Raw genomic sequence first — 57,671 nt, 5'->3', positions numbered from 1 at the left:
GCGGTGACGGCGGCGCTGTCCCGCGCGGCCACCGAGGACGCGGTGGCGCAGGTGCTGGCGCGCGAGGTGTGGGAGGCCAGCGGCGCCATGCGCGTCGCGGTGCTGGGATTGGAGGAGGACGGCCGCCTGCGGCCCCTGCGCCTGCTGGGCTATCCGGACGATGCGCTGGGCCACTTCACCCGGCATCCGGGCGAGGAGGGTGGCCCCCCGACGGCGCGCCAGGACAGCCGACACGAGGCGGGGTGGTTCGCCTCGCTGGAGGAGTTCATCGCCCAGCACCCCCAGGATGCGCAGTTCGCGCGCAGCCTGGGGCCGGGCGCTCGCGCGGTGGTGCCGCTGTGGGGCGAGACGCGGGTGCGGGGGCTCTTGCTGCTCGCGTGGCCGGAGTCGCGCGCCTTCTCGTCGTCGGAGCGCGCCTTCCTGGAGGCGCTGGCGCACCAGTGCGCGCAGGCGCTGGAGCGGGCCTCCCTCTACGAGGCCCTGCGCGAGCGCACGGAGCGGCTGCGCCAGGCGCTGGTGACGGGCGACGTGGGCACGTGGCGGCTGGACCTGCGCCGCGGGCAAGAGGTGCGGGACGCGGCGCTCAACCACATGCTGGGGCTGCCCGCGGTGGAGTCCACGAACGACATGGGCGACTTCCTCCAGTACGTGCACCCGGACGACCTGGCCATGTTGGAGCCGGAGTTCGTGCGGCACCAGCTGAGGGCCCCCGCCGTCTTCGAGCAGGAGTTCCGCCTGGTGCGCCGCGACGGCGGCATCCGCTGGGTGCACAGCGTGGGTCAGTCCCTGACCGGGCCGGACGGGAAGGTGGCGTTCGTCACCGGCGCCATGGCGGACATCACGCGGCGCAAGGAAGCGGAGGAGCGGCTGCAACTGCTCCTGGACGCGAGCCGCGTTCTGGCGCTGCGCCTGGACGACGTGGAGCAGGCGCTGCCGGAGGTGGCGAAGCTGGTGGCGAACCACGTGGCCACCGGCTGCCTGGTGGACCTGGCGGAGCCGGACGGCACCCTGCGGCGGGTGACGGTGGCGCACCGCGTGCCCGCGCTCGAAGCGCGGATGCGGGCCTCCCTGACGGAGCCAGGCCGGGGGCCGGGGCATCCCGCGCTCCAGTGCTTCGCGTCGGGCGAGGTCTGCTTCGTCGCGCCCCTGGACGCTCCGCGATGCCTCGGGATGTCCGCGAGCGACGCGCACCGGGACCTGATGGACAGCCTGGCGCCCACGTCGGTGCTGTCGGTGCCGCTGCGCTCCCGGGGGCGCACGCTGGGCGTCATCACGCTGTTCACCGCGGGCGCGCAGCGCATGCTGGTGGCCGCGGACGTGACGATGGCGGAGGAGCTGGCGCTGCGCTTGAGCGTGGCGCTGGAGAACGCGCGGCTCTTCCACGACGCGCAGTCCGCGGTGCGCCTGCGCGACGAGTTCCTCTCCGTGGCGAGCCACGAATTGAAGACGCCGCTCACCAGCCTCATCCTCCAGCACAACCTGATTGGCCGGGGGCTGGAGGTGGCGGGGCTGACGGGGCCGGTGACCACCCGGCTGGCCACCGCGCAGCGGCAGGTGCTGCGGTTGACGGCGCTGGTGGACAACCTGCTGGACGTCAGCCGTCTGTCATTGGGCAAGCTGGTGCTGGAGCGCGCGGAGGTGGACCTGGTGCAGGTGACGCGCGACGCGGTGGAGCGGACGTCGGACCTGTTCACCCAGGCGAAGTGCCTGCTGCGGCTGGAGTTGCCGCGCACGCTCACCGGCCAGTGGGACGCGCTCCGGCTGGACCAGGTGCTGGTGAACCTGCTCACCAACGCGGCGAAGTACGGCGCGGGCTGTCCGGTGTCGGTGCGCGCGGGCCTCAACGCGGAGGACGAGGCCTGGGTGGAGGTCAGCGACGCTGGCATCGGCATTGAAGCGGACGCGCTGCCGCGCCTCTTCGGTCGCTTCGAGCGCGCCGTGTCGGACCGGCACTACGGCGGCATGGGCCTGGGGCTCTACATCAGCCGCCAGATCGTCGAAGCGCTGGGCGGCCGCATCGACGTGGACAGCCAGCCGGGGCAGGGCGCCACCTTCACGCTGCGGCTGCCCCGCGCTCCCCCGACGTCGTAGGGGAGGGCAGGGCGCGTCCGCTCAGTGCTGGGGCCCCTTGGGTGGAGGCCCTTCGCCTTCCAGCGCGCGGTGCTCGTCGTCGGTGAACAGGCGCGAGCGGATGAGGAAGCGCACGCCTTCGGGGGCTTCGACGGAGAAGCCGCTGCCGCGACCGGGCACCACGTCCACGGTGAGGTGGGTGTGGCGCCAGTACTCGAACTGCGAACCGGACATGTAGAAGGGCGTGCCGACGATCTGCCCCAGGTACACGTCCTCCTGGCCCACGCGGAAGTCGCCGCGCGGGAAGCACATGGGCGCGCTGCCGTCGCAGCAACCACCGGACTGGTGGAAGAGCAACGGGCCGTGGAGGCCCTGCATCTTGTGGAGCAGGGCCTGGGCGGCGGGCGTCACTTCGACGCGGGGGACGGGCATCCCTAGAAGAAGCCCATGGGCTTGGGGTCGTAGCTGACGAGCATGTTCTTCGTCTGCTGGTAGTGATTGAGCATCATCTTGTGGTTCTCGCGGCCGATGCCGGACTGCTTGTAGCCGCCGAACGCCGCGTGCGCGGGGTACAGGTGGTAGCAGTTCACCCAGACGCGCCCGGCGTGGATGCCCCGGCCCATGCGGTAGGCGGTGTTGGTGTCGCGCGTCCACACGCCCGCGCCCAGGCCGTAGAGCGTCTCGTTGGCCTGCGCGAGCGCGTCCTCCGCGTCCTTGAACTTCGCCACCGCGACGACGGGGCCGAAGATCTCCTCCTGGAACACGCGCATCTTGTTGTGGCCCTCGAAGATGGTGGGCTCCACGTAGAAGCCCTCCGCGAGCGCGCCGGGCAGCGCCTTGCGGCCGCCGCCGATGAGCACCTTCGCGCCCTCCTTCTTCCCGATGTCCAGGTAGGAGAGGATCTTCTCCAGCTGATCATTGGACGCCTGCGCGCCAATCTGCGTGGCGGGGTCCAGCGGGTTGCCCTGCACGATGCGCTTCGTGCGCTCCACGGCCTTGTGCATGAACTCGTCGTAGAAGCGCTCGGCGACGAGCGAGCGCGACGGGCAGGTGCACACCTCGCCCTGGTTGAGGGCGAACATGGCGAAGCCCTCCAGCGCCTTCTGGGCGAAGTCGTCGTCCTTCGCGAAGCAGTCCTCGAAGAAGATGTTGGGGGACTTGCCGCCCAGCTCCAGCGTCACCGGGATGAGGTTCTCGGACGCGTACTGCATGATGAGGCGACCGGTGGTGGTCTCACCCGTGAAGGCAATCTTGGAGATGCGCCGGCTGCTCGCGAGCGGCTTGCCCGCCTCGATGCCGAAGCCATTGACGATGTTGAGGACGCCGGGGGGCAGCAGGTCGCCCACCAGCTCCGCGAACTTGAGGATGGTGACGGGCGTCTGCTCCGCGGGCTTGAGGACGATGCAGTTACCGGCGGCGAGCGCGGGGGCCATCTTCCACGCGGCCATCAGCAGCGGGAAGTTCCACGGGATGATCTGCCCGACGACGCCCAACGGCTCGTTGAAGTGGTACGCGACGGTGTGGTCATCCAACTGGCTGAGCGACCCTTCCTGCGCGCGGATGCACCCGGCGAAGTAGCGGAAGTGGTCGATGGCGAGCGGCAGGTCCGCGGCGAGACATTCACGGATGGGCTTGCCGTTGTCCCAGGACTCGGAGACGGCGAGCATCTCGATGTTCTGCTGCATGCGGTCCGCGATCTGGTTGAGGATGTTCGCGCGCTCCGCGGGAGGCGTCTTCCCCCAGGCGTCCTTCGCCTTGTGGGCGGCGTCGAGCGCCTTCTCGATGTCCTCGGCGGTGGAGCGCGGGACCTCACAGAAGGGGCGTCCGGTGACCGGGCTGACGTTCTCGAAGTACTGGCCCTTCACGGGCGGCACGAACTGACCGCCAATGTAGTTGCCGTAGCGGCTGAGGTACTGGACCTTGCTGCCCTTCTGACCCGGTGCTTCGTAGACCGTCGACATGGGCGACTCCTGCGGGGGTTTTGAAGACGAACAGACGATAGGCAGGTGACGCTTCGCGTTACGTGTCGAAGAGTGCCTGTCAATGTCTGTTAATGATCGGAGTGGGGCGGGGGCAGCGCTGGTGAGGCACACATGGGGCCGGTCCGATACTCCTCTTCTGGGGGATGTCGGGGCGCTCAGGGCATGAGCCACGCTTCCGCCCCTCTCTTGCTTGGGGGGCATCCTGTCCGACTCGCCACGCACTCCTGCTGATCAGTCCGACTGGGCTCACGTGGATGAGCAAGGCCGGCCGCATCTGCTCCGGGAGCACCTGGAATGCGTGGGGGAGAAGGCTGCACGCTTCGCGCAGCGCTTCAACTCCGCGGAGTGGGCACGGCTTGCGGGACGGTGGCACGACCTGGGGAAGTACGTGCCGGCCTTCCAGAACATGATTCGTCGGGAGAACGGGCTGGAGGCTCACCTGGAGGAGGGGCCGGCGGGGCCCCGGGACCACTCCACTGCGGGGGCCCTCCATGCAAGACGCGTCCTGGGAGTGGACCTGGCAACGCCCCTGGCGTTCGTCATCGCCGGACACCATGCAGGATTGGCGGACGCGGAGGCATTGGCGGATCGGCTCACCCAGGAGTCCCGGCAGCGGCTGTATGCGCAAGTGCTGGAGCGGCCCGTTCCGGAGGACCTGCTGCGCGCGGAGGCACCTCCTTCGCTGCCTGATTTCCTGATGGGAGCTCCCGCCTCGCTCGTGCTGCGCAAGGCGTTGAGGCGGCGAATGGAGGTCTGGACGCGGATGCTCTTTTCGGCGCTCTGCGACGCGGACTTCATGGACACGGAAGCCTTCTTCGACGCCGGGCGCGCGGCCCTGCGCGTGGAGCCACCGCCCATCGCCGTCCTTCGCGACAGGCTCCAGCGCTACCTGGAGGAGATGCGCGAGCGCATCCGGGGGCAGGGGCCGCTGTCAGAGGTGAATCAGGTCCGCGCCGGGGTGTTGGAGGCATGTGTTGCGAAGGCAGTGGAACCGCCGGGCGTCTTCAGCCTGACGGTGCCCACGGGAGGTGGCAAGACGCTGGCGTCCATGGCCTTCGCCCTGGAGCACGCCGCGCGGCACGGGTTGGAGCGCGTGGTGGTGGCCATCCCCTTCACCTCCATCATCGAGCAGAACGCGGCGGTCTACACGCAGGCGCTCGGAGAGGATGCAGTGTTGGAGCATCACTCCGGCGGTGACCCGGAGCGTGAGACGCCGCGCAACCGCGTGGCGGCGGAGAACTGGGACCGGCCCGTCGTCGTGACTACGACGGCCCAACTCTTCGACAGCCTGTTCGCGAACCGGCCCGGCGCCTGCCGCAAGCTGCACCGGCTTGCGGGCAGCGTCATCGTGCTCGATGAAGCCCAGACGCTGCCTCCCGGTCTGCTGACGCCCCTGCTGGACATGTTGCGCACGCTGGTGTCCGACCATGGGGCGTCGCTGGTCATCTGCACCGCCACGCAGCCCGCGCTGGGACAGCGGCCCGGCCTGACCGAAGGCTTCGAGCAGGTGCGTGAAATCATTCCCGACCCCCGGGAGGCATTCCGGCGCCTGCGCCGCGTGCGTGTGCGCTGGCCTGTGTCGGAAGAGCCCCTGACACACGAGCAGCTCGCGGAGGAGCTGGCCGAGGAGCCGAGCGTGCTGGCCATCGTCCACCGTCGCGACGATGCCCGGCGGGTCTGCGAGGCATTGGACCGGCGGCTGGGGGACACGCGGACGTTCCACCTCTCCGCACTCATGTGCCCGGCGCATCGCAGCGAGGTGCTGCAGGAGATTCGCGCCCGGAGCGACAAGGGGGAGCCCGTGCGCGTGGTGTCCACGCAGTTGGTGGAGGCGGGCGTGGACCTGGACTTCCCAGTCGTCTACCGCGCCCTGGGCGGTCTGGATGCACTGGCCCAGGCAGCGGGTCGCTGCAACCGGGAGGGAAGGCTGGTGGGGCTGGGTGAGCTGCGGGTGTTCCTGTCAGCCACCGAGCCGCCGCCCGGGGTTCCGCGCACGGCGTTAGGCGTCACGCGTGCGTTACTAGGGGCAAACCCGGACCTGGACCTCTTCGACCCCACGTCGTTCGCGCCCTACTTCAAGCGCCTCTACGCGGCGAAGACGCTGGATGCCAAGGGGATCCAGGAGCAGCGCGAGGCGTTGCGCTTCCGGGAGACGGCAGCGCGCTTCCAGTTCATCGAGGACGACTGGTCCGCGCCAGTGGTCATCCCCTACGGCGATGCACCGGTGTTGGTGGCGGACCTGGAGCGGCACGGACCGTCGAGGGACCGGCTGCGCCGGTTGCAGCGCTACACGGTGAACGTCGCGCGCAGGCAACGGGACGACTGGCTGGCGAGGAAGTGTCTGCGCTGGGTGGCGGAGACGGTGGTGGTGATGGACGAGGCCCTGGGGAAGGCCCACGACGTGCGGCTGGGCCTGGTTCCCGAGCGCGTGGGGACGTGGGACCCGGCGGCGCTGCTGGTCGGCGGATGAACGCGATGCACAGGAGCGCGACATGAAAGTCCAGGAGAGCCGTGCCTTCCGCCTGCGGGCCCGAGGACCGGTGGCATGTTTCAGCCGGCCGGAGATGAAGGTGGAGCGCGTGAGCTACGAGGTGATGACGCCCTCCGCGGCGCGCGGCCTGCTGGAGTCCGTGCTGTGGAAGCCGGCCATCCGCTGGCGGGTGCATGAAATCACGGTGCTCGCGCCCATCGCGTGGACGAGCTTCCGCCGTAACGAAGTGAAGCAGCGCATGTCCGAAGGGGTGACGTTCTTCGCGGACGATCCGGACCGGCGAGCCCAGCGCAACACGGTGGCACTGCGCGACGTGGACTACGTGGTGTCCGCCTCGTTCCGCATGACGGAGAAGGCCGGGCCGGAGGACAGCGTGCGCAAGTTCGAGGAGATGTTCCAACGGCGGCTGGAGAAGGGGCAGACGTTCCAGGCGCCCTACTTCGGATGTCGCGAGTTCGTCGCCGCCGTGGAACCCGCGCCCGAAGAGGTGCGGCCCTTCCAGCCGGAGGTGGACCGGCCGCTGGGGCTGATGTTCTACGACTTCGACTACCGCGAGGACGGGGTGGTGCCGCTCTTCTTCGAAGCGCGCCTCGCGGGAGGGCGGTTGGTGGTGCCGCCACGGGAGGACGTGCTCAAGGCGCACGCCGGGACAGGGGAGGGCGGGCGATGATGCTCCAGGCGCTGAATGCCTATGCCCGGCGTGAGGGATTGCTGGAGGACCCGGACGTCGAACTGCTCTCGGTGGACGCGCTCATCGAGGTGGCGGACGACGGACGCTTCCTGTCGTTGATGGAGACGGCGGACGAGCATGGGCGGGTACCGAAGCGAGCGGTGCCACGCATTCCCAAGCGGACCGTGGCCATCCTGCCCGGCTTCTTCGTGGACAACGCCAGGTACGTGCTGGGGTGGGGCGGAGACGCCGCGAAGGCGCGGAAGAACCCGGAGCGCGCGGCGGCGTTCCGGGCCGTGGTGGAGGCCGTGGCGAAAGAGACGAACGACCCGGGAGCCAGGGCGGTGGCCGCGTTCCTGGCGAAGCTGGACTCGCAGTTGCCCAGGCTGTTGAAGCAGCGCGCGGAGTGGACGGGCGAGGAGCGACTGGTGTTCAGCTGGTCGGGGGATGACGGAGGGCTCGTCCATGAGCGTCCCGCACTGCGTGAGGCCTGGGCTCGGAAGCGGGGGGCGGAAGCGCAGGGAGCGGAAGACGCGACGCGGATGCGGTGCCTGGTCACGGGGGAGGTGGGACCGGTGGCACGCCTGCATCCCTCCATCAAGAACGTGCCGGGCGCGCAGTCCTCCGGGGCGGCGTTGGTGTCCTTCAACGAAGAGGCGTTCTGCTCGCACGGCCTGACACAGGGAGAGAACGCGCCCATCTCGCGAGCCGCGGCGGAAGGGTACGCCACGGCGCTCAACCACATGTTGTCGCGCGACGCCACGCGGCGCTACCGGCGTGGCGTGGCGCTGGGAGAGGGCGCGGTGGCGGTGTTCTGGACGCGCGAAGCGGATCCCGTGGTGGACACGCTGCTCAACGTGCTCGACCCCGTGCAGACGCAACAGGCGGTCCACTTCGCGGAAGCGCCGCTGCGCGGACTGGAACCGGGGAAGTTCGATGCGACGCCCTTCTACGCGCTGACCCTGGGAGGGAATGCGGCGCGTGTCGTGGTGCGTGACTGGCTCGAATCCTCCATCCAGGACCTCAAGCACAACGTGCTGCGCTATTTCGAAGACCTGCGGCTCGTGGGAGGCCGGGGCCGCCCCCTGTCCGTCTGGCAGTTGCTGCGCGCGGTGGAGCCTCCGGGACGTCAGGGCAATCCGCCCGGCCTGGCCGCGAAGCTGCTGGGCGCGGCGCTGGGCCCGAGGCCGTTTCCCCGCGAGCTTTTGTCCGCCGCACTTCGCCGGCTACGTGTCCCGGAGAAGGACGACGCCCCTGCCTTCCTGCTGCACGCGCGTTGCGCGCTCATCAAGGCCACGCTGCTGCGACTGCCGCGTGGCACCGCTGCTTCCCCGGAGGTGTCCGTGTCGCTGAGTCCAGACAGTCCCGAGGTGTCGTACCAGTTGGGCCGGTTGTTCGCGGCCCTGGAGAGGCTCCAGTACCTCGCGCTGGGAGACGTCAACGCGAGCATCAAGGACCGCTACTTCGGCGCGGCCATGGCGAACCCCGGCGTGGTGTTGCCCCGGCTGGTGCGTTTGTCCACGCACCACGCCGCCAAGGCAGAGCGGGCCGGATGGCTGGAACGACTGATGGGGCAGATCATGGGCCAGTTCCCCGCCAAGACGTGGCCCAGCACGCTGACCCTGGAGGCCCAGGGGCTGTTCGCCGTGGGCTACTACCACCAGCGCGAGGAGTTCTTCCGCAAGGCCCCACCGGCCGGCGCCCCCGCTGTCGAGTCCTGAAACCGTTCCGCGCCGGTCACGCAATCCCATTCCCCTGGAGTGCACTTCCATGTCCGAAATCAAGAACCGCTATGACTTCGTCCTGTTGTTCGACGTGAAGGACGGCAACCCCAACGGCGACCCCGACGCGGGCAACCTGCCACGCTTCGACCCGGAGACGGGCCACGGTCTCGTCACCGACGTGTGCCTCAAGCGTAAGGTGCGCAACTACGTCCAGCTCGTGCACTCGAATGCGGACGGCTACGACATCTACGTGAAGGAGCGGGCGGTGCTCTCCGCGCTCCATGCGGAGGCGTATACCCGCCTGGGCCTGAAGAACCAGGCATCTGGCGATGAAGCGAGCGCCGAGCCCGTGAAGGCGGAAGGCAAGAGCAAGGCGGAGAAGAAGCCGCGCAAGGCCACGGAAGGAGACGTGGTGCGCAAGGTGCGCGACGAGATGTGTCGGCGCTACTTCGACGTGCGGACCTTCGGGGCGGTGATGGCCTTGAGGGAGGCCAATGCGGGGCAGGTGCGGGGGCCGGTGCAGCTCACGTTTGGGCGCTCGCTGGACCCCGTGGTCGCAGCCGAACACACCATCACGCGCATGGCGGTGGCGACGCAGAAGGAAGCGGACAACCAGGGCGGTGACAACCGGACGATGGGCCGCAAGACGACGGTGCCCTACGGGCTGTACCGGGCACACGGATTCGTGTCACCCGCGCTGGCCCGGCAGACGGCGTTCGGGGAAGCGGACCTGGAGCTGTTGTGGAAGGCGCTGGTGGAGATGTTCGACCATGACCGGAGCGCGGCGCGCGGGCTGATGGCCACCCGGCGGCTGCTGGTGTTCCGGCACGCGAGCGAATTGGGCAACGCGCCCGCACACAAGCTGTTCGACACGGTAGGCCTGCGCCGCAAGGACGAAGCAACGCCGCCGCGCGACTTCTCCGACTATGCCCTGAGCGTAAGCAGCGTGCCGCCAGGCGTGGAGGTGGTGGAGCTGGGGGGATGAGCGGTGGGGCAAGCAAAGCCGACTAACGCGCTGTTGTCCTTCGGTGATGCGCTGCTGGCGCGCGCCGGTGGCGGGGGGACGTCCAAGTTCGCGTAGGGGAATTTCAGAATAAGTCGGAGACTTGGCGCGGGATGTGAACCCTGGTCCGGGCCTGGGTGAGCCGACAGCGGGTGGGGCGCGGGAATCGTCGAAACTTCTTTGAGAATTTCATAGGTTGCGAACGGTAGCGTGGCTCCGCTCTTCGGAACGGAGCGTGGGTTGAAACTTCACGTCCGCGTAGACCGCGTCGTTCCCACTCCGTCACTCCGCGCTTCGGTGCTGAGCGTGGGTTGAAACTGCTCGGTGTTGACGTAGCGGCAGTGAAGCGTGGTCGCTCCGCTCTTCGGAACGTGGGTTGAAACTGGACGAAGGTGAGCGACATCGTCAACGAGACGAACGTCGCTCTGCTCTTCGGAGCGGAGCGTGGGTTGAAGCTGCGCCGCGCTGCCCACCACACCAGGACGGATTGGTCGCTCCGCTCTTCGGCGCGGAGCGTGGGTTGAAACCAGGCGCGGGAAGGGCACGGCATGACGGCCAACGTCGCTCCGCTCTTCGGCGCGGAGCGTGGGTTGAAACAGCCACTCCTCTACGATGTTGTCGACAATGGGTCGCTCCGCTCTTCGGCGCAGAGCGTGGGTTGAAATGTTGGGGGTTGGGGTCCGGCGGGCACCTCACACGGCGTCGCTCCGCTCTTCGGCGCGGAGCGTGGGTTGTAACTCCGTCATGGCCCAGCCGGACCTGCATCCCGCGGTCGCTCCGCTCTTCGGAGCGGAGCGTGGGTTGAAACGAGGCGCAGTTTTCCGTGGCCAACGGTGCCGCGCTGTCGTCGTCCGCTCTTCGGAGCGGAGCGAGGGTTGAAACTTCGCCTCGGTGGGCGGGGTGGATAGGGCGGCGTCGCTCCGCTCTTCGGAGCGGAGGTGGGTTGAAACTCGATCAGCATGCCCTGCCGGCCGATGGCCTTGGGGTCGCTCCGCTCTTCGGTGTCAGGGGCCGGGTCAACGGACCGCATCCGGGTCGGCCAAGCGGATCGCGACTCCTGATCGCTTAGGACTGGCCGCTTGCGGCCGGTTGCCCTTTGCCCGCGCGCGGAGGGAGGGTCAAGGGCGAAGAACCGTTCAGGTTTCGGCGTAGCCGACCCTTGACGCCCCCGAGCACGCGGGCTGGTCGAACTGATCGGGACTGCGATCCGAGGAGGTGACCCACGAGCGATCCGATGGGGCGGCCCATGACACTTCGGAGCGGAGCGCGGAGCGTGGGTTGAAACTGGAACTGCTCCAGGCCGCTGATGACGACGGGCGTCGCTCCGCTCTTCGGCGCGGAGCGTGGGTTGAAACCACTACCAGCCGCTCGGCACCGGGAAGACGTACAAGGTTGCTCCGCTCTTCGGAGCGGAGCGTGGGTTGAAACATGGCAGGGGAGGCCAACCGGAAGGCGTGCGGCAAGGTCGCTCCGCTCTTCGGAGCGGAGCGAGGGTTGAAACGAGGTCGGCATCTGGCGCTAGGTTAAGGTTGCTCCGCTCTTCGGAGCGGAGCGTGGGTTGAAACCTCGGGGGCCAGGACGCTGCCGCCTTGACGCGGCGTCGCTTCGCTCTTCGGAGCGTGGGTTGAAACGCGCGCTACCGCGAGGCTGGCCATGGACGTCCCGGGTCGCTCCGCTCTTCGGAGCGGAGCGTGGGTTGAAACAGCAGCTCGGCGGACACCTGCTCAGCACTGGCCGCGTCGCTCCGCTCTTCGGAGCGGAGCGTGGGTTGAAACTCTTCCCTTAACCCCTTCTCACCCCGGAGTTCCGAAGTCGCTCCGCTCTTCGGAGCGGAGCGTGGGTTGAAACAGCCGGGGGGTATCGAGCCCTTCCACCACTACGGTCGGAGCGGAGTATGGGTTGAAACTCCAACAACTGCGTCGGCGACAGGTTGCTGCGCAGTCGCTCCGCTCTTCGGAGCGGAGCGTGGATTGAAACCGGATGAAGCTCAGCGAGGCCCTCGAATTCGGCAAGGTCGCTCCGCTCCTCGGAGTGTGGATTGAAACCAGCGCACCAACCCGATGGGCACGCGCCTCAAGATGTCGCTCCGCTCTTCGGAGCGGAGCGTGGATTGAAACGCGGAGGGCGCCTCAACCGACGAGGACGGGAGGTGAGCGGAGCGTGGGTTGAAGCATCTCGCTGGCGCGAGCGGATGGGGCGAACAAGGTCGCTCCGCTCTTCGGAGCGTGGGGTGAACCGCCGCACGGTGCGCACTCTGGACCTTGGGGCGGCATTCGCCTCGCTCTTTGGAGCGGAGCATGGGTTGAAGCTTGGGCGACGCCAGCGACAGCTCCATCCGCATGTTGTCGCTCCGCTCTTCGGAGCGGAGCGTGGGTTGAAGCCAGGGCGTCTGCGCGGAACAGCTCCTCGACATGACGTCGCTCCGCTCTTCGGAGCGGAGCGTGGGTTGAAACTCTCCCTTCGCGGGAAATTGCCCGGAGGCTATGAGTCGCTCCGCTCTTCGGAGCGGGGCGAGGGTTGAAACGCCATCAGCGCGCCTACCAGCACCCGGGACAGAGGTCGCTCCGCTCTTCGGAGCGGAGCGTGGGTTGAAACAGCTGGATGTGCCCTGGTTTCTGCACCAGTGGCCATGTCGCTCCGCTCTTCGGAGCGGAGCGTGGGTCGAAACCGGTAGAGCCCCGCCTCTAGATAGTTCCGCATGGTTGCTCCGCTCTTCGGAGCGTGGGTTGAAACTCCACAAAGTCGAGCTTGCCCGCTGTGGTGGCCATATCGCTCCGCTCTTCGGAGTGGAGCGTGGGTTGAAACTTCGCAAAGAAATCGAAGGATCGTGCCCTTTCTGTCTGAGTGGAACGTATGTCGGTGGTGACCTCTCGTCGCACCTGCCGCCAGGGCCATGCGGAGGGCCGGGCAGGCGCAACCCAGGGCCGAGAACCTCGCCACGCTCACACTCAACCCCCAAGTCAATCCCTCCCCTGGGGAATGGTGAGCGCCCTCCGCCCTGACGGACGCTGCCTGTCAGGAGGAAGGCATGGCACTGCGTTGGGGGACACTGCTGCTCTTGGGGCTCTTGCTGGCCGGCTGTTCAACCACCCGGGTTGTGCGTTTGGACACGGGTCAGGGCAGGCCCGTCGTCTACACCCCGCCCTCGAATGTGAAGCCCGTCCCGGTGGACGAAGACGCCTTCCACGCGGTGATGTCCCAGCTCGTCCTGGGCCTGCACTTCAACCTCCGCTCCGAAGCACCTCCACGCTCCCGCTTCCAACTCGCGTCGTGGGAAGGCGAGGACGACGCGCCGCCGAACACCTCTGGACGGGACTACCGCGCCTGGTGCGAGCGACAGGACAGCCCTCGCGAATGCCTCACGCTCCTCGGCGGGGGCCTGCCGCTCCTGGATGGCCAGGGACGGCGGGAACTCGCGCTCAGCTTCGCCTGGGATGGCGTCTGGGACGGCGCGCAGGACGCGGTGCGTGACGTCACCAACCCCCTGGTGCTCAAGGCGATGATCACCTCGGCGCTCGCCGCGTACATGGTCATGCTCGTCGTGCCAGAACCCGTGACCAAGGTCGTGGCGCTCGCGCTCACCACGTACCTCGTCGCCTATCTGGGCCTGGAGGTGTTCTTCAACCTCATCGACGGCTGGCAGCGCCTCACCCGGGACTCCGAGCGCGCCGTGTCCTTCGACGAACTCGAGGACGCAGGCCGCCGCTTCGGCAAGGTGATGGGCGAGGACGGTGCCCGCGTCATCATCCTGGCGCTCACCGCCGCTGTCGGAGGAGGCGCCTCCAATATCGCGTCCAAGGGCCCCCTGTTCCCGGGCTTCGCGCAGGCGACCCTCGCCGCGGAGACCAACGCCGGCATCCAGCTCTCCGCCGCGATGGCGGGCGGCATCCGCTCCATCTCCATCGCGGAAGGCAGCATGACCGTGGGACTCGCTGCCAACGCGGTGGCCATGTCCGCGCGGCATCCCGGCGGAGGCGGAGGCACCCACGTCCAGTCCCGCCTCACGGGACAGCCCTCGCGACCGGGCCCCAATGACAAGCAACCGGAGAACCTCCGCTCCATCGCTCGGGAGAACGAGTCCGCCCGCACGCTCGCGGAGCACGGCTACTCCGTGGAGCAGAACCCACTGCCTCCCGGCAATGGCACCCGGCCGGACTACCGCATCAACGGCGAGTATTACGACTGCTACGCCCCGACGACCTCCAAGCCGCGCAGCATCGCGGACACCCTGGCTGGCAAGGTCGAACGGGGGCAGGCCGAGCGCTTCGTCCTCAACCTCGACGACAGCGCCGTGGGCCTGGCGGCCCTCCGTCAGCAACTCACCGAGTGGTCCATCTCCGGTCTGCGCGAGGTCCTCGTCGTCCAGCGCGGCACCGTCCACCGCCTCTTCCCCTGAAGCACGACTAGGATGGGAGCCCGCATGGGTCTGGACTACAGCCTCTCCGTGTCGACCGACCTCACGCCCGCGGCCGCGTTGAAATTGCTCGCGGAGCAGGGCCCCCTTCCGTGGGAGGACGCCACGCACCTGGGCGCGCCCGGCTGGACCGTGGGCGTCAGCATCCCCGGTGCCCGCTCCCGAGCCCTCTGGCACGAGGCGTTCCACTTCCACCCCGACCTCTCCGTTGGCTTCCGTTACGCCTCCAACCACGACTTCAGCGCGTTCACGCGACTGCTGCTGCGCGCCGCGTTGATCCTGAAGCCGCACTGCCGCGAGGGTGTCCTCCTCTTCAACGGAGAGCACATCGTCCTGCGCTGGAGTGGAGACCCGCTCGTCTTCAACCAGGACTGCTGGCCCTGGGACGACGACGCGTGGCTCCAGGCCGAAGTGGGCCGCCCCGTGGAGCGCCGCAGCCTTCCATCCCCGCTGCTGTAGCCCCCGCATCCCGCGTCCCCACCGCACGCATCCCGCGTCCTGCCAGAAGCACGGGAAGCCCCGGCATCCATGCGGGACGCTTCAGCCCCGGGGGCTTTTTCGGGCTTCAGCGCCGGGATGATCCGCGCGCTCCTCGGGGACGCTCAGGGCCTTCCTGGCGCGCGCCGTCAGAGGCGCAAACGCGGCTTAATTCGAGAGCGGACACAATGTTTTCCGCTCTTGATGCTCAGGTCAGCGCACACTGGAAACCCGCAGGGGCCCCTGTCATCTTGACCCCACCACATGACCCGGCAGGTCATTGAAGGGTGTGAAGGCGGAAGTCGCCCAAGGTCTGGCGGGTTGAACGTATTCAGGTGCAGGGCGGAAAACTGTTCCGTTCCGGGGCTGTAAAAACTCCCCGGTTCCGTGGGGTGTCTCGTGATGGGCTGGAGCGCGAGCCGCGTAGGAGTGTCGGGAAGTCGAAGCGGATCAACCGTTTGGCGCGGACGTCCGCGTGAACCCCCCATTCCCGGGTGCTGGCATACCGCTCGCATCTGCCGCTGACGCCGTTCCACCCCCGCTTCGCCTGCTCAGGTTCCGGTCCCCACCCGTGCTCGCACCGTCGTCCCCCACCTGCTCCTGCGGTCAGCCCCACTCCCCGGCGGAGGCGTGTCCCACGCTGCTGAGAGGGCTGGATTCCGGTGGCACCCTGCTCTACGCGGGGACCCCGCCGCCGGGTCCTGCCGGCGCGGTGGGCCTGACGCCTTCGCCGCTGTCGTCGCCCACGCCCGTCGTCCCGTCCCTGGTGGGCCAGGAGTTCGGCCGCTTCCGCGTGGTGCGCGAGCTGGGCCGCGGCGGCATGGGCACCGTGTTCCTCGCGGAGCACACCCTCATCCAGAAGCGCGTGGCCATCAAGGTGCTCCACGCCCACCTGGCGCAGGCCCCGGAGCTCGTGGCGCGCTTCCTGTCCGAAGCCCGCACGCTCACGCTCGTGCAGCATGAGAACGTCGTCACGCTCTACGACCTGGACTCGCGCGACGGGCGCCCGTACCTCGTCATGGAGTACCTGGAGGGGGACAGCCTCGCGCACTTCGCCCGCGGCCCCATGGACCCGGCGCGGGTGGTGGACCTGATGACGCAGGTGTGTGACGCGCTCGGCGCCGCGCACGCGCACGGCATCGTCCACCGCGACCTGAAGCCCGCCAACGTCTTCCTCGTCCCCGGCCCCGGCGGCCGGCAGCGCGTGAAGCTGCTCGACTTCGGCATCGCCAAGCTCCTGTCGCGGCCCGCCGGGGAGATGACCACCGAGGTGGGCGTCCTGCTGGGCACCCCGGAGTTCATGGCCCCCGAGCAGTGCGGCGACGGGCTGGTGGACGCCCGCAGCGACATCTACGCGGCCGGCGTGCTCGCGTACCTGCTGCTCACCGGCCAGGTGCCCTTCTACGGGCGCACCGCGGCGGAGATCCTCGTCGGCCACCTCCAGAAGGAGCCCGTGCCGCCGCACGAGGTGTGCCCCGCCGTGCCGCAGGCCCTGTCCAAGGTGCTGCTGCGCGCGCTGGCCAAGAAGCCCGAACACCGCTTCGCCTCCGCCGCGGAGCTGAGGGCCGCCCTGGAGTCCGCGCTCGCCCCGCCGCCCGCGCCCTCGCCCGCGGTGCCGCAGCTCACCGCGCTCCTGCGCGGCCCAGCGACTCAGGCCGGCGCCCAGGCTGCCACCCAGGCTCCCATCGAGCTGAAGGGCGAGTGGGTGGGCCGCACCGGCCTCTTCTTCCAACTGGCCACCCCGCCGCCCGTGCTCCTGTCGGATGTGTCGCTGGTGCTCCGGCTGCCCGGCGGCGATCTGCCGTGCACCGCCCAGGTGGTGCGCCACGTCACGGCCGAGCAGGCGCAGGCGTGGAACATGTCCCCCGGCTTCGGCGTGCAGCTGCGCGACACCGGCACGGGCTTCCAGGCCACGCTCACCCAGCTGCGCAACAGCACGCGTCCCTCGGCCCCGCAGGCCGCCGCGACCGCCGCGGTCGCCGCCATGCCCGCGCCGGAGGATCCGCAGGCGGAGAGCGTCCTGCAGGGCTTCCGCCGCCGGCTCGCCGGGGACCCGTACGCCGTGCTGGAGCTGCCGCGCGACGCCACGCTGGAGGCCGTGCGCACCGCGGCCCAGCGCGCTCGCGGCGCCCTGGAGCTCTTGAAGACGCGCCCGCTGTCGGAGGCCCAGAAGGCCCAGGTGGAGCGCGCCATGGAGCGCGTCAGCGGGGCGCTGCACACGCTGGGCAACGTGGAGCGGCGCGTGGAGTACGACGCCACGCTGGGCAATGTGGAGGGCATCGAGCGGTGCCTCGCCGCGGGCCTCACCGCCACCATGCTGGAGCAGTGCCGCCGCCGCTTCCTCGCGGGCAACACCGGCCGCGAGGGCCGCGCCGCCGTGCACCGGCTGTCCGGGGACGCGCTGGCGTCCGTGGGCCGGCTGGAAGAGGCGCTCGCCGCCTACGAGCAGGCCGTCCGCGCGGACCCTCTGGACCTGGAGGGGCTGAAGCGCTGGCGCTTCCTGCGCGCCCGGGTCCGCGGCACGACCGGCCCCCGTTAAGGTCGGTCGCCAAAGTCGGTCGCCAAAGTCGGTCGCCCGGCCACCGGCCACGCATCTGGACAGCGGTTGCCTTGCGTATGGGGGGGGAGTCCTCGTTAATCCTCTCCTCGCCCATGGCCTCCGAACCTGACGACAAGCTGCCGCCCCAGGGGCGGTTCAACCGACTGCGCAAGCTGGCGGGCCTCTCCATGCACGTGGGCTCGGAGGTGCTCAAGACGGGCGCCAAACGGCTCTCCGGCTCCAGTCCGTCGGAGTTCCTCAGCCTGGGCACCGCGGAGAAGCTGGTCGCCACCCTGGGGGAGATGAAGGGCGCGGCCATGAAGCTGGGCCAGGCGCTCTCCATGGATCAGGACCTGCTCACGCCAGAGGTCCGCCAGATGCTGGCGCGGCTGCAGAACCAGGCGCCCGCCATGTCCTACGCCCAGGTGTCCCGCGTGGTGAAGGAGGAGCTGGGCGCCCCGCCGGAGGAGCTGTTCCGCGACTTCTCCAAGGAGGCGCTGGCCGCCGCGTCGCTCGGCCAGGTGCACCGGGCGGTGCTCCACGACGGCCGGCAGGTGGCGGTGAAGGTGCAGTACCCGGGCATCGACGCGTCCATGGGCCACGACATGGACAACCTGGGCATGGTCGTGAAGACCGTCTCCAAGACGTCGCGGATGATGGACGGCACCGCCTACTTCCAGGAGTTCCGCGACGAGCTGATGCTGGAACTGGACTACCGCCGCGAGGCGAGGCTCGCCGCCGGCTTCGCCAGGAGCGTGGCGAAGCTGCCGGACCTGTACGTGCCGCAGGTCATCGAGGACCGGAGCGCGAGCCGCGTCCTCACGCTGGAACTCTTGGAGGGCCTGACGCTGAAGGACTGGGTGACGACGTCCCCGGACAACGACGCGCGCTTCCGCGTCGCGCGCCAGCTCATCCGCGCCACCTACGGCCCCTTCCTGGACGCGGGTGAAATCCACGCGGATCCGCACCCGGGCAACTTCATGGTGATGCCGGACGGGCGCATGGGCCTGTTGGACTTCGGCTCCATCAAGCGCTTCAGCCCGGGCTTCGTGGACTCCAACCGCCGCATGTTCCACCAGGCGCTGCGCCTGGAGACGCTGGACGTGCTGGGCCTGTGTCGCGAGGTCGGCTTCACGGTGGAGCTGCCGGAGCCGGAGGCGGAGGCGCTCTTGCGCGAGGTGCTGCACATCGCCGGGCGGCCCATGCGCGCGGCGCCGTACGACTACGGCACCTGCGACATCAACCGCGACATGCGCAACCACTTCACCCGCAACGCCGCGCGCTTCCTGCGCATCAAGCCGCCCCCGGAAGCGATGATGTTCTTCCGCGCCACCGGGGGGCTGGCCCAGAACCTGCGCCTGCTGGGCGCGAACGGCGACTTCCGGCAGGTGTTCCTGGAGGTCGGCGCGCTCGTGCCCGCGTAGTGGGCCGTGAGGGCCCGGGCGCCGTTACTTCGCGGGGGCCGCGGCGCCGCGGGGGCGCTTGTGCAGCCGCTCCAGCTTGCGCGCCAGGTCCGCGCCCTGGGTGCTCTTGGACAGGTAGCTGTCCGCGCCCGCGGCCAGCGCCAGCGCGCGCAGCTTGGCCTCGTCGGAGGCGGAGTAGAGGACGAAGCGCGTGTGCTCCGGGGCCTGCTGCCGCGCCAGGGCCAGCACCTTGTCGCCGCTGAGCGCGGGGATGTTCACGTCCAGCAGGACGATGTCCGGCGCCGTCGTGCGCACCAGGTTGGAGACCCCCAACGACGAGCGGTGCGTGCGCACCTCGAAGTTGTAGGACGACAGCGCACGCTCCGTCAGCGCGAGCTGGTCCGGGTCATCGTCCACGATGAGGACGCGAATCTTGGGCTCCGACGACATGGTGGCTCCCCCTGGAACCGACAGTTGGGATGCCCTGGTCACGTTGCCCCAGCAACCAGCGACCCGGACACCCCTCCAGTATCGCCCAGGCCTCTCACGACTGACCAGCGTCCCTGGAATTTTCTGGAATCTTCCAGCTGAAAAGACGCCGCGCTCCGGCCCTTGGGTGGGCAATCCGCACTCCTGTTCCTAGCCTTGAAGGACAGCGAGGCCAGGAGGGCAGGCGCCTCCCGGCGAGGAGCCACCCATGAAGCCCGATGGCAGGACGCCGAAGCCGGACACGCGCGAGCATGCGCTGGAGGTCCGGGCGGACGCCCGGCGTCTGGAGGCCGCGGCGGCCCGGGCCCAGGCGGACGCCCGCGGAGCGCTTCGACGAGCGCGCCCGCGCGGCCGAGGCCAACGTGCAGCTCCTGCGCCGGGCGGTGCTGGGAGGGCCCTCGCCCGCCGCGTCCGCGACGGAGAAGGACGCGGCCGACGGACCGGAGCAGGTGAGCTGAGGCGGGGGGCGCGTCAGCGCGACTTCTTGCGCGCGGGGGCTGCCTTCAGCGCCGGGAAGGTGAGGGTGAACACCGCGCCCCCTTCCGGACGGTTGGCCGCGGTGAGCTTGCCGCCCGCGCGCGTCACCACGCCGTAGGCCATGGACAGGCCCAGGCCCGTGCCCTTGTTGCCCTTGGTGGTGAAGAAGGCCTTGAAGATGTTCGGCAGGTGCTCCTCGGGGATGCCGGTGCCCTCGTCCTCCACCGTGACCCGCACGGACTTGCCCGTCTTCACCGCCCGCACGCGGATGGTGCCGCCCTTTGGCATGGCGTCGCGGGCGTTGATCAGCAGGTTGATGAGCACGTACCGCAGCTCCATGGAGGAGCCCGACACGGCAGGCAGCTTCGCGGGCAGCACCACGTCCAGCCGAGGGGCCTGACCGGCCTTGCGGTGCTCGATGCCGCCCCGCGCGATGTCCACCGCGTCCCGGATGACGTCGCTGAGTTGGACGCGCTCCACGGTGGAGCTGCCCCGCTGGCGGGAGAAGTCCTGGAGGCGGCCCACGCGCTCCCCCGCGTCGGCGACGATGCGCGCCAGCGCGTCCAGGTGGTGCTGCCCCCGCTCTCCGGTGGCGGCCTCGTCGCGCTGGAGCAGCTGCAGCCGCAGCCGCATGGCGTTGAGCGTGTTGCGCAGGTCGTGCGCGATGCCCGCCGCCAGCTCTCCCAGGGCCCGCAGCTGCGCGCGCTCCATCAGCGTGGCGCGCGCCTGCGCCAGCTCTTCCTCGTCGCGTGCCTGGGCGCTGATGTCGCGGACGAGCACCAGCACCTGTCCTCCCTGGGGATGGGTGACGCGCTCGGAGCGCATCTCCAGGACCTGGAGCTGGGGGCCGCGCACCCTCCGGTAGCGCGTGACGCGCGCACCGCCTTCCTTCCGGGGCAGCACCGCCTTCGCCTCCGCCTCCGCCAGGTCGCGCAGGGCGGTATAGGTCGGGCCCTGGAGCCGACCCTCCTCGTCGCGCCGCCAGGGGCCCCGCTCCCGGCTCAGCGCGTGCCAGCGGGCGTTGGCCAGCACCACCCCGCCTTCGCGCAGCACGGCCAGGGCGCTGGCGCTCGTCTCCAGCGCCCAGCTGGACAGCTTGAAGGTGCTGACGTGCAACGTGGTGCGCTCGTCCAGCTTGTGCACCAGCGCTTCGTGCTTGGACAACAGCTCGCGGTACTTGCGCAGCAGCCCCGGACTCGCGCTCCCCGCGGCGACCGGAGACTCCGGCGGCTCCGGAGCCTTTGGCGGCTCCGGCGGCGGGCGCCGTGGGCTCATGCCTTCACCTTCGCACGCAAGAGGCGATTCTCCTCCTGGAGGGCCGTCGCCCGTGTCGTGTCCTCGAAGAGCACGATGGAGCCCAGCACGGTGGTGTCGGTGACGAGCGGCGTCGCCACCATGGTGGCGCTCCCCTTGCCTCCGTGCGGGAGCTGGTAGGGGATGCCCTCCAGGCGCAAGGTGCGGTTCTCCTGGAGGTGCCGGCGCAGCCGCAGCAGCAGCGAACGCTTGAGCGCGGGCACGTGCAGGGACCACAGCGTCTGGCCTACCGCCTCGCGTTCGGTGAGGCCCAGGAGCCGCTCCGCGGCCAGGTTCCAGGTGGTGATGCGCCCTTCGCCCTCCAACATCAGCACCGCCGCGGAGAGGGTGCGGATGATGGTGCGCTGGGTGAAGGCCAGCGAGTCCATCTCCAGCGTGCGGTGCGCCAGCTCGCGGTTGGTGGCGTCCAGCTCCGCGTTGGCGGACTGGAGCTCCTCGTTGGTCGTCTCCAGCTCCTCGTTGGTGGACTGGAGCTCCTCGTTCGTCGTCTGCAATTCCTCGTTGGTGGACTGGAGCTCCTCGTTCGTCGTCTCCAATTCCTCGCTGGAGGCGCGCAGCTCCTCGTTGGAGGACTGCATCCGCAGGTTGAGGGACTGCAGCTCCTCCTGCGCCGTCTGGAGGTCCTGCTCCAGGCCGCGCGTGTGCGTCATGTCATGGGCGACGTACACCAGGCCCTGGCGCTCACCGGCGCGGTCGCGCAGCGCGACGACCTGGGTTCGCATCGTCACGGGCTCGCCGCCCGGGCCTTCCATGAGCCCGTCGGCGGACTCGCGCTCGGAGCGGCCGGTGCGCACCCGGCGGCTCTGTTCGATGAGCAGGTCCCCGCCCAGCCCGCCCAGGCCCAGCCCGGCGAGCTTCTTGCCCAGCACGTCGCTCCCGTTGCGGTTCCACAGCCGCGCGGCGGCGCGGCTCCAGAGCGTCACCGTGCCATCGTTGTCCGTCGCGATGATGGGACAGGGCTGCGAGTCCACGAGGTTGCGCAGGGCGGGCCGCTCGGGCTCCGGGACGGTGGGCTCGATGAGGCGGGGCAGGGCCTTGGGTTCGGGGGGCAGCCGGTCCTGCGCCGTCGTCGTCACCTCCGCCTCGCCGTCCTTGCGGTAGATGCGCCGCGACAGGTCCACGGGCCGGAAGAGACGGGCCGCGAAGGGGATGAGCTCTGAGCGCCCCAGCACCATCAGGCCATTGCGGCGCAGGGCGAACTGGAAGCGCGCGAGCACCCGCTTCTGCAGGTCCGAGTCCAGGTAGATGAAGACGTTGCGACACAGCAGGAGGTCGATGCGCGACACGGGCGCGTCCGACACCAGGTTGTTCACCCCGAACACCACCGCGCGGCGGATCTCCTTGCGCACGGTGTAGCTGTTGCCCGTGCGCACGAAGAAGCGCGCCAGCCGCTCCGGGGAGACGTTTTCCAACTGGCTGGGGGCATAGACGCCGCGCCGCGCCGTGGCGATGGCGTCCTCGTCCACGTCGGTGCCGAACACCTTCAGCTCCGGGCCGGGATGCCCGGGGCCCAGCGCCTCCGCGGCGGCGATGGCCAGCGAGTACGCCTCCTCGCCCGTGGCACAGCCGGCGCTCCAGATGCGCAGCTCCTTGTCCTTGCGCTGGCGGATCATCTCGCCCAGGGACTGCTCGAGCGCCTGCCAGACCTCGCGGTCGCGGAAGAACGTGGTCAGCTTGATGAGCATGGACGAGACGAGCGTGGTGACCTCCACGGGGTCCCGCTCCAGCAGGGCCAGGTAGGCCGACCGCGTGCGGCACCGCGTGGCCTGCATTCGCCGCTCGATGCGGCGCTGGAGCGTGGCGCGCTTGTAGTTGCGGAAGTCGAAGTTCCGGACCTGCCTCACCTTTTCGAGGATGGCTTCGAGCTCGCTGTCGCGGGGGGCCTTGGACGCCATGGGCGAGGGCGTACCGCAGTGCCCCAGGTCCGGCAAGATCCGCTTACCCACCAGGGTTGGGCCCGAAGAGACCTCCGCCTGGGTTGTCAACCATGGGTCCCAGGGCCCATTCCAGAAGCTTCCCGCGGAGCTGCTGTCGCGCCTGGAGGACCTCCCTTTGCGTTCCCGGATCACGGTGCACGCGCTCGGTCGGGTGGTCGTCCACGGAGCAGCCCTGGACGTGGACTCCGCCCGTATCGTTGTCTTCCGATCTCCCGGCCGGCATTAGGGAGGGACGGCTCCGGGAGCTGTTTCACAAGAAGAAAGAGAACTGCTTTCATCAGGGATACCGCGCGGGGGTTGTTGTTGCCGACCGGCGGGAAGCCAAGGATGGAGTCATGGAATTGACTGCGGCGGGACAGGAAATCCGGGTGGCACTCCTGGAGGATCAGCTCCTCTTCCGGGAGAGCCTGGTGGCCCTGTTGGAGGGCGCGGGGATGAAGGTGGTGGCCCGGTGCTCGGACACCAACTCCTTCCTGTTCCAGGTGCGCGGTGCCGCGCCCCATGTCGCCCTGGTGGACCTGCGGCTGGAGCACGTGGGCCGCGCCGCGGTGGAGGACGGCCTGGTGGTGCTGAAGTACCTGCACGACTTCCATCCCCAGGTGCGTTCGCTGGTGCTGTCGGGGCACCATGAGCCGGCCATCGTGGAGCAGTGCTTCCACGCGGGGGCCGCGGGCTACCTGTGCAAGCTGAACGTGAGCTGCGATGAGCTGGTGCAGGCCGTGGGCCGCGTGGCGCGCGGTGAGCGGCTGCTGCCCATGGAGATGCTCCCGTCCAATGTCTTGCACCTGGAGGACTTCACGCCGTCGGGCTCCGCCCTGTCCCGGCTCACCCTGCGCGAGCGCGAGGTGCTGGGCTACGTGGCGGCGGGCGCGGACAACCTGAAGATCGCCGCGCACCTGGGCATCACCGAGCGCACCGTGAAGGCCCACCTGACGAACATCTACCGCAAGCTGGGGCCGGAGAACCGCGCGCAGCTGGCGGTGCTGGCGTGTGAGCTGGGCGTCACGCGCCCCGTGGTGGCGTGAGTCACGAAGGGCGGCATCCGCCGTGACGCGGAGGCCGCCCCTGAAACATCCGTGAAACACTCAGGGCGCTGGAGCCGGCGCCGCCTCCGCGTCGTCCTGGGGCTGTCCCAGGTATTGGAGGAACCACTCACCGGCGAGCTCCGCCACCTGCTCCAGCTCCGCGTCTTCCTGGAAGTGGTGCGTCGCGCCCGGGATGATCTCCATGCGCTTCTCCGCCCGGAGCTCCGCGTAGGCCCGGCGGTTGATGTCCAGGCCCAGCGCGTCCGCGCCTCCCACCAGCAGCAGCGTGGGGGCCCGCACCCGGGGGAGCACCGCTCCGGCCAGGTCCGGCCGGCCGCCCCGGGAGACGACGGCCTCCACGAAGTCCGGACGGAAGGCCGCGGCCGACAGCGCTGCGCCCGCGCCGGTGTGCGCGCCGAAGTAACCCACGCGCAGGCCGGTGGTGTGGGGCTCGCGTTGCAGCCACCTCGCCGCGCCCGCCATGCGCATGCCCAACAGGCCCATGTTGAAGCGAAGCTGCCGCGTGCGGCGCTCTTCCATCTCCTCGCTGGTGAGCAGGTCCAACAGCAGGGTGCCCAGCCCCATCGCCTGGAACAGCTGCGAGGTCTGCGCGAGCCGGGGACTCTGACGGCTGCTGTCGCTGCCTCGCGCCAGCACCACCACGCCCCGGGCGCCCGCGGGCACCGCCAGCCGTCCTCTCAGGAGGACGGCGTCATCCACCGGCACCATCACCTCGCGCTCCAGATGCGTGCGCGCCGCCGGTCTACCTCCACGGGCCTCGGGCGACTGCTGTGCCTCTTGCGTCCCGTGGTCCTGCCTTACCGCCCTCAACCCCGTCCCTGACCGGGGACCTGTCATACAGGCTCCTCCCGTCTGCGTTTGGCTGACTGCGACTGAGCGCAAGTTGAACACTGACGGGCCCTGCGTGACCTGTCTGAGGGTCCAGGCTGTCCGCCGTACGACACCTTTTCGCCGGGGGGAGAGGCGACCCGGCCGGATTTCAGGGCTTCGTGGCCACGACGAGCTCGAAGGGGCCGGGCCGCACGTGCGCGTGCGTGAAGCCCGCGGCGGTGAGCGCGTCCAGGTAGAACTCCACCTCGCGCAGCCGGCTTGAGCACGCGTCCACGCCGATGAGGAAGTAGGACCAGAAGAACTGGGCCGCCAGCCGCTCGGGGGTGCGGAACTCCTCGCAGATGAGCACGCGCCCGCCCGAAGGCAGCGCCGCGAACGCCGCCTGCATCAGCGAGCGCGCCACCTCCGCGGGCCAGTCGTGAAGCACGCGCACGAACGACAGCGCGTCGTAGCCCTGGGGCAGGGGCTCGCGCAGGAAGTCGCCGCCCACGAAGCCCAGCCGCGTCGCCGGCAGCCCCGCGCGCTCGCGCGTGCGCGTGACGAGCGCCTCGGTGGCGGGCAGGTTGTAGACATCCACGGACAGGGACGCGTGCTCGCGCAGCAGGTGCTCCGCGAGCGTGCCGTCACCGCCGCCCACGTCGAGCAGCCGAGCCCCGGAGGGCCACAGCGCGCCCGCGTGCGCGCGGAACGTCTCCAGGATGGGGCCCAGGCCCGCGGCCATGCTGGCCTCGAAGCCCTCCACCTGTTCGGGCGTGCGCGGAGGCCAGTCGAAGGAGGCCGCGGACATCGCGTGCTGACCGCGCAGGACTTCCGGCAGCCGGCCGTGCAGCGCCTTCCAGTCGTACTTCTCCCGGTCGCGCTCCAGCGAGCGCGGGCCCAGCACGGCGTCCGCCGCCGCGCGCAGCCCCGGCACGCCCCAATAGCGCGTCGCCTCCAGCGCGTCCGACGGCTGCTCGCGCCGCACGAGCCCCAGGCTCTCCAGGCAGTCGAGGAACTTGTACAGCCGCGTGGGCACCAGGCCGTGCTTCGCGGACAGCTCCCCCAGCGTCACCGGCCCGGGCTCCAGCGCATCCAACAGCCCCAGGCCCAGCGCCGTCTCCACCACGTCCAGCGCGCGCGCGCCGTTGAACAGCAGGTGCAGCAGGGCGCGCGGCGAGGCGGCCTCCCGCGACGGTGCCGCTGCTGACGGAGGTGACGGTGACGGGCTCGCGGCGCTCATGCGGCCTCCTTGCGCTGCTCGTGGACGAGGGCATCCATGAAGGCATCCACCTCTTCCAGCGTATTGTAGAAGTGCGGCGCCGCGCGCAGGTAGCCCCGGTGGCTGCAGATGAAGCCGCGCGCCACCAGCCGCCGCATCACGTCCACGTCACCCGGGAAGCGCAGCGCCACCACGCCGCCGCGCTGGTGCGGCTCGCGCGGCGTCACCACGTGCAGCCCCGCCTCGTCCGCCCGCGCCATCAGGCGGGACGTGAGCTTGAGCGAGTGCTCGCGCACCGCGGCCATCCCCACGCCCTTGAGCAGGTCCAGCCCCGGCTGGGACAGCAGCACCATCAGCGGCGCGGGCGTGCCGCCCATCATCCGCCGCGCGTCCGGCGCCCAGTCCTCCGCCGCCTGGAACGCGAGCGGCGTGGCCCCGGCGAGCCACCCGGTGGCGGCGGGCCGCAGCGTGGGCAGCAGCTCCGGGCGCACGTAGAGGAAGGCGGCCTCGGAGCCGCCCAGCCACTTGTGCGCGCCGCCCATGAGGAAGTCCACGTCCAGCGCGCGCACGTCCACCGGCACCGTGCCCACCGTCTGGTACGCGTCCGTCGCGATGAGCGCCCCGGCCGCGTGGGCCGCCTTCGCCACGCGCGCGACGTCCAGCACCGCGCCGGTGGCGAACGCGCCGTGCGACACGCAGACCAGCCGCGTGCGCTCGTCGATGGCGGCCTCCAGCAGGGCCTCGTCCACGCGGCCATCGCGCGAAGGCACCACCACCAGCTCCGCCCCGTAGCGCGCGAAGCCCTTCCAGATGAAGGGCACCGTGGGGAACTCCAGGTCGGTGATGACGACGCGGCGGCGCTCGCCGCTGAAGTCCAGGCACGTGCCCAGGCGCGACAGGTGCGCGCTCAGGTTCACGTCCAGCGCCACCGAACCGGCGGGCGCGCCAATGAGCCCCGCCACCCCGTCCGCGTACGCCTGCATCCGCGACAGCCACCCGTCCCAGGTGTCGTCGCGCCACGCGCGCATCGTGTTCCAGTAGTGCGCGAGCACTGCCTCCACCGCGCGCGGCATCGCGCCGGTGGAGTTGCTGTTGAGGTACGTGCACGTCTGGAGCAGGGGGTACTCCGCGCGAACGGCCCCCGGGAGCACCCCCCCGCTCACGGCTGGCTCCGCAGCTCCTGCGGGAAGGACGCGTGCGCGTGCATGGGGCAGCCACCCGCGCGGGCCTGCTCGCGCAAGTCGTCCGGCGCGCGGTGCACGCCCGTCGCGTAGCCGCCTTCGCGCTTCCAGCCCGCCGTCATCTCCACGCGCACGTCCCACAGCGCGCGGAACAGCGGCAGGGTCATCCGGCCCGCCAGCACCTGCGTGGGCAGCCCGTCCAGCGCCTTCACGGAGCGGTCCACGCCAATGGTGCGCCGCACCAGCTGGAAGTGCGCGAACAGCCAGCCCTGGAACCCCTCGTCCATGGTCACCAGGTTCTCACACACGTGCTTCAGGTCCTCGGGCCCCCCGGCCGAGTAGACCTGCAGCAGCGTCACGCCACGCCGCGCCAGCATCCGCTCCATCGCGGACTCCAGCCCCGTCGCCGCCAGGCGGAACGTGTTGTAGCCCGGCGACTCCTGCCCGCTGCCGTTGCCCAGGCTGCGGCGGATGACCTGGTACGAGTCCGGCGTCATCGTCTCCAGCACCGCCATCTCCGCGCTGATGCACTGGAGGATCTTCTGCACCCGCGCCAGCCGGGCGACGACGGCCCACAGCGCGTCGCGGTCCATCTCCGCCACCACCTCCACCACCTCGCGCGACGCCAGCTTCAGGTACAGCTCCTGCGACTGGTGGACGATCTGGAACATCAGCTCGTCGTGCGACACCCGCTCCGCTTCCGACGACTGCAACCCCAGCAGCGTGCCCGTCTGGAGGTAGCGCTCGTAGTCCAGCTCGCCCTTCCCGACCCACTTCTTCAGCATCGGGTTGAAAAGCGGCTGCGTCAGCTCGTGCTTCAGCTTTTCGGCGTGGCTGTAATCGGTCGACGAGTGCATGTCCCCTCCGGGAGGCGCAGGGAGTTTCGGAAGGTGGGTGGAATGCGCCCCAGTTCGGGGGGAACAGTGAGCGCGTAAAACTCTAGAAGCGACTACCTTACAGGTCTTTCTGTGGACTTCAAGTCAGCAGACCGCTCTGGTTATCACTTTCCGAGATTATTCTGGCACCGGGGGGATGGGTGACCCAGGGGGGCCGGGCGTACCCAGGGTGTGGGTTCGCCCGGAATCCCCGTCTTTCTCATCCCTCGATAGGAGAGGGATTCCGGCCCGGTGCGGCCGAGCGGGGCTTCAAGCGCATGGCGTTGAGCTTCTGGGCCAGGTCCGCGCCCTGAACGCTCTTGGAGATGTAGCCGTCCGCGCCGGAGGCGATGGCGAGCGAGCGCAGCTTGGCCTCATCCGAAGCGGAGTAGAGGATGAAGCGGGTGCCCGGGGGCGCGTACTGGCGCGCCAGGCCTACGACCTTGTCGCCCTTGAGGGCGGGGAAGTTCACGTCGATGAGCACGAAGTCCGGCTCGGAAGCGCGCACGATGTTGGACACGCCCAGCGCGGACGTGTGGGTCTGCACGTCGAACCCGTACGCACTCAGCGAGCGCTGCACGAGGTCGAGCAGATCCGGATCGTCGTCCACGACCAGGACGCGCGGTTTCGGTTCAGCCATGGGTTCTCCCTAGATACTGACGAATCGTCTCGATGAGCTGCTCGCGGTCCAGGGGCTTGGTCAGGTAGGCCGTGCAACCGGCCGCCTGGGCCTTGTCCTGGTACTCGCGTCCCGCATGGGCCGTGACGGCGATGACGGGCACGTTCTGCCCATCCGGCAACGCCCGGAGCCTGCGGGTGACTTCCCAGCCGTCGAGTCTCGGCAGGGACAGGTCCATGAGGATGAGGTCCGGCCCGTCGTTCTGGGCCCGCTCCAGGCCCTGCTCGCCGTCCTCCGCCTCGATGAGGTCATACATGCCGCCCAGGTAGCGGCGGACGATGTCGCGGTTCTGCTCGCTGTCCTCCACGTACAGCACGCGGGGCAGCTTCCCGGCGCTCGCGGCCCGCTGGGACATCAGGAGGCCCTTCGCCTGGGAGATGACGTCCTCCAGCGCGGTGCCGCCCTTGCGCACGAAGCCGGCGAAGCCGTCGCGCAGGAGCGTCTCCTCGTCGTGGGTGAGCGTCTTGCCCGTGAGCACCACCACCGGCACGGACAGCTTCTCCGCGCGCAGCCGGCGCAGGACCTCGAAGCCGTCCAGGTTCGGCATCATCAGGTCCAGCACCACCAGCGACGGCGGCGACACGCGCGCCTTGAGCAGCGCGTCCTCACCGTTGCGCGCCTCGTTGGTGGAGAAGCCCGCGCGGCGCAGGTTGCGACTCACCAGCTCACGCGTGGCCGCGTCGTCGTCCACCACCAGCACGTCGCCCGTGGCGGCCGTGGCGCCCGCGGAGGCGAGGCTCTTCTGCACCACCTCCACCAGCCGCTCCGGCTCCACCGGCTTCACCAGGTACTCGCACGCGCCCAGGCTGAAGCCGCGCGCGCGCTGCTCCTCCACCGACACGAGGATGACCGGGATGCCCGCGAGCGTGGGCTCGCTCTTGAGCTGGCTCAACACCGACCAGCCGTCCATCCGGGGCAGGTGGATGTCCAGCAGGATGGCCTGCGGCTTCAGCTCGCGCGCCAGCTTCAGCGCGGCGATGCCGTCATCCGCCGTCACGACCTTGAAGCCCGCGGGCTCCAGCTGCCCGGTGACGAGCTGCTGGATGAGCGGATCATCGTCCACCACCAGCACGGTGCTGCCCGGCCGCGCCATGGGCGCGAGCTTCAGCGCCACGTCCTGCACCGGCACCAGCCGCTCGGTGGCATGCGGGCTGTTGGCGCCCACGGTGGTGGCGAGCACGTCCGGCAGCCGTACCGTGAAGGTGGAGCCTCGGCCCAGCGTGCTCGTCACGTCCACGGTGCCGCCCAGCACGCGCGTCAATTCGCGCACGATGGCAAGCCCCAGGCCCGTGCCGCCCACCTTGCGCGTGGTGGAGCCGTCCACCTGGCGGAACTTCTCGAAGATGAAGGGGAGCTGGTCGGCGGGGATGCCCACGCCGGTGTCCTCCACCGTCATCAGCATCTCTCCGCCGCCGGAGCTGACCACCGTGAGCGCCACCTCGCCCGTGTCGGTGAACTTGGCCGCGTTGCTCAGGAGGTTGAGCATGATCTGCCGCAGCTTCAGCGCGTCGGTGCGCACCTCCTGCGCCTCCGAGTCCACGTGGACGGTGAGGGCCACGTCCTTGCCCTTGAGGTACTCCTTCACCGTGGCCATGCACTCGTCGGCCAGCTCCTGCACGTCCACCGGCTCGGTGACGACCTCCACGCGGCCCGCTTCAATCTTGGACAGGTCCAGGATGTCGTTGATGAGCGCCAGCAGCGTCTTGGCGTTCGTCTTCACCACGTTGAGGTCGCGCCGGCCGTGCGGCGTCAGGCGGCTGCCCTCCTCGCGCATCAAGAGGTCGCAGTAGCCGATGATGCCGTTGAGCGGCGTGCGGATCTCATGGCTGAAGTTCGCCAGGAACTCGCTCTTGAGGCGCACGGCGCCTTCGGCCTCGCGGGCGCGCTCCTCCTCGTTGCGCTTGGCGACGGAGAGCTCCTGGGCCAGCCGGTCCAGGTCCTCGTTCTGCTGACGGATGATCTCCATCTGCAGCGCGCGCTGCTGGTAGCTGGCGAGCGACCGCGCGGACACCGCGCGCGTCTTCTTGATCTCCTCCAGGCTGGCGGCGAGCTGCTTGTTGGCGGCCTCCAGCTCCTCCTTGGAGGCGCGCAGCATCTCCTCGTTCTGCTTGCGCGCGGTGATGTCGTCGGTGACGCCCATCACGAAGCGCGCGACGCCCTGGTCGTCCACGAGGGGAATCTTGCGCGTGGCGAAGATGCGGTCCTGACCATCCGCGCGGGCGACCTCCTCGAACGTCTTCATCTGCCGCGTCTCGAGGATCTCCGTGTCGACGGCGACGAACGAGTCCGCCTGCTCCTTCGGGAAGTAGTCGTGGTCCAGCTTCCCCAGCAGCCATTCCTTGGTGACCTTGAAGGCGTCCGCGAACGTCTTGTTGGCCACCACCAGCCGGCGCGTCTGGGCGTCCTTCACGAACAGCACGAAGGGCAGCGCGTCGATGATGTTGCTGAGCAGGTAGTTGGTCCGCTTCAGCTCCATGCCCGTCAGCTGGTGCTGGGCGCGCTCGGCGTGCAGGCGCAGCTCGCGCGCCACGACGAAGGGCAGGTGGCCGATGCGGTCCTCGGTGACGTAGTCGCGCGCGCCGGCCTGCATGGCGGCCGCCAGCATCCGCGTGCTCCACGTGGGGGTGCTCACCACGAAGGTGAGCTCCTGCCCGCGCTTCACCCACGCCGCCTGGATGCCTTCCCACGACAGGCCGGGCAGCTCCGAACCGGCGAGCACCAGCGCCCACGGCCGCGTGAGCGCCTGCTCCAGGGCCTGCACGGAGTTGGCCTCCTCGAGCGTGAGCATGGACAGGATGTCCTCACGCTCCAGCGCGTCGCGCATGGCGCGCGTCTCACGCTCGCTGCCCACCAACAGCAGTGCCAGGGTGTAGCCCAGGGGGGATTCCTGGGTCGCCACGTCGAACGGTTGGTTGGCCATGTCTAGTTGGAACCGAATGCCAGCACGGTCAGCGTGGTGTTGATGTGGAACCCCGAGTAGATCTCGAACTGCACGTTCATCCCAGCGGCGGACGGTGCGAGCTTCAGCGCTTCGGAGAGTTGGGGCACCACACCGGTGGCGTTCGCGTACCACATGCGTCCGCTGCAGTGGAACAGGAGGGCGGCCTGGGGGTTCTGCACGCGCCTGGGCAGCTCCTCCGAGAAGAAGTCCCGCGTCATGCCCGCCAGGTCTCCGGCCTTCATCAGGTCCAGCTCGCTGCCCTCCTCCAGGAGGTTGGCGAACAGGATGGAACCATCGTCCAGGGGGCGCCACGCGGCGCGGATGAAGTACTCCCGGCCCACCTTCAGCGCGGTGGGGCGCACGGCGAAGCCCTTGGGCTTGCCGAACTCCAGCTCGTCCGGGGTGACGCCCAGGATTTCGGCGTAGCGCCTGGCGGCGGGCTGCCCGTCGATTTCGAGCGCGCGCGTGTGCGTCTCATCCACCTTGGTGATGGTGAGCCGCTGGCCGGTGGGCACGTACCAGTGCGAGCGCAGCGCGGCCCAGGGGGCGTTGGTCTTGAACAGGGCCACGAGCACGCCGTCGCCGGCCACCTCGCCGTCCACGTGGATGAGCGCGGACTGGCGCGCCGGATCCGGCTCCGAGTCGCTGGCGCCGCCGCCCACGAGCACCAGCGTCTGGTTCTTCTCCAGGATGCCCAGCAGCAGCTCTTCCTTCTTGTAGCGGAAGCCGTCGTCAATCACGAGGCCGACATACCGGCGCGCGTCCAGGTCCTGCTGGCGCACGCCCAGCTCCTCGCACGCGCGCTTGATGGCCATGGCGCCCGCGGCGATGGCGTCCCCGGTGAGCCCGCTGCCCAGGCCCAGGCCCACCTCGAAGTCACCGGTGAGCGCGCCCAGCACCACGCTGTTGGTGTGGATGCCGTTGTTGTCCAGCTCCCCGGCCGTGGTGGCGCCCACGAGCCGGGTGTCCTTCGGGAGCCGCTCGCGCACCGCACGGTTGAGCGCGCGCTGGTCCCGCTGACGGGAGGCGAACAGCGTCACCAGCTTTGGCGGGGGGCCGTGAAGCTGTCGCAGGAGGTCCTCCGCAGCCGCGACTGGATCCATGAGGGTGGAGCGAGCCGTCTGCATCTTCACGTGGGCCATGGCGGACCTCCTTGCGATCCCGGCCTGTGGCTAGAAGCCGCTGCCGGGGTGCGTCTTGTGACAACTGCCGGTGCACTGCTGGAACGATTCACGTCCCCCACCGACATACATGCTTTCGATGGGGCCGAACTTCGCCACGTGGCTGTCCGGGTAGCTCTTGTGGCACGACAGGCAGGCCGCCTTGCTGGTGCGCTGCGTGCCTTCGGAGTTCAGGTGGCAGGACGAGCACTTCTCCACGGGCGCGTCGTAGCGGTTGGAGCGCGAGTGGATGAAGTGCGTGCGCACGAAGATGGGCCCCTCCAGTTCGAAGCCGAGCGGAGCATGGCACGACGCGCAGGCGGCGCGGTTGTCGTTCGCGTGCGCCACCTGGCTGAGCTCCCCTCCCTTGCTGTGGCAGCTGTTGCAGGGACCGGTGGTCAGCTTGGCCTCGGTGTGGGTCCGGGTGCCCACCTGGATCTCGATGGTGCGGGACGCGGGGACGTCCTCACCCAGGAACACGCGGCGGGCCTTGGCGGTGACCAGGTAGGTGCCCGGCTTGGCGTCCGCCGGCAGGCGGTACGTCCAGGTGTCGCTCACGGGGGCGTCCCAGCGGCCCTCGGTGGGGAAGAACGCGCCGCCGAAGAGCTTGTTGGACGGGGGGAACGTCATGAACTGGGCGTAGACGCCGTCGCGGGCCTGGGTGGCCACCGTCTGCACGTCCTGGGAGTCGTCCAGGAAGGCCTCCAGGTCAACGATGCTCCGGATGGGCTGGATGTCCTGCGCCGGCCCGATGAGCTGCGTCATCATCATCCGTTCACGGTGCTTGCGGCGGTAGTAGGTCGTCGTCGCGTCGAAGAAGGCCCGATAGTACTGGATGCCAGCCGGGTGGCCGGGAGCGCCCGGGGGTGCGACCTCATTGTAGGTTGGAAGGCTGCCGGCGGGGTGCAGACGCTGGCCCTGTCCGTCCTTCAAGGTGAGCTGGAAAGTTACATCCGAGCCGGGGGCGTAGGTGCCGTCCTGGCGGGCGGCCGTCAGCGGCTTGATGTCGATGGCGAAGCCGTAGCCGAACGCGGGCGAGGCCTCCTGGGTGACGGGAATGTAGTAGGGGGCGAACGGGCGCAGGCTCCAGCGCAGGCGCAGGCCGCGCGTGTTGGGGCGGAAGGTGAGGGTCTGCTGCTTCGCGTGGTCGTACGCGTTGCGCAGTTCCACCAGCGCCTCCTCCTCGTAGTTCTTCGCGCTGGAACAGTCCGTGAGGCTGGCACAGTCGCGGGCCCACTGGATGGCGCGCATGCGGCGGATGAAGAAGTCGTCGCGCTCCGTGCGGCGCTTGTCGTCGCTGCCGACGTTCAGGAGCACCGGCGTCCCGGTGAGCACGCCGCGCGCGTCCACGGGCTCCACGGTGAAGAGGCTGGGAACCTTCATCCAGGCCGCGTCGCGGTAGAAGGCGCGGCGGGTGAAGGTGCCATCGCCGTTGGCCAGGCCGACGAACTCCGTCTCCTCCAGGTGCACGCCCCCCCAGCCGAGCGCCGCGAAGTCGCTGTTCTTGCGCAGGCCCTTGAGCCCCTCGTCCACGGTGGCGTTGACGAAGGCGCGCAGGTCGATCTGGTTCACGTAGAAGGTCTGCCCGGCCTTCACCTTCAGGGGCACGCCCTCACCGTTCTCCACTTCCAGCGCCAGCCCCACCGGCGCCCTGCCAGCGCTCCCCGAGCGTTCGTCCGTCACCGCCTGGGACTGGGACCCGAGCACGTCCTGCGAGGCGGAGGCTTCCGCGTCCACGGCGTCCGGGCCACCGCAGGCGAGCGCCAGTGCGCTCAAGCCGGCCAGCAGTGCCATAGGGACCGCGGAAGCCGAGCGGGGGGTCGTGCGCGCGAACCGCGCCTGGAATGCTCCAACTGCGCCCATGGGGGTACTCCTCGTACGCGTGATAGCGGACTCTTCCAGTGGAAGTGTCGCGGCCAGGGGGCCCGGATGCCCTTTGCGTCGAGGGGACGGTAGGAGCGGGGCCGACTCAAACTCGGTTTTTACCGGGAGTGAGTAGTTTTAGCCGTACGAAGAATATCCGTAATCGACAGCATCATTCAACTTCTGAGAACTTTTCCGTCCCGAGGGGAACTCGATTGTTTGGGACTGAATGGGAGGGGCCACTGGGGCACAACCCACCCGGACGGGTCAGGCCCGAATCGCGGAAGCGACTCCCACCGGGGCTTCCAGGGTAGCCGGGAGTTCGACAATGAACTCGGCGCCCTCGCCCGGCCGGCTGTGGACGCGGATGGTGCCGCCGTGGGCTTCCACGAGCTGCCGGACGATGTAGAGGCCCAGGCCGAAGCCGGGGGCGCGGCTGTCCGTCGTGACCCGCTCGAAGCGGGCGAAGAGGCGCGGCTGGTCCTCTTGTGGGATGCCGGCGCCGTGGTCGCGCACGACGAGCCGGGCGCGGCGGGCGTCGGGGTCCACCTCCACGCACACCTCCACCGGCTGGCCCCGGCCGAACTTGAGGGCGTTGCTGACCAGGTTGGTGAGGACGCGGTCCAGCCGCTGGCGGTCCCACCGGCCGGGGACGGCGCCGCGGGCGTGGACGGTGAGGGCACAGCCGGCGGCGGCGGCCTGGTCCTCGTGGCGCGCCACCACCTCGTGCGCCAGTTCGGACAGGTCCATGGGCCGCGACTCCAGCTCCAGCCGGCCGCCGGACAGGCGCGACAGGTCCAGCAGGTTGTGCACCAGCCGGCCCAGGCGCTTCGTCTCGTCCTCGGCCAGCAGCAGGCCCTCGCGCAGCCGCGGATCCGGGGCGTGGGCGGGGGCGCACTGCAGGCGCAGGCGGCGCAGGCGCAGTTGGAGCGAGCTCAGCGGGTTGCCCAGGTCGTGCGCCGCCACGCCGATGAGCTCCAGCGCGCCCTGCGTCGCCGCGAGCAGGCGGGCGTTGTCCAGCGCGAGCGCGGCCCGCGCGGACAGCTCCTCCATGAAGGCCTGATCCACCGCGCCGTAGCGGCGGTGGGCCTGGGTGGACAGCAGGCACAGCGCGCCCAGCACGCGGCCGTCCACGACGAGCGGGACGCTGAGGGCGGAGCGCACACCCAGCGCGCGCCACAGCTCTCCATAGGCGCTGTGGCTCACGGACCCGGGCAGCCGGGTGGGGTCCACGTCCTCGAAGCGCTCCGCGCGGCCGGTGTGGATGACGCGGGCGGGGCCGGGCTCCTCCTTCGTGAGCGTGCGCAGGAGCGGCTCCCACAGCCGGCCCTGGAGGGCGGCGTCCGCGTACGACACCGCGCCGGGGCGCACCTGGCCGTCCTCGTCCGGGAGGTAGAGCACGCACGCGTCCGCGATCTCCGGCACGCACAGGCGGGTGAGGGCGGTGCCCAGGGACTCGGCGCCGGCCTGGGGTTGCAGGACGCGGCCGGCCTCGGCGAGCAGCGCCTGCATGCGCTCCGTGCGCCTGCGCTCGGTGATGTCGCGCGTCACCTCCGCGAAGCCCTGCAGCCGGCCCGTCTCGTCGTTCAGCGCGGTGAGCAGCGTCTCCGCCCAGAAGCGCGAGCCGTCCTTGCGCATCCGCCAGCCCTCGGACTGGAGGCGCCGCTCGCGCGCGGCGCGCTCACGGTAGGAGGCAGGCTGACCCCGGCCCACCGCGTCCGGTGCGTGCAGCAGCTCCACGCCCTGGCCCACGATGTCCGCCGCCGTCCAGCCGGTGAGCCGCTCCGCGCCGGTGCTCCAGCAGGACACCGCGCCATCCGGCTCCAGGAAGCACAGCGCGTAGTCCGACACGCCATCCATGAACAGGTGCAACCGCTGTTCACTCTGGAGCCGCTCCGCGTGCATGGGGCCCAGGGCGTTGCGCAGCACCATCCCCAGCGCCGTCACGCAGCCCAGGCCCAGCAGCCCCGTGAGCAGGGCGCGCAGATCGGAGGCGCGGTGAAGGGAGTCCACGTCGCCCACGGCCAGGGTGTGGGCCGTGGCCACCAGGGTCACGAGCAGGAACAGTCCGGCCAGCAGGCACACGGACAAACCCGCCCCCACCCTCTGTGCGAAGGTCCATTGACGCAGCATGTGGCACTCCCCCCCGACGGCACCGAGCGCAGCTGTGCAGAAGGATCCGCAGCATCACTGAAAAAGTAGGCTGAGTGACATCGCACTCCCGGGCAGGGTGCCCTTCTACCCAGGTATTCCCTGCATGTCGGTTTAGGCAGGTTTTGGTGCGGGCTGTGCTCCCGGGCAGGCGGCCATGGGCCGGGCCTTCCTGAGTGCCCGTGAAATGGCCTTCCGGGCGCCAGGACGTTATGGAGCGCCCCCCTCATCGCACCGGGTTGTTGCTCCTCTATGGCGTCTCTCGTCGAAGGTTTGAAGGTCCGCTACCTCCCGCAGCCCGAGTGGGGCGTGGGGCATCTGGTGTCGCTCCAGGAGGAGGGCTCCAAGGCGCTCATCGCCTTCCCGTCCCGCGAGGACGCGCCGGTGCTGGTCTCCACCCGGGGCGGGGCGCTGGTGCCGTATCAGTTGCCCAAGGGCGAACCCATCCAGACGCCGAAGGGGCGCAAGGCGACCATCCTGGGCGAGGAGCCGGGCGCGCGCGGCCTGCGCCGCTACGTGGTGCGCTACGAGGACTCGGGCGAGGAGGACGAGCTGCCGGAGTCGGAGGTGCGCGCGCTGGCGCCGCGCTCCGACCTGCTCTCCACGCTGCGCGACGGGCGGGTGGGGGACGCGAAGGCGTTCATGCTGCGCAAGCAGGCGCTGGTGCTGGACGACGAGCGGCGGGGCGACGCGCTGGGGGCGTTGCTGGCCAGCCGGGTGATGGTGAAGCCGCACCAGGTGGGCGTGGTGCAGCGGGTGCTGTCCGCGCGCCGGCCGCGCTTCGTGCTGGCGGACGAGGTGGGCCTGGGCAAGACGATTGAAGCGGGCATGGTGTTCAGCGCGCTGCGGCTGGTGGGGCTGGCGCGCCGGTGTCTGGTGGTGGCGCCCAGCCACCTCACCGTGCAGTGGCTGGTGGAGCTGTTCCACAAGTTCAACCAGCTCTTCACGCTGATGGACTCGGACCGCTACGAGCAGTCGCTGAAGGAGGCGCCGGACGTGTCGCCGTGGGCGCGCTTCCCGCTGGTGGTGACGAGCCTGGAGCTGCTCAGCCGCACGCGCGAGCACCGCGAGGAGGTGGCGGCCGAGGACGCCTTCTGGGACCTGGTCATCATCGACGAGGCGCACCACCTCAAGGGCGAGAAGGCCTTCGCCGCCGCGCAGGGGCTGGCCGCGAACAGCTGGGGCCTCTTGCTGCTCACCGCCACGCCCATGCAGTTGGACCCTGCGGAGTACCACGGGCTGCTCACCCTCATCGACGCGACCACCGCGCCCACGGTGAAGGGCTTCGAGGCGCGGTTGCAGCGGCAGGAAGAGCTGTCCGCCGCGGTGCGCGCGCTGTTGGAGGGCAAGGGCGCGAAGGCCGCCGTGGCCGCGCTGGCGAAGCGCTTCCCGGAGGACGCGCGCCTCCAGACGCTGAAGGAGCCGGAGGCGCTGCTCGCGCACCTGGCGGAGACGTACAGCCTGTCGGACCGGCTGGTGCGCAACCGGCGCGCGGTGGTGGGCGGCTTCTCCAAGCGAAGGCTGCACCGGCACCCCGTGAGCCTCACGCCAGAGGAGCTGCAGGCGCGCGACGCCGCGCTCGACACGCTGGCGAAGGGCACGCTGAGAGGCGCGCCGCTGGCCAACGTGCTCCGGCGCCTGGAGTCCAGCCCCGCGGCCTTCACGGGCGCGGTGCGGGCGAACCCCGCGCTGAAGGAGGCGGACCTCAAGCTGCCCGGGCGGGACGCGAAGTTCCTCACGTTCGTGGGCGTGCTGCGCGACCTCTGGAAAGTGGAGCCGCGCGCGAAGGTGCTCGTCTTCACGGAGAGCCGCGACACGCTGGAGTCGCTCCAGTCGGAGCTGTCGCGCGAGGGCGTGGAGGCGCTGGGCTACCACGGCGACCTGCCGCTGGTGGAGCGCGACCGGCAGGTGGCGCGCTTCCGCGACCCGGAGGGGCCCAGGGTGCTCATCTGCACGGAGGTGGGCGGCGAGGGCCGCAACTTCCAGTTCGCGCACCACCTGGTGCACTACGACCTGCCGTGGAGCCCCTCCACGGTGGAGCAGCGCATTGGCCGCCTGGACCGCATCGGCCAGGCGCACCCGGTGGACATCCACGTCTTCGACCCCGCGGGTACGCTCGCGTCGGACGTGCTGATGCTGCTGGCGGACGCCGTGGGCGTCTTCGGTGAGACGGTGGGCGGCCTGGACGCGGTGCTGGAGGAGGTGGAGGACCGCATCGCGGAGCTGGCCCTGCTGCCCCGCGAGGCGCGCGTCGCGTACGCGGCCGAGCTGAAGACGCGCGTGGAGGCGGCGCGCGCGCAGGTGACGCGCGCGTATGATCCGCTGCTGGACGTGCGCAGCTTCGACAAGCCCGCCGTCGCCCGGCTGGTGACCCGCGCGCACGAGCGCATGGGGGACGAGGCGCCTGAACCGGACGACGACGAGGAGTCGCCGTCGCTGGAGGACGGCCTCTGGAGCGTGGCGCGCGACCTGGACGAGCGCCTGGAGGAGACCGTCACGGAGCTGGCGCGCCGCGTGGGCATCAGCGTGGACACCGACGAGCAGGTGGAGGCCTTCCAGGTGGCCTTCCAGTTCGGCCACGCGCTCAACGTCGAAGGGCTGCCCGGCATCGACGTGATGCAGGACCGCACGCTGCTGGGCACCTTCTGGCGCGACACCGCCGTGGAGGCGGAGGAGCTGGAGTACTTCGCCACCGGCCACCCGCTGGTGGAGGCCCTGTTCGGCTTCCTCAAGGACGGGCCCTACGGGCGCAGCGGCTTCCGCCTCATCGAGAAGCGCGGGCTGAAGAAGCCGGCGCGCGGCCTGGAGCTGCTCTTCCACGTCCAGCTCCCGGAGCCCGAGGACACCTCCCCGGGCGCCCGCGTCCCCAGCCGCCAGCTGGCGCGCTTCATGGAACGCACCCTCCTGCCCGTCGCCGTGGTGGACGGCCCGGACGGTCCCGTGGCGGACCCGGCCGTGCTGCCCACGCTGGAGGCGGAGGGCCGCGCCCTCAAGGGCGACGAAGTGCACCAGGCCTTCCCCGGCTTCGGCCCCTTCGTGGACGCCGCGCTCCCCGTGGCCCAGGCCGCCGCCCAGGAGGAGCTGACCCGGCGCGCGGGCAAGGCCCGGAAGGCGCTGGAGGCCGAGCGCGACGCCGCCGAGGCCCGCCTGCGCCTCTCCCTCTCCCACCAGGGCCTGCCCCCGGAGGCGGTGGAGTCCCAGGTTGACGCAGAGCGCCAACACTATGGTCGGCTGCTCGAAGCGCTCGCGGGGGCCCGCGTGGTGCTGGATGCGGCCTGCGGATTCAGCCTCAACCGTTGAATAACCGTTGAGCCGGAATGGAAATGGCGCCCCACCCGGTTCCGGCCATTTGACCGATTCCCCAATCAGCAAGAATCTAGGAGGAAGCCTATACCCCCCATGGCCTCCTCCGACTCCCAACGGCGGCATCGCGAATCCGGACAGGCTGCCGTGGAAGCGGCGTTGTGCATGCCGCTGGTGGTGTTCCTGGTGCTGGGCACGCTGCAGCTCTTCATGCTGTTGCAGGGCCGCATCCTGGCGCAGGTGGCGGTGTACCGCGCGGTGCGCGCGGGCAGCCTGAACCACGGCAGCTGCGAGGCGATGACGCACGCGGCCATGGTGACGATGCTGCCCACGGTGGCGTCCACCTCGACGGGGCCCAAGCTGGCGGCGGCCTTCCGGGACCGCGAGCGCAACTACCTGCGCGTGCGCGGCACCCAGGGCGCGCTCTTCACCGAAGGGCCCATGGTGGAGATCGTCCGGGAGTCGCCGGACGTGGGCTGGGTGCGCAGCCTGGGCGGCAACGAGGACCTGCTGTTCGACGTGCCGACGAACTCGGCGGCGGAGCTGCAGCAGCGCACGCTCGAGATCCGCATGGTGGCCTGGTACTACATGCGCATCCCGTTCGCGGACTGGGTGATGAGCCGGATGTTCCTGGCCCACTTCCACCTGAAGAACTACACGAACGCGAACCCGCTCATCCTCACGCAGAAGAAGTCGGACTGGTGGAACGACACCGACGTGGAGCTGGGCGACGACCAGTGGCCCGGCGGTGACCTGGGGGATCGCATGGTCCGCTGGAGCGCACAGGGCCACTACCTGTTCCCCATCCAGGTGCACGCGGCCATGCGGATGATGAGCCCGGTGAAGGCGAGCAACTTCAACGGAGGCGCTGGATGCAGCCTGCACGGCTTCTGAGGCACGGCGGACGGGGACAGGCGCTGGTCCTGTTCTCGCTCACGCTCCTGCTGCTCACGTTGATGGTGCTGATGACGCTGGGCTTCGGCATGCGCGCGAAGGAGCGCGTGGAGATCCAGATGGCGGCGGACGCGGCGGCCTACAGCCAGGCCGTGTCGGTGGCGCGTACGTTCAACGCCATCGCGGTGATGAACCGCGCCCAGATTGCCCACATGGTGGCCATGGCCGGCACCCAGTCGCTGATCAGCTACAGCGGCCAGCACTACGCGGTGGCCAAGGAGAACGGCTGCGCCATCCCCGACGCGGCCTTCTCCGCGGCGGATGATGCCGCTGGGACCCAGGCGCGGGCGCTCCAGGGGGCCGCGGGCGACCTGTTCCAGGCAGAGCTGGCGCTGTACGGCACGCTGCTGAGCAAACACCTGGCGGGCCAGCAATTGGCGGACGAAATCGTGCAGGCGACGAGCTCCGACCTGCGGGCGCTGCCTGGGGGCGCCGCGAAGTCGATGATGGAGGTCAGCGGCGGCAGCGGCGGCGTGTCCAGCTACGACGACCTGATGACCCAGGAGCGCACCGGCACGGTGCCGGACACCGCCGGCGCGGTGCTGCCCACCGGCGGCAACCAGGGGCGCGCCACGCTCAACGCCACCATGGGCAGCCTGGGCTGGACGTGGGTGCACAACCGGCCCGGCGGCAGCGCGGGCTTCGGCACCGGCGGGGCCAACGGCGGGGGCTACGGCTTCACGCACTACGCCGACGTTTCGTCCATGGATCCGTCCACCTACGACACCATCTCCGGGCGCAACTCGTGGGCGCATGACCATGGCGCGGCGCGGACGTTCACCTGTCCCGTCAACGGCCAGCCCGTCACGGGGACGGGAGAGGGCTCCTGGGTGATGTCCGACGAGCGGCAGACCAAGCAGGACCAGCACGTCTATTCCGCGCACCCGGCGCCGGGCCAGGGCACCGAGGGCGCCGACCGCGTGGACGAGCGGCACACGATGGGCACCTGCAACGTGTGTCCGGGCATCTGGCCCTACTCCGTCGGCTTCAACGTAGGGCTGCTCCAGGGCGGCAACCCGGGGCGCAACGACTACGGCCAGCCCAAGCTGTACGCGGTGGTGTCGCGCGACTACGCGGGCCCCGCGCGCCGCGCGCAGCCCGACCCCTGGAACATCTACTTCCAGTTCAACTTCGCGGGCATCTCCACGGACTTCGACAACTCCAGCCCCCTGGGCCGCATCCAGCCCACCGGCCGCGAGGACGTGCAGCGCAACCAGGTGGCCCTGTCCGCGGGGCTCGCCTACTACCACCGGCCCCGCCCGGTGGCGGACGGCGGCGGCTGGCGTGAGCCGCCCAACTTCCTCAACCCCTTCTGGCGCGCGACGCTCGCCAGCGCCGAGGGCACCACCGACGACAGCCCCGCGGGCAGCCTGTCCGCCGCGGGCTTCACCGAGCACGCGGCCGCGCTGCGCCAACTGGACGCGGCGGGCTTCCGGGGCGGCAGCTCCACGGGCGCGAGGTACTGACCCCCATGCACGCGCGCACGGCGGTACGGCGGGGACAGGCGCTGGTGGAGACGGCGCTGGGGCTGATGGTGTTCGTCACCATCCTGATGTTCGGCATCTACTTCGCGGAGGTGGGTGCGCTGACGCTGAAGGTGCAGGAGGCGGCGAACTTCGCGCTCTGGGAGGCCACGGGCCACGTGCAGCACGACCCGGCCAACGGCGTGTGGCAACGCGACCTGCCCATCGCCCAGGCGGCCGCCGAGGCGGCGGGGCGCTACCGGGACTTCGACGGGCGCTCCAGCCAGGACCGCGGCGCGATGACCATTCAACTCGCCATGGCGCGCGCCCGGCCCATCCAGGTGACCTGTCAGCCGAACCTGCCCGGGGGCGCGGCCATCCGGGGCATCACCACGGCGGGCATCGCTCCGCTGTCGAACATGAACTTCGAGTCGGAGGGCATCTCCTGCCAGGCGTGGTCGTCGCTGCAGGCCTCGCGCATCGGTGAGTTCATGCGGCCGGAGTTCTTCCGCGTGTCCACCCGTCGTGCCACGCGGCCGTTCACCGTGTGCGCCGCCGGCCGCGCGGGCAACGACGGGGTGTGCGACGGCCGGTTCTCGATGCTGCTGGACGACTGGGGCCTGTCGAGCCTGGCCGAAGGCCGCTCGTGCGCGCTCAACATCAACAACGCCGTGCGCTGCCAGAACACGGATTACTACCAGTGGGCGGAGGGCGTGTATCAGGCCAACGGCGGCGCGGGTAACGCGGGCACCGCGCTGGCGGGCGTCGTGGGCGCGCCCGTCGCCATCGACGAGAGCCAGTTCTTCATGAGCTTCCGGGGCGAGGAGGACAACTACGAGGAGAACCTCGGCGCCACGCACGCGGGCGGACAGCCGCGCTGGGAGGTGACGCCCTTCCTGGTGCCTCCGGGCGGCCCCGCCTACGACACGCCCCGGCAGGGGAAGTGGCTGGGAGGCGTGCCGCATTGAGCCGCGCCGTGTCCGCGCTGCTCGCCAGGGGTCTGGTGCTGGTGCTGGTGCTCGCGTCGCCGGTCCTGGCGCAGCCGAAGCCCCGGGCTTCGGCCTCGGCCCTGGCCCCCGATGCCGGGACACCGCCGGAGCCGCCGCGCTTCGCGTGGCCGAAGCTCCAGGTGCTGGAGCACGTGGAGGCGAACGACATCGTGGAGGCGGGCGGGGTGCCGGTGGCGCTGCGCGCGGTGCACGTGAAGGAGTCCGCGCGGGAGCTGGTGCAGCGCTTCGCGGACGCGTTCCGGGACGGCGGGCTCTACGTGCCACCCGGCAAGGACCAGCCGCAGCTCGCGAACAACGCGGCCATGCTCACCGCCGTGGATCCACGCCGTCGCATCACCTACACGGTCATCCTGATGGCGCAGCCGGACGGCACCACCACGCTGTACCTGGGCGAGGCCAACCACGCCCTGGCGCGCGCGCCCGGCACGGAGCACGACTTCGCGCCGATGCCTCCCGGGGCGCAAGGCGCGCTGCGCGTCAACGCGGAGGGCTCGCGCACGCTGTCCTTCCAGGTGCCCCTGTCTGGCGCGCAGGTGCAGGCGTTCTACGACGACGCGCTGCTGAAGGCCGGATGGAAGCGCGGCGACGAGGCCGGCGTCTACACGCGGACGGGCGCGGAGCTGCGGCTCACGCACCAGGCCGGCGACGAGGGCCGGCGCGCGGTGGTGCTGCTCTACCAGTCCCGCGCGCGCTGACGGCTCAGGCGCGCAGCTTCTCGCGCAGTGTCTTCGCGCGGCCTTGCATGTCGGGGTCCAGGCCGGTGAGCTCGATGGACTTCAGGCGCTGATCCAGGCTCTTGGGCACCTTCTTCTGGAGCGTGCCCGCCTCCTGGAGCGCCTCCAGCTTCGCCAGCGCCTGGTCGACGATGCGGTCGCGCGGATGGTCCAAGAGGCTGTCGAGGAAGTACGCGTCCTCGGGCAGCTCCGGGTACTTCTCCAGGTACTCGACCACGCCCTTCACCCAGTCCGCGCGCGTCTCCGAGTCCTGCACCTTCTGCAGGGCGGCCTTCTGGGCCTTGCGCTTGCCTTCGGGGTCGAACGTCTTGGCGAGCCCTTCAGGCAGCTCTCCGCCGGTGAAGAGGGCGTCCGCGGCCGTCTTGTATTTCTGGTAGCTGGCGCTGCGCTCCAGCTTCTGCTGCGCCGGGTCGTCCTGGCGCGAGTGGTACTTGCTCTTGCCGCGCTGGGCGTCCAGCTCGCGGTAGGACTTGTTGCGCTTGCCGGTGAAGCCACCACCGTCGTTGTCGTCTCGGCCCATCTTCATCTCCCCTTGCGGGCGCGCCACAGCGCCGCCAGTCCCCGCCGGACGAGGGTGCGCACCTGCGCCAGCTCCTCGGGAGCGAGGGGGTGCTCCTCGTCATGCTCCGCCTCGAACAACGCTTCCGTCACGTAGGCCTGAAGGGTGTCCGGCGCGGGCGGCGCATCCGAATCCCTGTCCAGGGCCGCTGCCTCCGCGGCCGTCAGCCCCGGCGGCCAGCCCAGCTCCAGCATGGCGTGCAGCTCGAAGAGCAGATGCCGGGCGACCCCGTAACCTTCGTCCGTGAGGCCTGCGGCGTCAAGCGCACCCAGCAGGCCATCCTGCCGGTTCTCGTAGGCGTGCATCAGCCGCGTGCGCGCCTTGTCGTCGTCCTCCAGGTAACGCCAGGCGGCCTCCACGAATTCGCTCGAAGGCTCGCCGGGGTGGAAGGGGGCCGGCGGTTGCAGCCGCTCCCGCTTCGGTCGGGGCGGCCGGGGGCCCTCGTCCACCTCCAGCCGCACCGCCTTGCCCTCCTGCACGAGGTCCCAGAGGCCCAGCAGGTTCTGGTACAGCCGGCGCGCCAGCTCCGGGTCCTTGAAGCGGGGCTCCTCGGCGAAGAGGGTGGGGATGACGTCGCTGGAGGCGCCGCCTTCCGCGCGCGCCTCGCGCATGCGCTCGAGCACCTCGGCGGTGTCACAGGGACTGCCTGCCAGCTCCAGCAATCCGTCGAGTGTCTGTACACCCTCGAACTGACGGACGAAGTCGGGGCCTCGGTCTTTGGAGCGGCTCATCGTGGAGTGAACGGTAGGCACAACGCAGGGGTCCCTGCACGGGCCATTCGCGCTCCCTGGTGCAGGGCGGACGGGCGGGGGACGGGCTGGCTTCCGTTTCCGGCCGGGCGCCCCTACTGTGCGCCATTCATGGCCGTGGAAACCTCGTCCGACACCCTGAAGTCCGCGATGCAGGAACTCTATCGGGCGCGAGCGGTGGAGGGACCTCCGGGTGAGAATGGCCTGCGCACCGTCTGGCACCTGAGCCCCCAGGGCGCGGAGCTGTTGTCGCTGGTGGACGACGAGGGCCGCGTCCGGCGTCAGGAGCTCACGCTGCTGGACGAGCACTGCATCTGGGCCAGCGGCCAGGGCGTGCGCACCGGAAGGGTGGAGTCCGGCGAGGCGCGCAGGCCGCCGGTGTCCACGGAGGTGCGCGCGGATCCGGAGCTCGTGCCCCAGCGGCTGGTGCGCGCCGCGCAGGCGCTGGCCACCTACGCGGGGCAGGACCGCTACATCCTCCACATGCAGCGCGTGCTGGCGCTGGCGCGCGAGGGGCTGGAGATGTCCAGCATCGCGGCGGGGCCGGAGCCGCTCGGGCGGACCATGGCCTTCGCGCCCGTGACGCCGCCGCCTCCCCGGCGGGCCGTGGCCGCGTCTCCCGAGCCGGAGCCGGTGCCCGCGCCGGAACCGGAGGCGCTTCCAGAGGCCCTGCCGGAGCCGGTGCTGCGCTACGGCGAGGCGCTGCCCAACGAGGTGCTGCCCCCGGTGGTGCGCAAGTCGGAAGGGCTGGTGCTGGTGGCCGTCTTCGGCGTGGCCTTCGTGGTGGCGATGATCATGCTCTTCGTGCTGCTGCGGGGCGGCTGAATCGCACAGGCAGGCGCTGTCCCAGCACGTAGGTCACGTCCGCTTCGGTGGGCGCCGGAAGGGGAAGCCCGCTGCGCCCGCCGGCGGTGACGCGCTCCGGGCCCAGCGTGGTGCGCAGCGGGTGCGCGTCCAGCAGCAGCAGGACGCCCACCGCGATGGTGAGCACCACGCTGCCGGCCCACTCCAGCGTGGGCGCGCGCCGGGCCTCCCGCGCGCGGTACGTCAGCCAGGTGAAGGTCAGCACCGCCAGACACCCCAGGCAGCTCCAGCGCACCGTGCGCAGCCGCGCCGCCTGCGCCATGCCCTCCGCCATCAGGTCCGGCCGCAGCGCGCCCGGGGCCCGCGACAGCCGCGACAGCAGCGTGAACAGGTGGTGCGCCTCCAGCGCGCCCACCGCCGCCATGCCCGCGAGCGCCGCCGACACCAGGCTGCCCAGCAGCAGCCCGCGCCGCGTGCCCCGGCTGATGCTCGCGTGGCTGAAGCGCGCGACCCCCAGCGCCACCGACAGCGAGCCCAGCAGCACCGCGCTCGTCCACGCGCCCAGGAGCCGGGGCGCCATCGCCTTGCCCATGCCCGCCGTCAGCGCGACGCCCGCGTCCTCCACGCCCACCAGCGGCAGCGCCGCCTGCATCCGCTCCAGCAGCACCTCCGTGCCCAACAGCCCCAGCGTCCATGGCACCGTCGCCATGCCCACCATCACCGCCAGGGGCACCGCCCGCCCCAGCAGCGTGGAGCCCGCCGCCAGCGTCAGCAGCGGCACCTCCACCACCAGCGCCAGCCCCACCAGCAGGGCGAACGGGCCCGCGGAGGCCACCACGCTCACGAGGCCGGCCGGACCTCCCAGGAGCATGGGCAGCGTGCCGCCCAGCACGCACACCGTGGCGGGAACTGCCAACGCCACGAACAGGCCGGGCGCGAGGTGTGGTCTGACTGGAACAAGCATTTCCAGTAAGAATAGGCTCCCGGGCTTCCCCAGTAATTCAGACGGGGGGACGACCCACGAGCCAGTAGACGACAGAGCAGAGGGCGCCGGCCACGGGGGCAAGGATGATGCCCAGCAGGATCGTCTGCCCACAGTCCGCGGGCTCACACCCGATGCGGCCGTAGGCGAGCGCGCCGCCGACGAGCATGGGCACGTGCATGCCGGCGATGAAGAGGCCCATCCCGCGCAGCACGAGGCCGCGGTACCAGGTGCGCGTCCACAAGCGGAAGACGAGCGGGACGAGCACGAGGGTGACGGTGGCCGCGGCGGCCAGGGCGAAGTGCCGGGCGGCCACCGCGAGGCAGGCGGCCCCGGCCAGCAGCAGGGCGGGGACGATGAGGAGCGCGTCGAGTGACAGCGGCTCTCGTTCGCGGGGCGGCGTCGGAGGCATGGGACGGCGCCGCAGGCTGGCAGGGCGGGCCCACCCGCGCAAGGCCATGCGCCAGGGCTCGGGGAGGGCGTGGGCAGTGGGACACGGCCCCAGGGTCCCGCATCGGCGCTCGGGGCGCGGTTGGACCGCGGTACAGGTTCAGGCCGCGACAGCGCCCTCGCCCAGCAGTCGCGTGTAGCGACCCCGGAGCGCGAGCAATTCCGCGTGGGTGCCGGACTCCACCACCCGGCCGCCCTCCACCACGGCGATGAGGTCCGCGTCGCGCACGGTGGCCAGCCGGTGGGCGATGACGAGCACCGTGCGGCCCTTCATCAGCGCCGCGAGCCCCGCGCCCACCGCCGCCTCGCTGGTGGCGTCCAGGGCGCTGGTGGGCTCGTCCAGCAGCAGCAGCGACGGGCGGCACAGGAAGGCGCGCGCCAGGGCGATGCGCTGGCGCTGGCCTCCGGAGAGCCGGCCGCCTCGCTCGCCCACGGGTTCGTCCAGGCCGCCGGGCAGCTCTCGCACGAAGTCCTCCGCGTGCGCCAGCCGCAGCGCTTCCCACAGCGCGTCATCCGGCGCGTCCGGCTGCCCCAGGCGCAGGTTGTGGCGCACGGTGCCGGAGAAGAGCACCGGCTCCTGGGGCACCCACGCCACCTGGCCGCGCACGCTGGAGGACTTGAGCGACGACAGGGGCACGCCGTCCCACTTCACCTCGCCGCCGCTTGGGGGCAGGAAGCCCAGCAGCACGGAGAAGAGCGTCGTCTTGCCCGCGCCGGACGGTCCCACCAGCGCCACGCGCGCGCCCGCGGGCACCACCAGGTCCACGCCCTGGAGGGCCTCGCGGCCGTCCGCGTAGGTGGCGCGAACGCCGGACAGCTCCAATGCATGCGACAGCGGGCCGGCCTCGTCGCCCACGTCCGGCGGCACCGGCGCGTCCGCGAGCGCGAACAGTCGCTCCGCCGCCGCCAGCCCGGTGAGCACCTGGGACAGCGTGCCGCTCAGCGACTTCACCGGCTGGTAGAGCAGCAGCGCCGCCGCCATGAAGGAGAGCAGCCGGCCCGCGAGCGTCGGATCCAACGACACCGCGCGCGCGCCCCACGCCACCGCCGCCGCCACACCCACGATGCCCAGCAGCTCCACCGTGGGGCTGAAGGCGCCCCGGATGAAGAGCGAGCGGCGCATCTCGCCCAGGTACGCGTCCGCCTCCGCGTCGAAGGACTCCAGCGCGCGCGGCACGGTGCCGTACGCCTGCACCACGGGCAGGTTCTGGAGCTGTTCGGCGGTGATCGCGCTGAGCGCGCCCAGGCTCGCTTGCGAGCGGGTCGCCACCTTCTTGAGGGAACGGGCGAAGCGGTTGACCGGCAGCACGGTCACCGGCACGACGACGAACGTGAAGAGAAAGAGTTTCGCGTCGATGAGGAAGCAGGTGGCCAGCAGTGCGACGATCTGCAGCCCATCCCTGACGTACGATGACAACGCCTGGGTGACGGAGAACTCCACCAACGGAACATCCGAGGTGAAGCGCGCCACCAGCTCTCCCGAGTGACGCTGTTCGAAGAACGCGGGGGGCTGGGCGAGCAGGCGACCGTAGAGGAAGCCCCGCAGGTCGGCCATCACGCGCTGGCCCAAGCGCTGCATCAGGCCGCCCTGGAGGAACTGGGCGGTGGACTTCACCAGCGCCACACCGACGACGAGCAGCGGCAGCCGCGACAGCAGCGCCTCCGGAGACAGGGTCATCCCCGCGACGGTGACGGGGGCGCCGGTGAGGACGGCGCGCAGCAGCGGTCCGACGATCCACGCATACGCGGCGGTGGCGCCCGCGGCGGCGAGCGAGGCCAGCGTTCCCGCCAGCAACAGGCGGCGGTAGGGGGCCAGGTAGCCCAGGAGCCGGCGGTAGACGTGCGCGGAGGGACGGGGGGCCACGAGAGGGGGCGCACTGTGTCACCGAGCCGACGGTGACGTCCAAGCCAAAGGGAAGTGGGAAGGGCGCGTGCATGCCCGCCTGCTCCACGGCCGGTCAGGTGGCGCCTGTGCCCGGCTGCGTTGCCGCATCCCACACATGCGGACAGCTTGAGATGCGCCATGGAAACCAACTCCGAAAAAGAAGTCCTGTTCAACCCCGGCTGCGAGTCGGTCGTGGACGACGAAGAACGTCGCCGTCTGCTCTGGCTCATGGCCGAGTACTTCCGGACCATCGGGTACTCCGACATCAAGGCCCGGCTCCCAGGCTTCATGCCGCCGCCCGTGCTGTCCGGCACCATCGAGGATCACCGGCCGGACTTCACCTGCCGCCAATCCGACTCGGCGCGCACGCCCATCATCCTGGAGATCGTCACGCCGGGCATGGTGGATGATCCGACCGCGGAGAACCGCTGGAGCCTGCTGGCGAGCGCCGCGAAGCTCTACAACGCGGAGCTGCACTTCGTGGTGCCCAAGTGGTCAGCCCAGGGGCCCGTCGACCCGGCCCTCAAGCGCCGCCTCTCCCGGATGGAGCTGACGGTCAACCGCGTCTGGACGGTGTAGTCGCGCCGCTTCGCTGGAGCTTCGGCATCGGTTTCGGGCCTGGATTGCTGGCGTGTTTCGCTGCGTTATAGTGACTCGGATTTCCAACGCAGCGTAGAAACGCCAGCAATTTCCAGGGGTTCGATTCGATGGCAGCGGCCACAGGGCAGAAGCGCGACTACTACGAGGTCCTGGGCGTCCAGAAGACCGTTTCGGCGCAGGACCTGAAGAGCGCGTTCCGCAAGGTCGCGTTGCAGTACCACCCGGACCGCAACCCCGGGAACGCGGAGGCCGAGGACAAGTTCAAGGAGGCCTCGGAAGCCTACGAGGTCCTGAGCGATCCGGAGCGCCGCCAGAAGTACGACCGCTTTGGCCACGCGGGCAACCCCTTCGGGGATGCGGGCGGCGGCTTCCAGGGCGTCAACATCAACGACATCTTCGGGGAAATCTTCGGAGACATCTTCGGCGGTGCGGGCGGCGGGCGGGGCCGGCGGCAGACGAGCCGCGGCGCGGACCTGCGCTACAACCTGGAGATCTCCTTCGAGGAGGCGGCCTTCGGCTGCCGTCCGAAGGTGACCATCCCCCGTCCCAAGAAGTGCGACACCTGCACCGGCTCCGGCAGCAAGAGCGGCGCGGCGCCCCGGCAGTGCGCGGCGTGCGGCGGCAGCGGGGAGCTGCGCTACACGCAGGGCTTCTTCGCGGTGTCCCGGCCGTGCGGCGACTGCGGCGGCACGGGCGCGACCATCCCGGATCCGTGCCCGAAGTGCCGGGGCAGCGGGAAGATCCCGTCGGAGGAGGTCATCGAGGTCGCCATCCCGGGCGGCGTGGACAACGGCACGCGCGTGCGGCTGGGCGGCATGGGTGAACCGGGAGACCGGGGCGGCCCGCCGGGCGACCTGTACGTGACGGTCATCGTGCGCGAGCACCCGCTCTTCCAGCGCGAGGAGTACGAGGTCTTCTGCGAGGTGCCGGTGTCCTTCACGCAGGCGGCGCTGGGCGCGAAGATCGACGTGCCCACGCTGGACGGCAAGGTGAAGATGACCATTCCGCAGGGCACCCAGTCCGGCAAGGTGTTCCGCCTGCGCGGCAAGGGCATCCCGCACCTGCACAGCCAGCAGCGCGGGGATCAGCACGTGCGCGTCGTCATCGAAACGCCCACGGAGCTGACCTCGAAGCAGCGCGAGCTGCTGGAGCGCTTCGCGGAGGTGTCCGGCGAGGAGACCCATCCGCAGTCGAAGACGTTCTTCGACAAGGTGAAGGAACTGTTCGGCTAGGCCGTCCAGCAGGCGTGCGTTCCGGGCCGCATGCGGGTGCGGTCCGGAGGCCACGGGCTGGGGTGGGACGCGCGGGTTTCCCCTCGGGAGACCCCCGGCCGCTCCCGGGTGACGCGCACGGGCATGCGGGGTGCATTGAAGCGGACGTTCCAGGGGAATCATCTCCCCGCTCAAGTGTCGACGGAGCCTCACCCGCGCTGCTATGCACCCCGCCATGGAAGTCCTCTCCGCATCGCGCCGCGCGCTCGTCGCCGCGCTGGCCCTGTCACTGACTGCTTGTCCCAAGGCTCCCTCCCAGACGGACAACCGGGACACCCCCGTGGGCGAGCCCTCCGGCCGTCCCCGCGTGGAGGTGAAGGCGGACGCGACCGCTGACGCCGCGCTCGCCCAGGCCCGCGCCGAGTCGCAGGCCAACCCGGACAAGAAGAAGGCCGCGGAGGCATACCTCTCCGTGCGCAGGGCCTACCCGGCCACCACCGCCGGCCAGGACGCGCTCTACAACGCGGGCGTCCTCTTCTACGAAGCGAAGGACTACGCCAACGCGCGCAAGACCTTCAACGAGCTCATCTTCGAGAACCCCCTCTACGACCAGGCCGAGGACGCCAAGCACAAGCTGGCCCTGTCCGCGATGGAGGTGGGCGCCTACCGCGACGCGTACCAGACCCTCACCAGCCTGGCCGAACGCGCGGAGGGCGCGCAGAAGGAACAGCTCCTGAAGGAGGCCGCGCGCGCGGCGGAGGGCGCGGGGCTGTACTCGCAGGCGCTCGCCATGGCCGTGAAGGAAGCGGGCGAGGCCCAGACGCCGGAGGAGAAGGCCGCCGCGGTGACGAAGGTGGAGCAGCTGGTGGAAGGCCGCGCGGACTTCATCGACATCGCGCGTGCGCAGGAGGGGCTGTCCACCTCCAACCCCGCGTGGCCGGTGCTCCAGTTCAAGCTGGCGCGCATCTACTACCACCTGCGTGACTGGACCCGCCTGGAGGAGACGCTCCAGCGCTTCCTGCGCGACGCCCCGGACAGCAGCTTCGCGCCGCAGGCGAAGGAGCTCCTGGCGCGCGCCACCCGCCGCGTGGAGGTGCGTCCGCGCACCGTGGCGGTGCTGCTGCCCATGACGGGCCGCTACCAGCCCATCGGTGAGGCGGTGCTGCGTGGCGTGAAGCTGGGCCTGCAGGGCAGCGACATCGAGCTCGTGGTGAAGGACACGCAGGGCGACGTCAACAAGACGGGCCAGGCGATGGAGCAGCTCGCGTTCGACGACGGCGCCATCGCGGCGCTGGGGCCGCTGCTGGTGGACGACACCAAGCGCGCGGCGCTGCTGGCCGAGGAACTCCAGGTGCCGCTGCTGACGCTGAGCCGTCAGGAGGGCATCACGGACATTGGCCCGTATGTCTTCCGCAACATGCTGACGAACTCCGCGCAGGCGCGCGCCATCGCGGACTACGCGATGAACGTGAAGGGCTACAAGAAGTTCGCGGTGCTCTACCCGAACATCCCGTACGGCGTGGAGCTGGCGAACGAGTTCTGGGACGAGGTGGTGGCGCGCGGCGGCGCGGTGCGCGGCGCGGAGGCGTACACGCACGACCAGACCACGTTCACCAGCGAGGCCAAGCGCCTGGTGGGCCGCTACTACCTGGAGGACCGCGGCGACTACGCGGAGGCCGTGCGCGACGTGCAGGGGGAGAACATCACGGACGCGTACCGCCGCCGCAAGGCGATGGAGAAGGCCCGCTCCGGCGTGGATCCCATCATCGACTTCGAGGGCCTCTTCATCCCGGACGACTGGCGCCGGGTGAGCCTGGTGACACCCGCGCTCGCGGTGGAGGACATCGTCACCAACGCGTGCGACCCGCGCGACCTGGAGCGCATCCGCAAGACGACGGGCAAGAAGGAGCTGAAGACCGTCACGCTCTTCGGCACCAACCAGTGGAGCAGCCCCAAGGGCCGCTCGGGCCTGCCGGAGCTCTTGGAGCGCGGCGGCAAGTTCGTCACCTGCTCGGTGTACGTGGACGGCTTCTTCGTGGACTCGCAGCGGCCCGCCACGCAGAAGTTCGTGAAGTCCTACCGCGAAGCCTACAAGGAAGGCGGGCGCGACCCCGGCCTGCTGGAGGCCATCGGCTACGACTCGGCGCGCATGGTGCGCCAGGTGCTGGACAAGCAGCGGCCCAACACGCGCGCGGCGATGCGCGAGGCCATGGCGGGGCTGAAGGACTTCGACGGCGCCACCGGCCGCACCTCGTTCAACGACAAGCGCGAAGCCGACAAGCAGCTGTTCCTGCTGTCGGTGGACAACAAGGGCGTCAACGAGATCAACGTCGACAAGGAGAAGGCCGCCGTCCGCGGCTCGGGTTCATGAGCCTGCGCGCCGGGGGCTTCCTCCTCGCGGGCGTGCTGGGCCTCGCGGGCTGCGCGCACGGCCCGACGGGCCTCACGCAGGACACGCTGTCCCAGCTGGAGTCGACGCCGGGCGGCTACCTCGCGGGCCCCGTGGCGGGCTTCGACGGGTCGCCCACCGTCCTCAACCGCAAGGACTTCATCTGGGCGCTGGACTTCTCGCCCCGGGGCGGACGCGTCGCGTACACGCGCCTGGGCCTCAAGGCGTACCACGTCTCCGTGTGGGGCCTGGACGCGGGGGCCCCGAAGCCCGGAGAGGGTCCGGTGCTGCTGGCGGATCCGGAGGTCAACGCGCAGCAGTTCGACCTGGAGGGCGTGGCCCTCTCGCCGGACGGCGCGCGGGTGGCCACGGTGAGCCGCAGCGGCGCGGTGCAGTTGTTCGACGCGGCGACGGGCGCTCCCCAGGGGACGCTCGCCACCGAGGAGCCGCTGGTGTCGGTGGCCTTCCATCCGGATGGCCGGTGGCTCGCGGTGGGCAGCGCGCAGGGGCTGGTGTCGGTGCTGTCGGTGCCGGGGCTCGCGTTCGGCGCGGAGGCGCGGCTGCACATGGGGCCGGTGAGCGCGCTCGCGTTCGCGCCGGACGGGACGCTGTACTCGGGCGGCTGGGACGGCCACGTGCGCGCGTCGGACACGCCGGAGCAGTCCTTCACGCCGGACGCGGCGCGCACGCACTTCGAGCGGCGGAGCGGCTTCGCGGTGGTGCAGGGCAGCTTCGACGGCGGACCGCCGGTGGTGCTGGCGCTGGACTCGCGCTCGCCGGTGGTGGTGCTGACCACGGCGGCGGCGACGGCGTCCGGTATCGACGTGGCGTTCCTCAAGGACACCGTCACCGTGCCCGGCGCGCTGGGCACCACGGTGGCGCGGCTGGCACGGGCGCGCACGCTGCGCTTCAAGGCGCTCACGCTGTCGGGCGTGGACGTCGCGGTGTGTGACGCGTGCGTGCCGCAGGGCAGCCAGGGCGTGCTGGGCGTGCCCTTCAGCGACCGCGTGGACACGGTCTTCGACGAGACGACGGCGGAGGCGGTCCTCACGCTCAAGGGCGGCGCGCCGCAAGGCCTGGCCCCGGTGGTGGCGCGGGGGCTGAAGCCGCGCTCGGACTTCACCTTCCCGGCGCACGTCAACGACGTCACGGTGGACGCGCGCGGTCAGCGGCTGGGCGTGGCCTTCAGCGCGGAGCCGGCGGAGCGCAACCGCACGGTGTACGAGCGCGAGCGCAAGGGCATCCAGGAGCCCCAGGGCCCGTGGAACGCGGGCGCGCTGGTGGACGCGGGCTCCGGCAAGGTGCTGCGCAAATGGGAGGTGCACCACGGCGTGGTGGCCTCCGCGGCCATCTCCCCGGATGGGCGCTCGCTGGCGTCGGGCGGCTGGGACAAGCGCGTGTACCTCTTCACCGAAGGCGAATCGCAGCCGCGGGGCGAGCTGGAGTTCGGCTGGTCCGTGCGGCGCGTGCGCTTTTCTCCGGACGGGCGCCGCGTGGGCGTGGCCGCGTGGACGCCGCAGAAGGCCACCGGCAACCAGGAGAGCGACCCGGCGGCGGTGCTGGCCGGCGTGCGCTATGCGTCGCCGCGGGTCGAAGCGCGCGCGGCCCCGGCTGCTCCGGCGGCTCAGTAGTTCAGGAACACGGCGCTTCGCGGCACGCCGCGCAGGCGCAGCTGCTCCATCACGCCCTGCACCATCTCCGCGGGGCCGCACACGAAGGCGATGGCGTTCTCCAGGGGCTCCTCGCCCAGGTGCATCTGCACGTAGCCGGTGAGGCCCTGCCAGCCGCTGGCGCCGGGCTGGCTCACGGTGCGCACCACGCGCACGTCGCCGGCCTGCCACCGCTCCATCTCGCCCGCGTACGCGAAGCTGCCCGGGGTGCGCGCGCCGAAGTAAAGCGTCACCCGGCCGTACGCGGCGCGCTCCTGGTGCACGCTGGCGATGACGGGGCGGATGGCGGAGATGCCGGAGCCGCTGGCGAACAGCAGCAGGTCGCGGCCGCGCGCCTTCTCCATGGGGAAGCCGGGGCCCTCTGGACGGGACACCTCCACGGGCGTGCCCATGGGCAGGTGCAGGAGCGTGGAGGGCAGGGCGCCGTTGTCCTTGAGGAGGAACTCCCAGTGCGTGCCCTGGGCGGCGGGCGGCGAGGCGATGGCGAACATGCCCGGCTCCTGCCCGGGGAGGCGCAGGCGCACGTACTGCCCGGGGTGCGCGTGGGTGCCCACCAGGGGGCCGCCGCCAATGTCGAGCACCAGGTCGGTGAGGCCATCCGCGGCGGGCGCGCGGGCGCTGACGGTGGCGGTGTGCCAGTCGCTCATGGAGGCTTTCTAACCGATCCTCCCGACAGGTGCCCACCCTGGTAGAGTCGCGCGCGTGAAGACCGTGTTCTGGCTTGTCATGTTCCTGGTCGGCCTGGCCGGCGTGGTGATTCCTCTCACGTACCTGTACACGGCCAGCAAGCTGCCGCGTCTGGAGAGTGAGTTCGACGTCGAGAGCCAGCTGCGCCACCGCATCGAAGGCGACCGGATGAGCGTCATGGTCGGTCGCATGGACCAGGGCGGGAAGGACCGCGCGTCGGTGGCCTTCACGCGGCCCGACTTCTCGCGGATGCCCAAGGACCTGGTGGCGCTCTACATCCGGCAGATGGACTGCCCCACCTACTTCCAGACGCCGCGCGAGGACGGGCGGGCGTGGGCCTGGCGCCTGTTCGTCGGCGTGACGGTGGACGGCTCGCCTCCGGGCGACGGGGCCTGCGAGCGGCGGCTGGCGATGCGCATCGCGCGGGAGATTGGCATTGAAGGCAAGCTGGCGCTGTCGGTGGCGGCGCACCGGCTGCACGCCTTCTTCCAGAAGGACCAGCTCATCGCCTACGAGCTGTCCACGCTGCGCTTCGAGCGGGGCGTCATCGGCGTGGAGGACGCGGCGCGCAAGCTCTTCGGCCGCGACCTGGGGGAGCTGCAGCTGTCGGAGCTGGCGGAGCTCCAGCTCGCGCTGCCGCCCTACGGCTATTACGGCGACCTGAAGGCGTGCAAGAACGCGGGCCTCATCCGGCAGAACCGCGACATGCTGTTGCAGGACCTCGCGGGGTACGCGCTGGTGAGCGAGGAGCGCGCGCGCAACGCCATCGCGCAGCCGGTGGCGTGCCTGTCGGTGAAGTAGTCCCAGGCCCCGGTGCCTTCAGCGCCGCACCTCCGCGGGCACCTGGGCAAGCCAGCCCACCTCCAGCGCCGCCCACAGGCCCAGCAGGATGGCCTCCGCGGCGTCGTGGCGCAGGGACGTGGGGCGCGGCGCGCGGGACCACTCGATGACCCGCCGCGCGAGCCCGTCCGCGGCGTCCTTCGCCTGCGGGCCGCTGCGCTGTTCGCGCGCGTAGAGCAGGCGGGAGCGCCAGTCCTCCGCGGCCACGCGCAGCACCGGCAGGGCGCGGCGGGAGGCCTCGCGCTCCCAGACGTCGGCGATGGGGCCGCCGCCCTCCAGCACGAGCCACGCGAGCGGTGAGGCGTCGTGAATCACGGCGGGCACCGCGCGCTTGAGCCGCGCGTGCGTGCCGAAGTTCTGCGAGCGGTACCAGTGCAGCCGGCCGTCCGCGCCGAAGCGCGCGAGCCCGGAGCGCAGCCCCAGGTCCACCGCGAGCAGCGCAGGGCCGGGGGGCGCGGTCATGGGG

43 protein-coding genes (1 of these 43 running past the window's edge) are annotated in these 57,671 nt (G+C 70.6%); 22 read left to right on the top strand and 21 right to left on the bottom strand.

Annotated elements, in window-relative coordinates; translation table 11 throughout:
- On the top strand, positions 1-2,091 hold the 3' portion of the coding sequence (locus D7V97_RS00940; RefSeq protein ID WP_120608675.1) for a GAF domain-containing protein. 894 nt of this gene lie to the left of the window's left edge; 2,091 of the gene's 2,985 nt are visible here — the last part of the coding sequence; its start codon lies off the left edge, out of view; it ends in the stop codon at positions 2,089-2,091.
- 21 nt (positions 2,092-2,112) lie between these two features.
- Here D7V97_RS00940 and D7V97_RS00935 read toward each other — a convergent pair whose 3' ends face one another.
- The gene (locus D7V97_RS00935) at positions 2,113-2,502 is read right to left on the bottom strand and encodes a DUF779 domain-containing protein (RefSeq protein ID WP_120608674.1); all 390 of its coding nucleotides are present in this window, start codon (positions 2,500-2,502) and stop codon (positions 2,113-2,115) included.
- A gap of 2 nt (positions 2,503-2,504) precedes the next feature.
- Entirely contained in the window at positions 2,505-4,031 is a 1,527-nt protein-coding gene (locus D7V97_RS00930) for an aldehyde dehydrogenase family protein (RefSeq protein WP_120608673.1), read from the bottom strand.
- A 271-nt stretch (positions 4,032-4,302) separates the two neighbouring features.
- Between D7V97_RS00930 and D7V97_RS00925 the strand changes: the two genes are divergently transcribed.
- The 8 genes from D7V97_RS00925 to D7V97_RS00890 all read left to right on the top strand — a co-directional run bounded on the left by D7V97_RS00925 (position 4,303) and on the right by D7V97_RS00890 (position 18,794).
- Positions 4,303-6,522 (top strand): CRISPR-associated endonuclease Cas3'', encoded by a 2,220-nt coding sequence (locus D7V97_RS00925; protein ID WP_255424737.1) that lies wholly within the window; start codon positions 4,303-4,305, stop codon positions 6,520-6,522.
- A gap of 22 nt (positions 6,523-6,544) precedes the next feature.
- Positions 6,545-7,213 carry a type I-C CRISPR-associated protein Cas5c gene (gene cas5c, locus D7V97_RS00920; RefSeq protein WP_120608671.1) on the top strand — a complete coding sequence of 223 codons (669 nt, stop codon included), beginning with the start codon at positions 6,545-6,547 and terminating at the stop codon, positions 7,211-7,213.
- A complete protein-coding gene (gene cas8c / locus D7V97_RS00915) occupies positions 7,210-8,934 on the top strand; it encodes a type I-C CRISPR-associated protein Cas8c/Csd1 (RefSeq protein ID WP_120608670.1) in 1,725 nt (574 codons plus the stop codon). Before cas5c ends, cas8c begins: the two co-directional genes overlap by 4 nt.
- A gap of 49 nt (positions 8,935-8,983) precedes the next feature.
- Positions 8,984-9,922: a type I-C CRISPR-associated protein Cas7/Csd2 gene (gene cas7c / locus D7V97_RS00910; RefSeq protein ID WP_120608669.1), complete on the top strand. Its 939-nt coding sequence runs from the start codon at positions 8,984-8,986 to the stop codon at positions 9,920-9,922.
- 3,046 nt (positions 9,923-12,968) lie between these two features.
- Positions 12,969-14,336, top strand: a complete 1,368-nt coding sequence (locus tag D7V97_RS00905; protein WP_147444627.1) for a hypothetical protein — start codon at positions 12,969-12,971, stop codon at positions 14,334-14,336.
- Between the two features lie 24 nt (positions 14,337-14,360).
- A complete protein-coding gene (locus D7V97_RS00900; RefSeq protein ID WP_147444626.1) occupies positions 14,361-14,813 on the top strand; it encodes a SitI3 family protein in 453 nt (150 codons plus the stop codon).
- A 589-nt stretch (positions 14,814-15,402) separates the two neighbouring features.
- The gene (locus D7V97_RS00895; RefSeq protein WP_199728662.1) at positions 15,403-17,370 is read left to right on the top strand and encodes a serine/threonine-protein kinase; all 1,968 of its coding nucleotides are present in this window, start codon (positions 15,403-15,405) and stop codon (positions 17,368-17,370) included.
- A gap of 113 nt (positions 17,371-17,483) precedes the next feature.
- Positions 17,484-18,794: an AarF/ABC1/UbiB kinase family protein gene (locus tag D7V97_RS00890; protein ID WP_120608666.1), complete on the top strand. Its 1,311-nt coding sequence runs from the start codon at positions 17,484-17,486 to the stop codon at positions 18,792-18,794.
- Between the two features lie 24 nt (positions 18,795-18,818).
- On the opposite strand, the gene D7V97_RS00885 is transcribed toward D7V97_RS00890, so the two are convergent.
- The gene (locus tag D7V97_RS00885) at positions 18,819-19,223 is read right to left on the bottom strand and encodes a response regulator (protein WP_120608665.1); all 405 of its coding nucleotides are present in this window, start codon (positions 19,221-19,223) and stop codon (positions 18,819-18,821) included.
- Between the two features lie 290 nt (positions 19,224-19,513).
- Between D7V97_RS00885 and D7V97_RS00880 the strand changes: the two genes are divergently transcribed.
- A complete protein-coding gene (locus D7V97_RS00880) occupies positions 19,514-19,720 on the top strand; it encodes a hypothetical protein (protein ID WP_120608664.1) in 207 nt (68 codons plus the stop codon).
- A 13-nt stretch (positions 19,721-19,733) separates the two neighbouring features.
- On the opposite strand, the gene D7V97_RS00875 is transcribed toward D7V97_RS00880, so the two are convergent.
- Complete coding sequence (locus D7V97_RS00875) at positions 19,734-21,014, bottom strand: sensor histidine kinase (RefSeq protein WP_120608663.1); 1,281 nt, start codon at positions 21,012-21,014, stop codon at positions 19,734-19,736.
- Positions 21,011-22,948: a CheR family methyltransferase gene (locus tag D7V97_RS00870; RefSeq protein WP_120608662.1), complete on the bottom strand. Its 1,938-nt coding sequence runs from the start codon at positions 22,946-22,948 to the stop codon at positions 21,011-21,013. The genes D7V97_RS00875 and D7V97_RS00870 overlap by 4 nt, the downstream gene beginning before the upstream one ends.
- Positions 22,949-23,325: 377 nt before the next feature.
- Here D7V97_RS00870 and D7V97_RS00860 point away from each other — a divergent pair, with 377 nt between their 5' ends.
- A complete protein-coding gene (locus D7V97_RS00860) occupies positions 23,326-24,015 on the top strand; it encodes a response regulator transcription factor (protein ID WP_120608660.1) in 690 nt (229 codons plus the stop codon).
- A 60-nt stretch (positions 24,016-24,075) separates the two neighbouring features.
- Here D7V97_RS00860 and D7V97_RS00855 read toward each other — a convergent pair whose 3' ends face one another.
- From D7V97_RS00855 to D7V97_RS00815, 9 genes are all read right to left on the bottom strand, one after another.
- The gene (locus D7V97_RS00855) at positions 24,076-24,744 is read right to left on the bottom strand and encodes a dienelactone hydrolase family protein (protein ID WP_120608659.1); all 669 of its coding nucleotides are present in this window, start codon (positions 24,742-24,744) and stop codon (positions 24,076-24,078) included.
- A 271-nt stretch (positions 24,745-25,015) separates the two neighbouring features.
- A complete protein-coding gene (locus D7V97_RS00850) occupies positions 25,016-26,086 on the bottom strand; it encodes a methyltransferase (RefSeq protein WP_120608658.1) in 1,071 nt (356 codons plus the stop codon).
- Entirely contained in the window at positions 26,083-27,228 is a 1,146-nt protein-coding gene (locus tag D7V97_RS00845; protein ID WP_120608657.1) for an aminotransferase class V-fold PLP-dependent enzyme, read from the bottom strand. The genes D7V97_RS00850 and D7V97_RS00845 overlap by 4 nt, the downstream gene beginning before the upstream one ends.
- Positions 27,225-28,103, bottom strand: coding sequence for a tryptophan 2,3-dioxygenase family protein (locus D7V97_RS00840; protein ID WP_120608656.1), 879 nt, complete (start codon positions 28,101-28,103; stop codon positions 27,225-27,227). The genes D7V97_RS00845 and D7V97_RS00840 overlap by 4 nt, the downstream gene beginning before the upstream one ends.
- A 238-nt stretch (positions 28,104-28,341) precedes the next feature.
- A complete protein-coding gene (locus tag D7V97_RS00835) occupies positions 28,342-28,761 on the bottom strand; it encodes a response regulator (RefSeq protein ID WP_120608655.1) in 420 nt (139 codons plus the stop codon).
- Positions 28,754-31,720 carry a response regulator gene (locus tag D7V97_RS00830; protein ID WP_120608654.1) on the bottom strand — a complete coding sequence of 989 codons (2,967 nt, stop codon included), beginning with the start codon at positions 31,718-31,720 and terminating at the stop codon, positions 28,754-28,756. Before D7V97_RS00830 ends, D7V97_RS00835 begins: the two co-directional genes overlap by 8 nt.
- Before the next feature lie 2 nt (positions 31,721-31,722).
- The gene (locus D7V97_RS00825; protein ID WP_120608653.1) at positions 31,723-32,883 is read right to left on the bottom strand and encodes an FIST signal transduction protein; all 1,161 of its coding nucleotides are present in this window, start codon (positions 32,881-32,883) and stop codon (positions 31,723-31,725) included.
- 30 nt (positions 32,884-32,913) lie between these two features.
- Complete coding sequence (locus D7V97_RS00820; protein ID WP_233582438.1) at positions 32,914-34,695, bottom strand: cytochrome C; 1,782 nt, start codon at positions 34,693-34,695, stop codon at positions 32,914-32,916.
- A gap of 336 nt (positions 34,696-35,031) precedes the next feature.
- Entirely contained in the window at positions 35,032-36,897 is a 1,866-nt protein-coding gene (locus D7V97_RS00815) for an ATP-binding protein (RefSeq protein WP_120608651.1), read from the bottom strand.
- 270 nt (positions 36,898-37,167) lie between these two features.
- Here D7V97_RS00815 and D7V97_RS00810 point away from each other — a divergent pair, with 270 nt between their 5' ends.
- The 5 genes from D7V97_RS00810 (at position 37,168) to D7V97_RS00790 (ending at position 44,340) form a co-directional block, all read left to right on the top strand.
- Complete coding sequence (locus D7V97_RS00810; protein WP_120608650.1) at positions 37,168-40,215, top strand: helicase-related protein; 3,048 nt, start codon at positions 37,168-37,170, stop codon at positions 40,213-40,215.
- 99 nt (positions 40,216-40,314) lie between these two features.
- Positions 40,315-41,112 (top strand): TadE/TadG family type IV pilus assembly protein, encoded by a 798-nt coding sequence (locus D7V97_RS00805; protein WP_120608649.1) that lies wholly within the window; start codon positions 40,315-40,317, stop codon positions 41,110-41,112.
- The gene (locus D7V97_RS00800; RefSeq protein ID WP_120608648.1) at positions 41,091-42,638 is read left to right on the top strand and encodes a pilus assembly protein; all 1,548 of its coding nucleotides are present in this window, start codon (positions 41,091-41,093) and stop codon (positions 42,636-42,638) included. The genes D7V97_RS00805 and D7V97_RS00800 overlap by 22 nt, the downstream gene beginning before the upstream one ends.
- A gap of 5 nt (positions 42,639-42,643) precedes the next feature.
- The gene (locus tag D7V97_RS00795; RefSeq protein WP_120608647.1) at positions 42,644-43,603 is read left to right on the top strand and encodes a pilus assembly protein; all 960 of its coding nucleotides are present in this window, start codon (positions 42,644-42,646) and stop codon (positions 43,601-43,603) included.
- Positions 43,604-43,611: 8 nt separating this feature from the next.
- On the top strand, positions 43,612-44,340 hold the full coding sequence (locus D7V97_RS00790; RefSeq protein WP_233582437.1) for a hypothetical protein: 729 nt from the start codon (positions 43,612-43,614) through the stop codon (positions 44,338-44,340).
- Between the two features lie 4 nt (positions 44,341-44,344).
- Here the strand turns inward: D7V97_RS00790 and D7V97_RS00785 are convergent, their stop codons facing one another.
- Both D7V97_RS00785 and D7V97_RS00780 read right to left on the bottom strand, forming a co-directional pair.
- The gene (locus tag D7V97_RS00785) at positions 44,345-44,905 is read right to left on the bottom strand and encodes a hypothetical protein (RefSeq protein ID WP_120608646.1); all 561 of its coding nucleotides are present in this window, start codon (positions 44,903-44,905) and stop codon (positions 44,345-44,347) included.
- Complete coding sequence (locus D7V97_RS00780) at positions 44,902-45,669, bottom strand: hypothetical protein (RefSeq protein ID WP_120608645.1); 768 nt, start codon at positions 45,667-45,669, stop codon at positions 44,902-44,904. The genes D7V97_RS00785 and D7V97_RS00780 overlap by 4 nt, the downstream gene beginning before the upstream one ends.
- Positions 45,670-45,798: 129 nt before the next feature.
- Here D7V97_RS00780 and D7V97_RS00775 point away from each other — a divergent pair, with 129 nt between their 5' ends.
- Positions 45,799-46,512, top strand: coding sequence for a hypothetical protein (locus D7V97_RS00775; RefSeq protein WP_120608644.1), 714 nt, complete (start codon positions 45,799-45,801; stop codon positions 46,510-46,512).
- On the opposite strand, the gene D7V97_RS00770 is transcribed toward D7V97_RS00775, so the two are convergent.
- From D7V97_RS00770 to D7V97_RS00760, 3 genes are all read right to left on the bottom strand, one after another.
- Positions 46,481-47,413 carry a hypothetical protein gene (locus D7V97_RS00770; RefSeq protein WP_147444625.1) on the bottom strand — a complete coding sequence of 311 codons (933 nt, stop codon included), beginning with the start codon at positions 47,411-47,413 and terminating at the stop codon, positions 46,481-46,483. The genes D7V97_RS00775 and D7V97_RS00770 overlap by 32 nt on opposite strands.
- A gap of 79 nt (positions 47,414-47,492) precedes the next feature.
- Positions 47,493-47,885 (bottom strand): hypothetical protein, encoded by a 393-nt coding sequence (locus D7V97_RS00765; protein WP_120608642.1) that lies wholly within the window; start codon positions 47,883-47,885, stop codon positions 47,493-47,495.
- 138 nt (positions 47,886-48,023) lie between these two features.
- Positions 48,024-49,787, bottom strand: coding sequence for an ABC transporter ATP-binding protein (locus tag D7V97_RS00760; protein ID WP_120608641.1), 1,764 nt, complete (start codon positions 49,785-49,787; stop codon positions 48,024-48,026).
- 159 nt (positions 49,788-49,946) lie between these two features.
- Here D7V97_RS00760 and D7V97_RS00755 point away from each other — a divergent pair, with 159 nt between their 5' ends.
- The 4 genes from D7V97_RS00755 (at position 49,947) to D7V97_RS00740 (ending at position 55,639) form a co-directional block, all read left to right on the top strand.
- Positions 49,947-50,387, top strand: coding sequence for a hypothetical protein (locus D7V97_RS00755; RefSeq protein WP_120608640.1), 441 nt, complete (start codon positions 49,947-49,949; stop codon positions 50,385-50,387).
- 128 nt (positions 50,388-50,515) lie between these two features.
- Positions 50,516-51,640: a molecular chaperone DnaJ gene (dnaJ, locus tag D7V97_RS00750; protein ID WP_120608639.1), complete on the top strand. Its 1,125-nt coding sequence runs from the start codon at positions 50,516-50,518 to the stop codon at positions 51,638-51,640.
- Positions 51,641-51,854: 214 nt separating this feature from the next.
- The gene (locus tag D7V97_RS00745; RefSeq protein WP_233582436.1) at positions 51,855-53,990 is read left to right on the top strand and encodes a penicillin-binding protein activator; all 2,136 of its coding nucleotides are present in this window, start codon (positions 51,855-51,857) and stop codon (positions 53,988-53,990) included.
- Positions 53,987-55,639, top strand: coding sequence for an aspartyl protease family protein (locus D7V97_RS00740; RefSeq protein WP_120608637.1), 1,653 nt, complete (start codon positions 53,987-53,989; stop codon positions 55,637-55,639). The genes D7V97_RS00745 and D7V97_RS00740 overlap by 4 nt, the downstream gene beginning before the upstream one ends.
- Here the strand turns inward: D7V97_RS00740 and D7V97_RS00735 are convergent.
- On the bottom strand, positions 55,633-56,325 hold the full coding sequence (locus D7V97_RS00735) for an NAD-binding oxidoreductase (protein WP_120608636.1): 693 nt from the start codon (positions 56,323-56,325) through the stop codon (positions 55,633-55,635). The two genes, D7V97_RS00740 and D7V97_RS00735, sit on opposite strands and share 7 nt — an antisense overlap.
- Positions 56,326-56,380: 55 nt before the next feature.
- On the opposite strand from D7V97_RS00735, the gene D7V97_RS00730 reads away from it, so the two are divergent.
- Positions 56,381-57,166 carry a transglycosylase domain-containing protein gene (locus tag D7V97_RS00730; protein ID WP_120608635.1) on the top strand — a complete coding sequence of 262 codons (786 nt, stop codon included), beginning with the start codon at positions 56,381-56,383 and terminating at the stop codon, positions 57,164-57,166.
- An 18-nt stretch (positions 57,167-57,184) separates the two neighbouring features.
- Here the strand turns inward: D7V97_RS00730 and D7V97_RS00725 are convergent.
- Positions 57,185-57,671 (bottom strand): hypothetical protein (locus tag D7V97_RS00725; RefSeq protein WP_233582435.1); only part of this gene is annotated, 487 nt, incomplete at its 5' end.

The sequence above is a fragment of the Corallococcus sp. CA053C genome, from assembly GCF_003611675.1.
Taxonomy (GTDB): Bacteria; Myxococcota; Myxococcia; order Myxococcales; family Myxococcaceae; genus Corallococcus.
This window is presented reverse-complemented; position numbering and strand designations above follow the sequence as displayed.

Bases quoted from the DNA above. Each gene is read 5' to 3' on its own strand.
- D7V97_RS00935 (WP_120608674.1), bottom strand. From the start codon at position 2,502: ATGCCCGTCCCCCGCGTCGAAGTGACGCCCGCCGCCCAGGCCCTGCTC.
- D7V97_RS00930 (WP_120608673.1), bottom strand. From the start codon at position 4,031: ATGTCGACGGTCTACGAAGCACCGGGTCAGAAGGGCAGCAAGGTCCAG.
- cas5c (WP_120608671.1), top strand. From the start codon at position 6,545: ATGAAAGTCCAGGAGAGCCGTGCCTTCCGCCTGCGGGCCCGAGGACCG.
- cas8c (WP_120608670.1), top strand. From the start codon at position 7,210: ATGATGCTCCAGGCGCTGAATGCCTATGCCCGGCGTGAGGGATTGCTG.
- cas7c (WP_120608669.1), top strand. From the start codon at position 8,984: ATGTCCGAAATCAAGAACCGCTATGACTTCGTCCTGTTGTTCGACGTG.
- D7V97_RS00905 (WP_147444627.1), top strand. From the start codon at position 12,969: ATGGCACTGCGTTGGGGGACACTGCTGCTCTTGGGGCTCTTGCTGGCC.
- D7V97_RS00900 (WP_147444626.1), top strand. From the start codon at position 14,361: ATGGGTCTGGACTACAGCCTCTCCGTGTCGACCGACCTCACGCCCGCG.
- D7V97_RS00890 (WP_120608666.1), top strand. From the start codon at position 17,484: ATGGCCTCCGAACCTGACGACAAGCTGCCGCCCCAGGGGCGGTTCAAC.
- D7V97_RS00885 (WP_120608665.1), bottom strand. From the start codon at position 19,223: ATGTCGTCGGAGCCCAAGATTCGCGTCCTCATCGTGGACGATGACCCG.
- D7V97_RS00880 (WP_120608664.1), top strand. From the start codon at position 19,514: ATGCGCTGGAGGTCCGGGCGGACGCCCGGCGTCTGGAGGCCGCGGCGG.
- D7V97_RS00875 (WP_120608663.1), bottom strand. From the start codon at position 21,014: ATGAGCCCACGGCGCCCGCCGCCGGAGCCGCCAAAGGCTCCGGAGCCG.
- D7V97_RS00870 (WP_120608662.1), bottom strand. From the start codon at position 22,948: ATGGCGTCCAAGGCCCCCCGCGACAGCGAGCTCGAAGCCATCCTCGAA.
- D7V97_RS00860 (WP_120608660.1), top strand. From the start codon at position 23,326: ATGGAATTGACTGCGGCGGGACAGGAAATCCGGGTGGCACTCCTGGAG.
- D7V97_RS00855 (WP_120608659.1), bottom strand. From the start codon at position 24,744: ATGGTGCCGGTGGATGACGCCGTCCTCCTGAGAGGACGGCTGGCGGTG.
- D7V97_RS00850 (WP_120608658.1), bottom strand. From the start codon at position 26,086: ATGAGCGCCGCGAGCCCGTCACCGTCACCTCCGTCAGCAGCGGCACCG.
- D7V97_RS00840 (WP_120608656.1), bottom strand. From the start codon at position 28,103: ATGCACTCGTCGACCGATTACAGCCACGCCGAAAAGCTGAAGCACGAG.
- D7V97_RS00835 (WP_120608655.1), bottom strand. From the start codon at position 28,761: ATGGCTGAACCGAAACCGCGCGTCCTGGTCGTGGACGACGATCCGGAT.
- D7V97_RS00830 (WP_120608654.1), bottom strand. From the start codon at position 31,720: ATGGCCAACCAACCGTTCGACGTGGCGACCCAGGAATCCCCCCTGGGC.
- D7V97_RS00825 (WP_120608653.1), bottom strand. From the start codon at position 32,883: ATGGCCCACGTGAAGATGCAGACGGCTCGCTCCACCCTCATGGATCCA.
- D7V97_RS00820 (WP_233582438.1), bottom strand. From the start codon at position 34,695: ATGGCACTGCTGGCCGGCTTGAGCGCACTGGCGCTCGCCTGCGGTGGC.
- D7V97_RS00815 (WP_120608651.1), bottom strand. From the start codon at position 36,897: ATGCTGCGTCAATGGACCTTCGCACAGAGGGTGGGGGCGGGTTTGTCC.
- D7V97_RS00810 (WP_120608650.1), top strand. From the start codon at position 37,168: ATGGCGTCTCTCGTCGAAGGTTTGAAGGTCCGCTACCTCCCGCAGCCC.
- D7V97_RS00805 (WP_120608649.1), top strand. From the start codon at position 40,315: ATGGCCTCCTCCGACTCCCAACGGCGGCATCGCGAATCCGGACAGGCT.
- D7V97_RS00800 (WP_120608648.1), top strand. From the start codon at position 41,091: ATGCAGCCTGCACGGCTTCTGAGGCACGGCGGACGGGGACAGGCGCTG.
- D7V97_RS00795 (WP_120608647.1), top strand. From the start codon at position 42,644: ATGCACGCGCGCACGGCGGTACGGCGGGGACAGGCGCTGGTGGAGACG.
- D7V97_RS00785 (WP_120608646.1), bottom strand. From the start codon at position 44,905: ATGAAGATGGGCCGAGACGACAACGACGGTGGTGGCTTCACCGGCAAG.
- D7V97_RS00780 (WP_120608645.1), bottom strand. From the start codon at position 45,669: ATGAGCCGCTCCAAAGACCGAGGCCCCGACTTCGTCCGTCAGTTCGAG.
- D7V97_RS00775 (WP_120608644.1), top strand. From the start codon at position 45,799: ATGGCCGTGGAAACCTCGTCCGACACCCTGAAGTCCGCGATGCAGGAA.
- D7V97_RS00765 (WP_120608642.1), bottom strand. From the start codon at position 47,885: ATGCCTCCGACGCCGCCCCGCGAACGAGAGCCGCTGTCACTCGACGCG.
- D7V97_RS00755 (WP_120608640.1), top strand. From the start codon at position 49,947: ATGGAAACCAACTCCGAAAAAGAAGTCCTGTTCAACCCCGGCTGCGAG.
- dnaJ (WP_120608639.1), top strand. From the start codon at position 50,516: ATGGCAGCGGCCACAGGGCAGAAGCGCGACTACTACGAGGTCCTGGGC.
- D7V97_RS00745 (WP_233582436.1), top strand. From the start codon at position 51,855: ATGGAAGTCCTCTCCGCATCGCGCCGCGCGCTCGTCGCCGCGCTGGCC.
- D7V97_RS00740 (WP_120608637.1), top strand. From the start codon at position 53,987: ATGAGCCTGCGCGCCGGGGGCTTCCTCCTCGCGGGCGTGCTGGGCCTC.
- D7V97_RS00735 (WP_120608636.1), bottom strand. From the start codon at position 56,325: ATGAGCGACTGGCACACCGCCACCGTCAGCGCCCGCGCGCCCGCCGCG.